Here is a 57,671-nt window from a genome sequence, read left to right as displayed (position 1 = left end):
TAAAAAAGAATATACATCGGAGCGTGTTCCTAAATTATTCAAATCGACTTTTATTTGATATATTTTTGGATCGACGATTAATTGGTAAATTTTTAACCTTTGTCCGTTTAATTCTTCGGTTTTTTCAATGTATTGAAGCCCTTCATTTTCAGATGTGGATTTATCTGTATCAGTAATGTTTGAAATAGCTTTTTTATCGATGATAATAGATAAATTTTTCCCATTTAAATTAACTTCATAGTTGAAATCACTTTTGAACTTTAAGTAAGCGGTATTGTTTGAGTATGAATAGTCGAGATTATTTGGAATACTTTCCATAGGTGCAACAGGTTTTATGCTTAATAAGTAATCTCCATCTTTTGTTATTCTAGTCAAAGTTATCGAATCTTCTGAGAGATATGAATTAAATTCAATTTTGATTTCACTTGTACTAACATTACAGGTAGTTATTTTAGGAATTTCTGAGTAGAAGAAAATATTGTCAATATCTTTAAAATTATTCAATTGTAAGAATGTAGATAAGACATCTTCCCTTATGTATACATTTTCATCGATAATAAGTACGGAATTATTGTATTTGTTTATAAAGTTAATTTTAGAGTAATAATCGTTCAAACTAATTTCTAAAACATTTTTATTGTATATTATATACATTATTCTGGAAGTGCGATTCATTACCATGCTATCATATTTGGAAAGATAATCAACATTAATATAAAAATAATCTTGATTTTTGATAGCTTCCATATTCACAGGAGGATTTTTTTGAGATATAAAAATAGCTTCTTCAGAAAATAAATTTATTGCTAGAATTATTAGCAAGAAGAGAAAGATAAGCTTTTTCATCAATGAATGATCCTCCATCCAATCAACTTTTCTCATTGGAAAATAAGACATCAAGAATTACATTTTTATTTATGTTTTTAGGCTTTTCTTTACTAATGTTGTAAGCAGCATTTAAAAGGTTTAGAGAGGCATCAACGTCGCTGTTGTCACTGACAAACAACTTAGCTATTGTCTCCCCTTCTTCAACTTTATCACCAAGTTTTTTGTTAATTGTTAAACCAACACTTTTATCGATAATATCTTCTTTTTTTTGTCTGCCGGCTCCTAATACCATTGATGCTAAACCTATTTTTTCGGTATCAATAAAGGTTATATACCCTTGTTCTTTTGCCTTGAATTCTAAAGTTTTTGAGGATATATTAAGATACTTACTGGGATCATCAACTACTTCTTCTTTTCCGCCCTGAGCTTTTATCCATTCTTTCATTTTTTCTTTTACTATACCGCGTTCTATGTTTTCTATTAATTTTTTCTTCGCTTCTTCATAGGTTATTATACCAGATAAGGAAGCCATATAAGAAGAGATTTCTAAACATAACTCAGAAAAATCTTTTGGGCCTTTTCCTTTGACTGTATCTATTGCTTCCATTACCTCCAAAGCGTTTCCAACGTTATCTCCCAAAGGTTGATCCATATTGGTAATTAAAGCAACAGTATTTTTATCGTATCTTTTTGCGATTTTTAGCATGATTCTACCTAACTCTTTGGCATCTTCAATGTTTTTCATGAACGCCCCTGAACCCACTTTGATGTCCAAAAGGATTCCGTCACTATTTATGGCGAGTTTTTTACTCATTATACTTGAAGCTATTAAGGATAATTCCTCAACAGTTGCGGTAGAATCCCTTAAGGAATACAATTTTTTATCTGCTGGGGCAATATTTCCAGTCTGTCCAGCCACAACAATCCCTACGTTGTTCGCTATTTCAAAGAATTCTTCAGTGGTTAGAGAGGTTTTAAAACCAGGAATAGATTCAAGCTTGTCTATAGTTCCTCCAGTGTGCCCTAAAGATCTGCCCGATAATTTGGCTATTTTAACCCCTAATGAAGCAACCATAGGTGCTATGGCTATTGTAGTTTTGTCACCAACGCCTCCAGTAGAGTGTTTGTCGATTTTTTTACCTGTGATCCTTGATAAGTCTATAATATCTCCACTTTTAAGCATTACATCCGTTAGATTATAACTTTCTTCCTCTGTTAAATGGTTGAAGAAAATAGCCATTAACCAGGAAGAAACTTGATAGTCTGGAATACGGTTTTCTAAATAGCCATTGATCATAAATTCTATTTCTTCTCTTGTATTTTCTTTAGCATCTCTTTTATTTTTTATAATATCGTATGCTCTCAACTTTAAACCTCCGTTTCATTATTTGTTTTGATAGGAAGGATGACTTGAAACAATGTACCGTTGTTTTCTTCACTGTCTAAATATATTCTTGCATTGTGGTTATCCAAAACAGTTTTGACTATGTACAAACCAATCCCCAAGCCTGGTACTTGCCTGCTTCTCGATTTGTCTACTCTGTAAAATAGATCGAAAATCCTTTTTAATTCTTTTGAAGGTATGCCTATTCCTGTATCTTCAATTTCCAAAATTATAGTATTGTCATTTTCGTACAATCTTAACCATACTTTCTTTTCGCCTTTTTCCTTTAAAGCTGTGAATTTAAAAGAATTGTCTAAAATATTATACACTACCTGAAGGAGTCTATCTTCATTACCGAAAACGTATAGATCATCTTCTATTTGTTCTTCAAACTCAATGGACATCTTATCAGCAACAATTTTAAAGAAATCAAAGGCTCTCTTTACCGTATTAGAAAAATTGAAATATACAAATCTTTTTTCTTCGCCTATATTTTTTTCCAATCTCTCTATATCTAAAAGATCGTTAAACATTCTGGTTAATCTCGATATTTCTTCTTCTATTTTTTTTAGTGGTTGATAAATTTCTAGGTCTAAATTAGGTTCGTGCAATATCGTTTCTAAGTATCCACTTATAACAGATAAAGGTGTCCGCATTTCATGCGACATGATGGTTAAGAATTCCCTTCTTAGATCTTCTAAATTTTTTTCTTTCGTGATATCTAACAAAATAATAACTCTATAATTTTCAACATTTATTGATTTAACTTGACATCTGAAGTATTTTTTTTCTGGATAATAGAATGAAGTTTCTTCTTCCAAATCTTTATTAGTTTTAAAACTTTTTAAAGTCAATTCAATGAGATTGTGATTGTCAACTACCTCTGTTAATGACCTACCGACAAAATTTTCTGTTGTGAAAATATTTTTGGCAAAAGAATTAGCGAAATCCACCCTGATAATTTCATTTTGATTATAAGAAACCAATATTATTCCTTCGGAAAGGGTATCTAGAATCGAAAATATGTTCCTTCTTTTGTATTTTTCGGATTTGTATTTTTCTTCTAAATTTTTAATATACAAAGTTAGTTGATGCAAAAGAAAATCATCAACAGGATTTTTTATATTTATATTTATGCTTTTTGCAATCTCATTTTTAAACCGTTGATGAGCCTTTTCTTCTTTTCTCTTTTTTGAATAAGCATATATAAATAAAATATTTGTGATAATAAGCAATAAAATAACGATAATATATATATTGACCAATATTTTCACCTAGTTTATTAATAAAATCCAATTGGAAAAAAGGCAGAGGTATTACCCTCTGCCATTGAATATTTAGTAGTTTCTTTCCTTTCCAGGATCTCTGAATTTGTATCCTTTCCCTCTTACTGTAATTATGTATTTTGGATTAGAAGGATCTTCTTCGATCTTTGTTCTCAACCTTCTGATATGAACGTCTACTGTTCTTGTATCTCCGTAGTAGTCATAACCCCACAATTTATCCAACAATACATCTCGACTAAAGACTTTTCCTTCATTTTTAGCAAGAAAAACTAACAAATCGAACTCCAACGGGGTAAGGCTGACTGGATTTCCCCCTACCCAAACTTCTAATCTTTCAGTGTCGATAATTAAATCTTTAGCTGTAATTTTTTTGGGTCCTTCTTCTTTCATTTGAGCTGATGCAGCTTGTCTCCTAAATATGCTTTTAATTCTTGCAATTAGTTCTCTTACATTAAAAGGTTTAGTGACATAATCATCGCTACCAAGTTCTAACCCAGCTACTTTATCAGCAGCATCATCTTTGGCACTCAATATGAGTACGGGCGTATTGCGATAATCTTCGCTGGATTTCAAGATTCTAATTAAATCAAATCCATCCATTGAACCTGGTAACATAATATCCACTATGAAAAAGTCGGTATCTTTTTCCTCTAATTTCTTTAAAGCCTCATCAGCAGACACAGCCGTTATTACTTCGTAACCTTCTTTGGTCAAGTTCAAAGATAACATTTCAGAGATCGCCGGATCGTCTTCTACTATCATAATACTTTTTTTTGCCACTTTTCTTTCCCCCCTTTGGGATATTTTTTTGGTTAACTTATTTAACTAAGACTCATCTTCATGTGTAACGCTCAGAAATTTGTCCTGACAAATTTATACTCTCCATTTTTTGATTTAAGTTTTTTCTCAGGATCTTTTTAGAAACAATATTTCGAGTTAATTCAAAAGTTGCGATTTTGTTAATTTCATCAAAGGCTTCTCCCTGAAAATGCACTTTGTTGTAGGAAACATCTGTTATTTTTAACTTTATGAATACCTTAAAAGAATAAGGTGTAGAGGACAGATGGTCTATGCAACTATGTGAAACTACAGAAACTTGATCTTTTTCCAAAAGATCTTTTAAAATATTATACGTACATTTATGTATTTCTTCTAAAAGAGAAGAGGTGCTTAAAGCATGAAAACTTATAACTTCGTTATCTTCTGACCATAAATAACTTTCATCTTTTACTTTAAAGGAGTAATTAAATTCCTTTCCTTTCAATGAGATTATTTTCTCTAGAAAGGTACTCATAGTTTACCACCTTTGCTTCTTCTTGAGTTGAGGATACTCCAAGATTTTCAACATATTCCTTTAGGTCATCTGTATCTTTCTGTAATAAGTCTCTTAGTTCCTGTCCTGAGATAGTTTCCTTTTTTAAAAGATATTGAGCAATGAATTGTAGCTTCTCCTTGTTCTCTAACAACACTGATTTAGCCTTTTCATAGCTTTTATTTATTATTTGCTTTACCTCAGAATCCAGTTCTTTTGCAGTTTCATCCGAATAGTTTTTTTCTCTAAATAGTTCACGTGCTAAAAACGTTTCTTCACTTTCGCTAGCCCAAGCTACAGGACCTATTTTTTCGCTCATACCAAAACTTTCTACCATCCTTCTTGCCATTTCTGTAGCTCGCTTTAAATCATTTTCGGCTCCGCTGGTAATTTCATCGAATATTATTTCTTCTGCGGCTCTACCAGCTAACATTACCGCAATATCATCGAGTATTTCAGATTTATTCATCAGATACCTGTCTTCAGAAGGTAACTGTAAGGTGTACCCTAAGGCCGCGTAACCTCTAGGAATAATTGTTACTTTGTGTACAGGGTCAGCATTTGGTAAGATAGTTCCTAAAATAGCATGACCTAGTTCATGATATGCAACGACTTCTTTTTCTTGTTCGGAAAGCACTCTCGTTTTCCTCTCGGGACCAACTATAACCCTTTCGATAGCTTCTTCGCAATCCTTCATTGTTATGAACTTTTCCCCGTTTCTTGCTGCCAAAAGCGCCGCTTCGTTGACTAAATTTTCTAAATCTGCTCCAACAAATCCAGGAGTAGCTCTGGCTAACACCTCTAAATCAACATCGGGGGCTATTTTCTTGCCTCTAAAGTGAATCTTTAATATATCCTTCCTTCCTTCGGCATCAGGTCTATCAATTACCACTTTTTTATCAAATCTTCCAGGTCTTAGCAAAGCTTTGTCTAGAACATCAGGCCTATTTGTAGCTGCCATAACTATTATTCCAATACTTGGATCGAATCCATCCATTTCTACTAATATGGAGTTAAGGGTTTGCTCCCTTTCATCATGACCTCCTCCAAGACCCGATCCTCTTTGCCTACCAACTGCATCTATTTCATCAATAAAAATGATAGCAGGTGCGTTTGCCTTAGCTTGATTGAAAAGATCTCGAACTCTTGCGGCTCCTACCCCAACAAAAAGTTCCACAAAATCAGAACCACTAATATAAAAAAATGGTACGCCTGCCTCTCCAGCCACTGCTCTAGCAAGTAAAGTTTTACCTGTGCCTGGTTCCCCTACTAAAAGCACACCCTTTGGCATTCTAGCGCCTAGCCTATTAAAAACCTTTGGATCTTTCAAAAATTTTACTACGTCTGTTAATTCTTCTTTCGCTTCCTTAACCCCTGCAACGTCATTAAAAGTGGTGCGGGTTTTTTTGGGGTCATATTTTTTAGCAGGACTTTTTATAAAATTCATACCTTGATTTGCTCCACCCCCGCTTGATCGAAACAAAAAGGTGAAAAGAAAAATAAGTAAGAAAACAGGCAAAAGAAACGTTAAAATAGAGATCCACCAACTGTTTTCTAAGCTTCTGACATATTTAATCTCTATTCCTTGATTTGCAAGTCCATAAACATATTGTTGGTCTGATAAAAGAGTTGGGGCATATGTTTCATAATAAAGTCCTCTATTATCTCTTGCTCTGGCATAGCCAGAATCTTCTATTTCTAGAGAGACAATCTTTTTATCTTCCAACATTTGAACTAACTCACTATATTCTATTTTCGAAACATCTGGAGTACCGATAAGGCTGTTAACTCCAACATATATAAAAATACCTATTGTTATATATATTAATAATAGCCAAAGAACTCTAGATTGGTTTCTTTTATTTTGCAAGACTAGACCTCCTCTTTTCTCAATTCTATAAGTTTATTAAATTTTAACTAGCAGAGAATCACTTTTTTTTGTTATACTTAACCCATTTATCTTTCTTACTCCACCCTTGCGCATTTTTATGATTTTCTCTGTTTCCTCCATATTTGGAGGATATTTACCAAACTTCAAAAAGGCAATTCTTATTATTTCGCCATCGAAAAAGTCATTTTCTAATCTTAATTTTAATGAGTCTTTACTGATCTCACTTCTTTCTTCAAATTTCCTTTTAACTTCTTCCCTGTAACTCCAAATGATTTTTGCAAGTCGGAAGAAACTTTCCTTGTACCTTGGGTTGATCTTCTTAAATAAAGGAGTGATTTCATATCTTATTTTATTTCTAGCATAATCTAAAGAATAATTGTACTTATCTTCCACATACTCTATATTATTAATTGTAACATAATTTTTGATTTCTTCCAAGTCAACACATAACATTGGTTTTGTTATTTCTTCTTCTATAGGAATTAGACCGCCTAATCCATATATTCCGGTCCCTCTCAAAATTCTGTAAATCATTGTTTCAAATAAATCATCCATATGATGGGCGGTTGCTATTTTATTATAACTTAATCTTCTTAATGTTTCATAAAAAAATTCATATCTTAATTTTCTTCCCGCTACTTCAACGCCTACCTTGTTTTTTTTTGAGTATGTAAAAACATCCACTTTTTTCGAAAAAAAGGGTATCTTTAGTTTCCAACAAGCTTGTCTCACAAAAGCTTCGTCATTATCAGCTTCTTCTCTCATACAATGATTTAAATGGGCTACAGATATTTCAAATCCCATAGTTTTCGATAATTTTGACATCACATGAAGCAAAGACATTGAATCTTTTCCACCGGAAACTCCTAATAGAATTTTATCATATTTGTTAAAAATTTTATAGTCTCTTATAAATTTAAATATTTTTTTCTCAAAATCTTGGAGTATCACTTCCTCTTCTCCTTTCAGTTAACACTCTGACAGTGCCTAGAAAAACAAAACAGCGTCTCAAGACGCTTTGACTACTAAAAATATGGTGGAGCCGGTGAAGGGATTTGAACCCCCAACCTACTCATTACGAATGAGCCGCTCTACCGTTGAGCTACACCGGCAATTGATTTCGTTATGAGAATACATACAAAAAACCCCAATTTTGGGGTCAAAAATGGAGGGCCTGGTTATCAAAAAAATATAATATCCGACTTAATGCGGAATTTCGCACTATTAAAGTGCCAAGCACCATTACGTGCACGAGATTCTTTAGGCCCTCCATTGCTTATTTTACTATATAATTTCAAAAATGTCAACTGTGCGCAGAGGTCCCATTTCCTTTTTTGGGTGGGCTGCGGGGCAAAGGAGCGCTAAAACTCATTATACAGGAGTTGTGTGATAAGATAACACATCTTCCAAAAGATATGGTATAATCAAATTATCAATGAAAGCACTTCCTCCATGAGGTTGGAAGGAAGCGCTTTTTTTGAATATTTGCCAAAGTATTGAATAAATAATGAATATGAGCTTCAAAAATAAATTTGAAAATAGGGGGTAGTAGATATATGCAAGAGATTCCAGCAAATATATCATTGGGTTTAACCATGGGAACGATTGCAGCGGCACTTTTTTTCATCGCTAATCTTTATGTATTTTTTCATCTTATTAATCAATTGGTTTCACCAAAAAAGCACTGGAAATGGCTAGACAAAATGAGAAATAGATGGCACTATGTGCATTATTTAGGAAATGCCGCCGCATTTATTGCAGCTTTAGTACATGGTGTTTTAATGCTGCAGTATGCTTCGGTATTTCACGGGGTACTTATAGCTGTGATGGCGTGGATGGTGTTTGCAGGTTTTACCATGAGGTTTACAAAGGCAAGTCTAAAGTTTAAAAAGACCCTTAGGATCTTTCATGCAAAATGGTATATGTTTGTTATTGTACTGGTACTGCTGATAATAGCACATATTGCTTCGCTTGGATCCTTCCCATATCCTTTAGGTTAGCATAAATGGAACTTGCCCCGCTCACAGCTTTTTATGTATGAGTTCTTTAGTATTTTAAAAAGATACAAAAAGGCAAATAATATATGCAGAGGTGTTGGTATGAGGAAACTTTTCACTCCATTTAAACTAAAGGACCTTGAAGTTAACAATCGTATCATGATGTCGCCCATGTGCATGTATTCTGCTGGTGATGACGGCAAGCCAACCGACTGGCACTTTGTCCATTATGGTACGAGGGCAGTGGGAGGTGTAGGCCTTATCATGCAAGAGGCTACAGCCGTGGAAAGGCGAGGTAGAATTACTGGCAATGATTTAGGGTTGTGGGATGATAGTCAAATCGAGCCTCTGAAAAAAATGGTAGATTTTGTGCATTCTGTAGGAGGCAAAATCGGTGTTCAGTTAGCCCATGCAGGGAGAAAGTGTAAGGTGAAAAACGAAAAGGTTGTTGCTCCTTCGAGTATTAAGTGGAGTGACGAATATCCCATTCCATCAGAGCTTACTAAAAATGAGATTAAAGATATAATTAGAGCTTTTGGTACTGCGGCGGCAAGAGCCGTTAAAGTTGGATATGACACTGTAGAAGTCCACGCAGCTCATGGTTATCTCATTCATGAATTTTTATCACCACTTTCTAACAAAAGAAGTGATGAATATGGAGGCAAAATAGAGAACAGAGTAAGATTTTTGCGGGACGTATTAATTGAGGTAAAGAAAAATATACCCGATGATATGCCGGTTTTTATGCGTATATCCGCCACTGACTTTGTGGACGGAGGCATCGACATAAAAGAAACGATAGAGATAGTAAAACTTGTGAAAGACCTTGTAGATATTGTGGATTGCAGTTCGGGTGGTCTCTTATCACCGAGAATAGATTTTTATCCAGGCTATCAGATAATTTATGCAGAAGCTGTAAAAAGAGAAACAGGGGTACCATCTGTGGCTGTGGGTTTAATAACCAGTCCAGAAATGGCGGAAGAGATAATAGGGAACGAAAGGGCGGATATGGTTGCACTGGGGAGAGTGCTTTTGAGGCAGCCTTACTGGCCAGTATATGCAGCCCATGAGCTTAAGGATAGAGATATTATAGCAAGGCAGTATTTCAGAGGAAGATATACATAAAAAAGTGTTTTTTGTGGGGGCTTTACAAAGTAAAAATTTTGTGATAAAATAATTGAGCAGAAGATGGGGACGTGGTGAAGCTGGTTATCATGCCGGTCTGTCACACCGGTGGCCGCGGGTTCGAGTCCCGTCGTCCCCGCCAATTTTAAAAAGGCGAACGTTAAACGTTCGCCTTTTTTTAAGTTATTTTTAAAGTTTAGGGCATATTGTTATTTTTGAACAATTAATACTCTATTTGTTTAATTTGTGATACAATAGAAGTGACAGAAGATTTACAAAATTAATGGGGGGGGATTATACTAAAATGCAAAAAGAAATAGATAAAGAATCTTTTATGGAAACTTTTCAAGAAATGGTAGATCTTTTGCAGGAAATAAATTGGGACGAAAGTGAGAATGATTTTCTAACAAAGCTTTTAAAAATTGCTATAAAGATCATACCCGAAGCAGAATACGGTTCTATTTGGTTAATTAGGGGAGCATTATATGAAGCCATAGTTGGAATTGGTTACGATGAAGATTTAATTAAAGAAATGGTTGTTCCCTTCAACGAATCATATGTGAGTAACCATATGGATAAAGATTTAATAGAGGTTCAAAATATTTTGGATTACAATTCCCCTGAAACCGATTTGTACAAAATCAGTAAAAAATTACACAAAGAAACTAATCAAATGGTGACTTTGATTTCAGCTTTAAAAAATAAAGACAATGTAATTGGGCATATATATATTGACAGCTACCATGTTGACTCTTTCGATGATAATTCAAAAAAAATGCTTAGAATGTTCAGTAATTTAGCATCTATATTTTTGACTTTGAAAATCCTACGGGATTCAGAAAAAGAAACAGTAGAAACAAATTCTAATTATTTGAGTTTTATTAGTCATGAATTGAGAACACCTTTGACTTCAATTATAGGATTTGCCGAAACAATATTGAACAATGAGGATTTAAAAAAAGATGAGATAAAAAGTATCATAAGAAAGATACTATTTTCTGCTAAACACATGAACTCACTCTTAGACGATATTTCAACTTTCAACAAATTAAATAGAGAGAAGAGATTGAATTTAGAAAAATTAAATTTAAAAAAGTTATTATATGAGGTTTTATCGATGTTAGAGCCGACAGCATCCCCTGATGTTGAAATAAATCTTGATTTTCCCGTTGATATACCAGTAGATATTGAAACAGATGAGACTAAATTAAATCAAGTCCTTGTAAACGTAATAGGGAACGCAATGAAATACACCACAGAAGGTTCAATAGATATCCGTGTAGGTTACGAAAGTCATACAAAACATTTTCTAATCGAGGTAAAAGATACGGGATCTGGGATTCCAGAAGATAAATTAAAAGACATATTTAGGCCATTTTTTAGAGTTTCTAAAGATAAACCTGGAAGTGGATTAGGTCTAGCAATAGTAAAAAAGAATCTTGAAATGCTCAAAGGAAGTGTAGAGGTAAAATCAAAAATAGGCAAAGGGACTACATTCCTGATAAAAATACCCCAATCAATAAGTGGTATTGTAGATAAGTGTTAATAATAGTTACGCTGAACATATTTCTTCAAATAATTTTGGGAAGAGTACTTTTGGTTCACCACCTGTTTTTAAGGATCTATCCAATTCTTCTATATCTATTATTATTTTTTCTATAGAAGTAGGGGAGTAGAGTTTCTCAACGTTGATTTTTTTTACTTTGTCGTTTTTAAAATTGAATCCTAAGAAGGAAGCTACTCGTTGTTGTGAAACCATGCTATCTTTGCTGATTTTCATGACTTCAGACCAATTGTAATTGGCCTTTCTTTCTCCATTTAATATTACCGAATATAGATCCAAAAAGTACTTATATAAATAATTTGCTAGAGCAATTGGGGAGAATGAAGAAGATTTTACAATAGAATGCAGTTTTATTAGTGAATTTGATAATTTCTTTGTTACTAAATCATAGCAAAGTTCTTCATAATTAGCAGTAGAAAAATAAGTAGAAACATCTTCAACGTCTTTTAGGGATATAATCTCCGCATCGGAGTATATAGAAAGCTTCTTAACTTCCTCATACAACAAATCCTCATTTTTCCCCACAAATTGTATTATTTTCTCAGCGGTTTCATCACCTAAATGTTTGTTTAACTTGCTTGCAAAATCCTTAAGCATTTCTATCCACAGTTCATCTTTCCATGGGGGAGGAATCATTGCCTCTATTTTTTTATCGAAATTTATTTCTTTTAGATATTTATTTTCTTTTTGAATATCCAAAATGAGTGTGCCTTCAAAGGCTTTTTCATAATGTTTCAGTAATGTAGATATCTTTTCTTGATAGGGAATTTTGAAAGAATCAAAATCTGAAATTATTATGATTCTGTTTGTGAAAAAGATATTTCCCATGGTGAAAATATTGTTGATCTCTTCATCTACATAATTTCCTGGCGATAACGTAACTATTTCAGCATTTGGGAATTTTTCGATAATTTCTTCGATTCTGATTCTTTTTTGAATAGTTGAATTTCCCAAAATTAATATTTTTTGCAAAGTCAACTCTCCTTCAATCGATTGTGTGAAGTTGAATGATTTCGTGATCTTTTAGGAATTTATCTGGTGGAATAGATTGTGAAACAACAGTGTCGCCATTACCAGTGATTATTACGTTTTTTTCTTTTATTCCTAAGTTCAACAGGACGTTGTAAGCTTCAGTTATAGGATAACCAGTCAAATCAGGCATAATATCTTGATAAAAAACTTTTTGATCTTGGAGTATGTTACTTTCTTTGGCATATCTATAAAAAATGTTGGTTAATACAGGTGCAGCTACTTCTCCACCGTAAAATTCTTCTTTAGGATTATCTATTATAACTACAGCAGTATATATGGGATCAACAACTGGATAAAAGCCAACAAACAATGAATAATAGCTACCTTCAACGTATCCTATGCCACTCTCCGCCTTTTGGGCAGTACCGGTTTTCCCTCCTATTCTTAAACCTTCCTTATAGGCTTTTTGGGCGGTTCCTTCTATGACTGTATAACTCAACCACTCTTTCACCATATTAGCGATAGGTTCAGATATAACTTGTCTTTCTGAGATTTCCTTTTCTTCTAAAAAAGTTGGTTGTAAATACGTACCACCATTGGGAATTATGTTAAAAGCTGATACTAACTGTATTGGTGTGATCCCTATCCCTTGCCCCAGAGCAATCTGAAAAGGAGTTATTTCATACCAATCATCTGGATAAGGCACTACCCCATTGATTTCTCCTTTGAATTCTACCCCCGTTTTTTTCCCAAAACCATAGGTTAAAAGTTTTTGATAGAGCCATTGATTAGAAAATTCTTCGAGGATTTTTTCCATCATCTGCGCTATCGCAATATTTGAGGAATATGTTAGAGTTTCTTTGAGCCCGATTTCTCCCATTCCATAACCTTGAGATTCGGTCACCTTGAAGTTTTTTTTGCCTGTAGGGTAGTATTCGTATCCTGAATAAAATTTATCATTAGGATTAATTATATGTTCATCTAGTGCTGTAGAAATTAATAATGGTTTAAGTGTGGAACCCGGTTCTATATACCCCATATAAGCAATATTCCAGGGATAAAGTGAAACACTCGATTTAATTTTACCTGTTTTACTCTCCATAACGACAATAATTCCGCCTTCTGCGGATTCTTTTTTTACAGTATTTAGAAGTTCTTCATATGCAATTTGTTGCATCTTCAAATCTATACTTAAACTTATCGTTTTTTGACTGTTTAAAATCGCATTATCTAATAAAAAAGGTTCGATTCCATAGGAGGTTTCATTTGCTTTTCCAACTAGTAAATCAAGAGAAAATAATTCATTGTAAACACGTTGGGTAACAGGATATATTCTTGAGTATTTGTTTAAAATTCCGAGATCTATATACGCTTCTTCATAAGTATCATAAGTGCCCCATTTTAAAAATTTTACGTTTTCTATTTGTTCATCACTAAACCTTTGATTCAGTATATATTTATTTTTTTTAAAGTCGTTTTGTAATCTCATAAAGCCTAAATCGATCCAAGCTTCATATTTTTGTTGGTTATATACAATCATATTGCCATTGGAATCAACAAGTTCTGAATATTTGTTATTTTCTAATGAAGTTGAAAATTCTTTAAAGTCCTTTGCCAAAGGGTTATTATACACAAAAGTGAGGATAATCAGAAAAACATATCCTGAAAGAAAAAGGAAGGTGAAAATTAACCATTTGTGTTTCATGGCTCCATTATTTCTCCATGATATTTAAGATCTCTATGTATCTGTCGATTTGGTTATCTAAGGCAGATATCTGTGATTCCATATTATTAAGTTCCATCTGAGATTGGTCTATTATGGATTTATAATTTTCAATATTTTTGCCAAAGTTAAGAAAGATGGTAAGCCAAATGCTAACGGTTAAAAATGCTAAAAAAACTAAAATGATTATAACAATATCGAGAGATTTGACTTTAGATTTAGTCTTTTCTATCGCTTTGCTTTTTGCGTACACATTTCTTTCCATAAAAACTCCCCCTAACTCTTATCATTCTTTAAGCCCCTAAATACTCAACCACTCTCAATTTTGCACTTCTACTTCTTGGATTGTGTTTTATTTCTTCTTGCGTAGGTAAAATAGGTTTGGGAGTAAGAAAATTATATCTTTCATTATTTTTGAAAAAATTTTTAACGATCCTGTCTTCCAGAGAATGAAAAGTTATTACAGCTACCCTTGCCTTTACCTTTAAAAAGCTTTCAAATTTAGAAAGGGTTTCTTCGATGTTTTTTAATTCTTCATTAACTTCTATTCTGAGGGCTTGGAAAGTTTTGGTGGCAAAATGTCTGTGCCTTTCGTGAACTTGCGAAGCAGGTAACCCTTTTCTAATGGCGTCTACTAACTCTTGTGTAGTATTTATAGGTCTGTTTTTTACAATGCTTTTTGAAATGCTGTGAGCAAACCTTTTTTCTTCTCCATATTCAAAAATGATACGCCTAAGGTCTTCTTGTGAATAATTGTTGACTATGTATGCTGCATCTTTTTCCGATTGAACATCCATTCTCATATCTAAAGGTTCGTCTTTAGTAAAAGAAAATCCCCTATTTTCACCTTTTAACTGAAAGGTAGAAACTCCTAAATCCATTAAAAAACCGTCAACTTTGTCAATACCTAAGCCTCTCAAAACCATATCTATATTTTTATAAGATGATTTAATCAATACCACGTTATCCGATAAATCCTTTAACCTTTCTTCTGCGATTTCCAATACTTCGTAGTCAACATCTACACCGATTACCTTAGCTTTATTGTTGGTGTATCCTAAAATAGCTTTTATATGTCCACCTTCGCCTGCGGTACAATCCACATAAATGCCGTCTTTGTTGGTTATCATATAGGATAAGACTTCCTCAACCATTACACTTTTATGAAAATCGTCGTATTTTCTTACTATTATTATACACCTCTTTTGCAGAAAAACAAATTAATTTTTTTACTTATATTTCGCAAAGAATAACAGTTCTTCTTCTATGAATTCGTCTATTTCTCCATCCAAGACTGCTTGAGCATTAGAGGTTTCATACTCTGTTCTTAGATCTTTAACTAAGGTATATGGATACAAAACATATGATCTAATCTGATTTCCCCATGAAATATCTTTTACCTCACCACGTAATCTTAACTTTTCTTCTAACTTTTTTTGATGTTCTAACTCATATAATTTAGCCTTTAATATTTTTAAAGCAGTGGCTTTGTTTTGATGTTGTGAACGCTCGTTTTGTACAGCTACAACTATACCTGTTGGTAAATGAGTAATCCTAACCGCAGAATCGGTTTTATTGACATGCTGTCCACCTGCTCCACCTGATCTGTACGTGTCTATTTTCAGATCGTCTGGATTTATTTCTATCTCAACATTTTCATCAAATTCAGGCATCACAGATATTGAGGCGAAAGAAGTGTGCCTTCTTCCATTGGCGTCAAATGGAGAAATTCTTACTAGTCGATGTACACCGCTTTCATATTTTAATTTACCGTAAGCATAGGGGCCTGAAATTTTTATGGTTGCACTTTTTATTCCCGCTTCGTCTCCTTCTTGAAAGTCTATCGTTTCAATGTCATAATTATTTTTATCTGCCCAACGAGTGTACATTCTCAATAGCATAGATGCCCAATCCTGTGATTCTGTTCCTCCCGCACCCGGATGTAGACTCAGAAATGCATTTGCATCATCGTATTCTTCTGATAAAAGCATTCTTAATCGAAAAGAACCGATCTTTTTTTCAATAACTTTTAAAATTGCTTCAACTTGGGCGGTCATTGATGGATCATCCTCTGATAATTCAACAGCTATTTCTAATTCCTCAAAGTCGTTCTCCAATTTTTTAAATTCATCTATTTCATCTTTTAAATTTTGTGCCATTTTGGAGATCTTTTTAGCTCTATTTTGATCGTTCCAAAAGTTTGGTTCCATCATTTCTTTGTCGAGTTTTTTGACTTCTTCTTCTACTTTATCTATATTAAAAACGTCTTTTAAATCTTCAAAATTTTCTTTTAATTCGTCTATTTTTACTTTCGTTTCGTATTCTATCATCTGATCACCTCTTAAAAATGGTTTCAATTATTATCTCTTAACTTTATACCTTTTTTTAATCTTGTTGGCTTGTTTAGCGGTATTTTTACTTTTAGCTTCTCCACCATCATTCGATTCATCGACCGCTGATACGTTGTTATGTACAAAGTTCAAACTGGCATATATTTTTTTTGCTTCCCTTTCTTCTTTTTCTGGAACTACTTTTGCTATTCTCATTAAATAACTGACTATATCATCGTATATACTGTCAACCATCTGATCGAAAAGAAGGTAAGATTCTTTTTTAAATTCCATAACTGGGTCTTTTTGACCATAGGATCTTAATCCGACAGCTTCTTTTAACGCTTCAATAGCATCTAAATGGTGTCTCCATTTCTCGTCTATTATTCTTAACATAACGAATTTTGCGACTTTATTAAAATCTTCTCCAAACTCTTCTTTTTTGTATTGATATCTCTTCCAAAGTAGCTCAAAAATTTCATTTTCTATTTCCTCACGAGTGTTTCCCTTTATTTCAGAAATTATCAAATATTGTTTCAACTTTTCTGAAATACTACTTTTATCGTATTTTTCTTCCACTTCATCCCACGAGGATTCCACAATTCTTTCCACAACATCCATAAAGATCTCTTTTATATGATCATCATAGTTACCTTGTTCAAGGATCCAATCCCTATGATTGTATATTACAGATCTTTGTTTGTCCATTACAGAGTCAAATTCGTACAATCTTTTTCTTATCGAGAAGTGTATCCCTTCGATTTTCTTTTGAGCATCCCGAATGACTCTGCTGAGCATTTTATGTTCTATGGGCTGACCTTCTTCTATTTTTAATGCAGTCATCATGTTTTTCATTCTTTCCCCACCAAACAATCGTAAAACGTCGTCCTCAAAAGAGATAATAAATCTTGATTCGCCGGGATCGCCTTGCCTACCAGATCTTCCGATCAATTGGTTGTCTATTCTTCTGCTTTCATGCCTTTCGGTACCTAAAACAAAAAGCCCTCCAAGCTCTTTGACCCCTTCTCCCAATTTAATATCGGTACCTCTACCAGCCATATTCGTGGCTATGGTAACGGCATTTTTTTCCCCTGCCTGAGCGATAATTTCTGCTTCCCTTTCGTGGTATTTGGCATTCAAAACTTCATGTTTTATTCCTCTTTTTTTCAGCATCTCACTTATGGTTTCGCTATTTTCAATGGATGTTGTTCCCACCAATACGGGTTGTCCTTTTTGATTACGTTTTGCAATCTCATCAATTATTGCTTGATATTTTTCTTTTTCGGTTTTAAAAATTAAATCATTTTTGTCTTCCCGAATAACAGGTTCGTTGGTAGGGATAACAATAACTTCTGTGTTGTAGATCGCTTTGAATTCATCTTCCTCAGTTTTCGCAGTTCCAGTCATACCTGATAATTTTTCATACATTCTAAAATAATTTTGGAAAGTTATTGTTGCAAAGGTTACACTCTCTTCTTTGATTTTTACTCCTTCTTTTGCTTCGATAGCCTGGTGCAATCCTTCGGAATACCTTCTTCCAGCTAACAATCTTCCTGTAAATTCATCAACGATGACAACTTCTCCATCGCGAACGATGTAATCTTTATCTCTTTTGAAAAAATTTATCGCTTTTAAGGCGTTCAAAAGATGGAACAAATACTTAATGTTGCTCGGATCGTATAAATTATCGACAGATAACAGTTTCTCTGCTTTGCTTATTCCTTCTTCTGTTAACGCTAGAGTCTTTTGTTTTTCATCTATAGTGTAATCTTTTTCAACTATAAATTTCTTCGCCAGAGAGGCAAATCTTCTGTAAAGTTCGGAAGGAGTATCCGAAGGACCCGAAATGATTAAAGGTGTCCTAGCTTCATCTATCAAAATGGAGTCAGCTTCATCAACTATTGCAAAGTAATGGCCTCTTTGTACTTTGTCGGTATTTTCGTAAACTAAATTGTCCCTTAAATAATCAAATCCAAACTCATTTGCAGTTCCGTAAGTTATATCCGCTTGATATGCTTTTTTTCTATCTTCTTTGTCCATGTTGGCTTGAATGTATCCTACACTCAAACCTAGATACTCGTATATCGGTCCCATCCAATTTGCGTCTCTTTTAGCCAAATAATCGTTATGGGTAGCCAGATGAACATTTTTCCCTGTTAAGGCGTTTAGATAAATTGGAAGGGTTGCAACTAAAGTCTTTCCTTCCCCAGTTTTCATCTCCGTTATCTTACCCTCATGTAAAGCGATACCTCCCATTAACTGGACATCGAAATGCCGCATGCCTATAGTTCTTCGTGAGGCTTCTCTTACAGCAGCAAAGGCTTCGGGTAAAATATCGTCCAAACCCTCACCTTGTTGTAACCTTTTTTTATATTCTAAGGTCTTTCCAGATAGTTCAGTGTCGCTGAGAGATTTCATACTTTCTTCTAATTCATTTATTTTATTTGCCATCTTTGAATATTTTTTTAATAAACTTTTATTCTTGTCTATCAGTCCAAAAAGCATAAATAATGCACTCCTTTCGAATCAAAATTTCTAAGCTTTAATTTTACTTTATTTTTATTTCTACTGTATACAATCCGTTATTATCGTATTCTTCCTTTATTACCCAACTATCTAACGAACTATAAAAATTTACTGATAAGTAATTTGAAATATCTAAAATTAACAGACTGTTGAGACTTTCTTTTCTTTCAATTTCTTCATAATATTTAGTGTTTTTGAATCGTTGTATTTCTGACAAATACACATTCATCTTATCGGGTAAAACGTTTGAAAATATGAATTCATCTTCTATAAAATAAAGGTAAACTTGGTTTTCCACACTTTGATTAGACCAAAGATAATAATTGTAAGTTCCAATATTTCCTTCTTCCATATTTCTTGCTTCTGCAAATTCTCTGAGTTTATAAGTATCAATCGATGCTTCAAAGAATAAGTTAAGCTCATTATTACTTATACTTTGTGAACTAACGGCTATAAACTCCTCTTCTTTGATACTATTGACTATAAATCCTATAACATTTTTGCTTTCATCGTCCAAAGGGGTTAAAAAATTTTCAAAATACGATGGGAAATTGGTTTTGTCTAACTTTTGTATGTTCAAAACTTCTCCAAACAATTTCTTGTTTTCCAAAAGTGTCAAATCAAAATTTTTCTGGGCACCTCTGTAATCTTTAGACTCAAATGTTGCCTTTAAGGTTCTAGAATCAACGGTAACGTAAAAATCCCAAAGGTTATTTTCATTTAAAACATTTTCTAGAGACCCCGATACTAAAGCATTTGAATTGTTATCATAGGTTGTCGGTTCCATGTTCAAAAAGATACCCACTTCATTTTTTTGAATAGCAAAATTTTTTTCTTCTAAGGTGTATAGATCATTGCTCACTTTATTAGCACCAAAAATCTTTGTAAAAATCTCATTGAAGACGTCATATTCGGTAGAGTATATGGCGATACTTTTCGAATTAACCATCAGGTCAAATAAAAGGTTAAAATAGTTCGGATTAAATAATTCGCCGAACGAATAGTCTTTATCCGAATAAAATACCATCGGAGCATTTAAAAAATTTTGAATGTTTGTATTTGTAGATTCTAATGTCGTTGAAAGTAATTCTTTGATATAATCTTGCCCTATCCCTTCAGTTGAGTTTACAAATCGATAAAAAGGTACCGTTTCATAGATTTCAGTATAAACAGCTAAAGGACTTTTTATCCCTATCGTTGTTTCTCCAAAGGTGAATAATGCAATTAAAATCAAAAAGATGAGGATAATTGATAACTTCTTTATTTTATTTCCTCCCTATTATTCAACACTTATTTTGAATTTTGAAATGGCTGAATTGAGATTTTGAGAAAGTTTTTCTAATTCTTGAGCTCTTTCACTAAGTGAGCCAGCGTTTTCAGACTGATTTTGCATCAACATCTTAATTTCTTTAATTTTTTCGCTGGTTTCATTCACTGTTCTAGCTATTCTTTCCATTGAAGAACTCATTTCTTGCGTACTTGCACTTTGTTCTTGCGAACTAGCAGTTACGTTTTCCACCCCTGAAATCATTCCATTTATCTCATTTAATATGCCTTCAAATTGTTCTCGAACCTTGAGGGCTTCATCGTTTATTTCTGCAATAGTATTTACGGTTTTATTGGTTACGTCGTTTACATTGTTGGTACTTTTTTTCAGATCCTCTAAAATGTTGCCGATTTCGTCCGTTGCTTTACCGCTTTCTTCTGCTAATTTTCTTATTTCATCGGCTACAACGGCAAATCCTCTTCCCGCTTCTCCCGCTCTTGCTGCTTCTATTGCTGCGTTCAGTGCTAACAGATTCGTCTGTTCAGTTATGGAATTTATAGTTTGAATAATATTTCCAATATTTTCTGCTTTTTCCAAAAGTTTTGAAACATTTTCTTCTGCTTCTTTGGATTGCTCTACACCAACTTCTATTTTCTTTACTATATTGTGAATACTTTCCATTCCTTTGTTAGCTTGGCTTTGTGTCATTTCAGCTGAATTGGATAACTCTTGTGCAGCAGAAGATAAACTTTGTGCTGAAGAGGCAATTTCTTCAATACCGGATGTGATCTCTTCGACAGATGAGGCACTATCTTCCGAAATTAACTCTATATTTTTTGCTTCGTCGAGAACTTCTTCTGCCGACTTTTTGAATTTTTGTGAGGCTTCTTTTAATTCCTTTGAAGATGTTTCAACTCTTTCAGAAACATCTTTTATACTTTCAATCGTTTCTTTTAAGTTATCTCGCATCTTACTAAACGATTTAGCCATTTCTCCCACTTCGTCTTTGGATTTACTTTCGAATTCTACATCCAAATTCCCTTCTCCGAATTTCAATAATACGTTTGAAAAATCTTTTATTGGTTTTGAGATACCTTTTCCAACAAAGTAGGCAACTACAATTGCTATAACAACTCCCACAACGGTTATTAGGATTATAAGAAGCGTTAAACTATTTATCTCACTGTATATTTCACTCTCGGGTAAATTTAGGAACAAAATCCAGCCATTGGATAGCTTAGAATAACTCGTTAAGAACCCTTCACCATTTAATCTTTCTACAAAAGTCCCTTCTGTAATTGAGCTTATGGTTTCTAAGTAATCCGTTATTTCATCTTCTATACTCTTTCCAGAGTCATAAAGAGGATGGAAAATTACATTAAAATTATCATCCACTAAGTACGCATATGCTTTTTGGTATCCTAAATCTTCTTGAATGAGGTTGGCAAAATATTCCAAGGGAAAACTCATCCCAGCAACACCAACAAAAGTTCCATCTTCTGGATCGTAATAAGGAACAGAATAAGTGATTACATTTGTCTGTAAATATTCATCAAAGTATATATCGGTCCAAACACCTTCACCTTTGTCTCTTGCTTCAAAAAACCACTGATATTTTTTATTTTCTGGGTTAAAAGTATCGTCTAATTTTATATATTCATTTTCTAAACTTTTATCTTCACCCTCAATGTAGTAAAGGGAATACAATTCTTTTGTCCTTAACATATCTGGATTGAAAACTATAAAAGAAGTTGCATTACCTTCTATTTTTTGCGAAAAATTTTGGGGTACATCCTTAGCTCTATCTAAAAACTTTATCACTTCAGCATTTGAAAAACTCGCTATAAAAGGATCAAATCCCAAAAAGGCAGAATCGCTATAATTATCCACTACTATTTCAATAATACTTATTTGTGAACCTAGATCAGATGCAACGCTCGCAGTTAAATTTTCCACTCCGTTTAGTGAATATTCTTCTAAAAGAGCAGTGGATCTGAAAATTGATACAAGACTTATAACGGTTACCACTGCAATCACTAACAAAGCAGAAGATAAAATAATCTTGGTACTGATTCTTTTCAATGCAAACTCCCCCTTTAAAATATGTATCGAATTAAATTGAAACGCCCAAGGTGATTCTAACTAGGAAACCTATAAAAAACGTTAATCCTGCAACACCCAAACTTATACCCGCCATTTCAAGAAATCTACTTTTGAAGCTTAAATCTTTGGCAACAGAAATATAAAAATTGAAAATCAATATTATTATAACAGCTGTTAGTAAAGTTATAATTAAACTTAAAAAATAATTATTGGGCATTAACAAATAAGGAAGGATTAAAAAAAATACCGTGATTATATATGCGATTCCTGTGTAAGCTGCTGATTTTAATGCTCTTTCATCGTTTTCGGCTCTTTTTGATAGATACTCGGATGCCGCCATTGACAATGATGCGGCTATCCCAGTTATTAATCCAGATGTAGCTATTATTATTCCGTTTTGAAGGGCAAAAGTCAAACCTGCTAATGCACCAGTCAATTCGACTAACGCATCGTTTAAACCAAGCACAATCGACCCCACGTAATTCAGTCTTTCTTCTTCTATCATTCCTAAAAGTTCTCGTTCATGCTTATCTTCTTCTTCTTCAATTTGTTTTGCTTCGGGGACTACACTGGAAATATCCTCATAGGAAATCTGAGCCCTTTCTTCACCATTTTCCATGAGCTTCAAACTGAAGGTTAACCCAAGTATTTTAGAAAGAATGAAATAGAACAAGACTTTTATGTAATTTGGTTTCACATCTTCGTTCGTATAACTTTTCCAAAAATCGTGGTGTTTTAACTCTTCGTTTGCTATGCTTTCTAGGACTTTTTTATTTTTAGTATCTTTAGTAGAATCAGCTAATCTCTTATAAATCATATGTTCCGTTAACTCAGCCTTTTGGAAATTTAATAAATGTTTTTTTGTTTTTGAGTCTATTTTTGAGTTTTCCATTTTAGGGCCTCCAATTAAAATTTGTTTTTTATTCTTCATATTTTTTATACATTTCCTCTATTTCTTTTTCGTATTTTTTCAAGATTTCTAAGAGTCTTGGGTTAAAATGATCTGGTTTTGTCCTGTGATCCCCATTTAACAATATGTCAATGGCTTCCCTATGTGAAAAAGCTGCTTTATAACTTCTTTTTGATCTTAATGCATCGTATACATCTACCAAGCCAACGATCTGAGCCTCAATGGGAATCAGCTCACCCCTTAATCTAAAGGGATACCCAGAGCCATCGTAATGTTCGTGATGGTAAAGGGCAATTTTTCTTGCTGTTTCAAAATATGGATCATCCAACAAATTATCGGCATATAGTGGATGTTTCCTCACTTCTTCCCATTCTTGTTCATTAAGTTTACCAGGTTTATTAAGAATCTCGGCAGGAATAAAAAGTTTCCCCACATCGTGAAGTGGAGAAAAATCTCTTATTTTTTCAACGTGTTCTTTGGGGAAACCTAATTTTTCTGCAAAAAATGCAGATAATTCACTTACACGGTAGATATGTTTCTTACTGTTTTCATCGTGTGATTCTGCCAATATAGAAAGTTTACTTGCAAAGGTTGCATAAGCATTTTTTACCTCTTGCGTTCTTAATCTGTTGACAAAAAACATTTTTGCCACATTTAACAATGAATCAAAAAATCTAACGGATTCTTCAGAAAAATTCTCATCGCTATCCTTTTTAATATCAAGTGAAATATCTAAATACCGATTTTCATCTATTTTTATTGTTTTCAGTAGAGAGGATTTTATCGGTTTGGTAAATTTGTACATTAAATTTGCTACATCTTTAGGCATTTTTTCTTCATCCAATGAAATTACGTTATCAAGTACCATCGATTTTTCAGCAATAAAAGCATAACTTTTTTTAAGATTTAAACTTTTTAGACCATTAATATCATGACCCAACGTTACTAAAAATCTCCAACTATCTCCCTCTATTATAGAAACACTGCCATAATCAGCTTCTGGGATTTCTATGATTAAAGTATTTAAAAATTTCTGGAAGAAATCTTCCTCTTTTACTTCTTCATTTTCAACTTCGGATATAATTTCCAACAGATGAATTATTTTATTATTCAGTTGTTCTATTTCCTGATAATTACTTTCTATTTCCTCATTTTGTGCTATTAACTCTTCGTTGTAGGAAGTTAATTGTTCATTTGCTGCGGTAAGTTCTTCATTATAACTTTGGGCCTCTTCCTTTGCATCATTTAATTCACTCAAAAGAGAGTGAAGTTTTAAATTTTCTTCCCTTAGAACATATATAAATACAATAGAAAAAGGTACTAGAATCATTATTATCCAAAAAATAACAGGGTAATTTTCATAAAAAGAAGGAGGTTTGTTCTGGATTATTGAATCTGCTGGTAGTCTATTGATTGAAATACCAAATCTTTCCAAGGCAGGAAAGTTAAAAACGTATTTATTATCAGGGAAGTAAGTTCTTGGCAGCTCTGTAATATCAACTCCACTTAATAAGTTTATTGCTATCTCCCCAGCTTTACGTCCTTGATCGTATGCACTGGTAATTTTACCTCCTACAACGTTATTGCCCATATACACGCTTGATGTAGTATAAATAGGAAGTTTATCAAATTGTCCCATATATTGTTCTACTTGTGTATAATCATAAAAATTTCCATAAATATCTTTACTAAAAGCCAAAAGGAGCACTATTGAGTTTTGTAATGGTGCATCGAGCTCTTGCTTTATTTGATCCAATGAATCGCTTAAAAAGATAAAATTAGTATTCTCAAAATTAGGTACTACATCATTTTCCACTTCTTGCTTGAAAAGTTCCCCGGTTTTAGTCTGATTATCAACAATTACATAAACATTCTCTGTGGCTGGATGGAGATTTAGTGCTAATTCTAACGTTTCTTTTATATCATGAATCTCTACAACGCCACTGACAAATTCTAATTCACTCAAATCGTATTCTTGATAGTAGTTGATCCCCGCATACACAATAGGAGTTTCCAAAAAAAGTGAATCATAATTTGATAAAACAAAATCAAGCGCGTTATTATCCAACGCAATAACGACATCAAATGTAAAATTACTAAATTTTTTTCAAAATATTCTTTGAATATGTTTAGGCTATTATCATCGCCAAACCTTTTGCTATCAAGATATTCTACATATATATTTATACTTTCTTCATTTTCTAAAACTGAATATATCCCTTCTAATTCCTTATCTGACCAAGACAAGCCTGGATTATACGAATTTAAAATTAGGACAGTAGAAGCTAAAGAATAAATCCCAGACAAGATAAATAGTAAAAACAAAAAAAGAACTTTATTATAATTTTTCACAAGTGGACCTCCTAAATATAATGAGATCAGATTTGCATTTTTATACTACTTTGATATTGTATCACAAATAAGAAGACTTTAAAAGTAGAATAATTTTCGTTGTTAAATTAAAATTATTTAAATGTTTTTATATTCGTAACATATATATCTTATCATTTTGTTAGTGTTTAGGCCGATAAATTTGTTCAACTTTTGTTTTCTAACGAGGTTATTTTTAAATTTATCGGCTAATTTTGTGTAAAGTTGAGTGTATAAGGAGGGGATAGTATGTCTAAACCTTGGTTGATGGTAGTGGGAATTTATATCGTACTTATGGCAATTGTTGCCCTTACAGTGGGGCAAATGCCAGCGTGGCGCGGAACAATAGACATTATACTTGGTTTAATTGCTTTGATAGTTGCTTTTATGGATAAAGGAAAGAAAGGATCAGCAGCGTAGAATTTTAATTTCATAGATTTTTACAAAACACAAAAGAGGCATAGATTGTTTTGCCTCTTTTGTGTTCTTATTGCAGCCTTGTGCAAAAAGGTCTTTTTTCGTAATGTTTTTGAATAACTTTCCTAATCTCATTTGCTTAGCTTTTGCCGTTTTATGTAAAACGCTTGTTGCTGATTTGTGCAAAATGGTTTGTTTGCAATGCTTTAGAAATGTTTTCCAAAATCTCGTTTGCTACGCTTTTGCCGTTTTATGCAAAACACCTTGTTCATAATGCCTTAGAAACAATTTCCATATTCTCATTTGTGAAACATTTTGCGGCTCTATGCAAAACGTCTTATTCATAATGCATTTGAAATAATTTCCAAATTCTCATTTGCGAAGCAAATGACGTATCATGTTTCAGATCTATGCAAAAAACTTTGATTTTGAATTTGGGGTTCTTAAGGGGCTTCGCCCCTTAAAGATTATGGGTGGGGAGCGGGGCGAAGGGGCGCTATATCTATATTTTATAAACGAGGTGTCTTACTTGCCTTTTGATGGTTTGGTATTACATAAAGTTTTAAAAGAAATAAAAGACAACATCATGGGGGATAGAATTAAAAATATTTATCAACCTATCAAATCCCAAGTGTTAATACAATTTTCTCAAAATTTTGTGCTTCTTTCTTTAATAAGCCCTTCTTATGTTATTTTACTTTCTCAAAAACCGAACGTACCGATACAACCAGCAAACTTTTCACAGTTTTTACGAAAAAAGATAAGAAACGGAAGGGTGGTAAATGTTGAGCAGTTAGGTTTAGATAGGATAGGTTACTTTGAAATTGAAAGCTACGATCAAGAAACTTCCACTATGCGAAAATATAAGCTATTTTTCGAATTAATGGGAAGAAATTCCAACTTAATACTCGTTAACGAAGATAATAAAGTAGAAGAATCTTTAAAAAGGGTTTATGATGAATTTAGACCCATAATTCCAGGGGTTAAATACCTACCTTACTACGATGATTCTCAAACAAATATATTGAAAGAAGACTTAGAAAATATTGAAAATATTGATTATGATAGATTGATGGGGTTTTCTAAAAAATCAATAGGGTTTTTGAAAGAAATAGGGATCCAAAGAGCCGTGCAAGACCTCAAAAAGCCTTATCTTTTCTACTTCAAAGAGGGTAACTCATATGATTTCTCCGCAATAACCCCGAATAATTTTAAATACGAGGAATTAAAACCATCTCAAGCACTGCTCAAAGTCTTCCAAGAGAAGGCTGATCAATCACGATTATTGGAAATAAAAAGGGATTTAGAAAAAAGGGTAAAAAGTGAAATCGACAGACTAGAAAAAACCAAAGAACAAATATTACAAGATTTAAATGAAGAAAAAGGTCTAAAAGATTTTGAAAAACGAGGAGAGCTTCTTCAAACTTATCTCTACAAAATAAAAAAAGGTGAAAGATATTCTACTGTAACCGATTGGAATACGGGTGAGGAAGTCACAATAGAGGTAGATCCACTTTTATCACCAACGCAAAATCTGGAAAAGTTGTATAAAAATATACAAAGAACAAAGTCAAGAGTCGAACATGCTAAAAAAAGAATTAAAAAAGTGAATAACGAGCTCGAATATTTTAATCAGTTATTTGAAACAATATCTTCCGCAGAAGAAATCGAAACCTTAATAGAGATAAAAGAAGAGATGAAGGATATAGGGCTGATAAGTGAAAACAAAAAATCTAAAAGGGAAAGAAAAGTAAAAACAACTTTTCGGAAATTTAATTACAAAGGCTTTGAAATACTAGTTGGGAAAAATAACAAGCAAAACGACGAATTAACAAGATCGGCCGCACAAGCCGACATCTGGCTTCATACACATGAAATCCCAGGTTCTCATACAATAATAAAATCTTCTGGTAAAGAAATACCAGAAGAAGTAATAGATTACGCTGCAAAAATTGCCGCAACATTTTCTAAAGCAAGAATGTCTTCCAATGTGGCGGTTGATTACACACAAAGAAAAAACGTATGGAAACCAAAAGGGGCAAAACCAGGAATGTGGCTCTATAGAAATTATGAAACCATTATCGTTGAACCTTTTAGAGAAGTTTAACTTTTTTCTTCAATTTTAAGTTCTTTCACATGTTTTTCTATATGATTCGCAACGTTTTCATGGTATTCATTTTGGTATTTTGTAAGAATCTCAAAAAACTTTTCTCTGAAGTCGTATTGAGGGTTTAAAACGAACATATATGAAACGTGCAGGGTTTGCCTTGCATCTGGGTTTTGTAGGTATTCTGTTGGAGATAAATCTTTTGGAACTGAGAATGGGTCACAGGAAAGATGGTAGTATTTATCCATTTCTTCTCTTTTATCAAGACATGTTTGCCAGATTTTTTTGAAGAATTCTGGATCTTTCTGAGCTACAACCTTAATAGCTTCGAGATAGCTGGTTCCAGATGTTTTTAGGTGGTAATTCCCTTGAGTAACTTCACCTATTATGGGATAAATAGAGAATTTATCGCTACCAGAATGAATGGAAAGCCTATATCCAAAATATTTGGCTATTTTGTCTTGTTTGATAAGAGACTTTTTAAACTCTTGTATATTTCCTATATAATCAATAGCTTTTTGAAACTCCCCAGGGAAACGTGGAGCTAGTGTATCTATTTTTACCCCTTCATCGTAGATATATTTAGAGATCAAAAAATGTGTTTTTTCATCTGTTGGAACATCTGTCTCGTCAACTGAAACTTCAAAAGTTACCTCTTTTTTATTAACCTTTGGAAATTTGTTCCATACATCTATAACTCTTTCGATAACACTGGCATAAATTGAAACAATTTTATTCAATTCGTTTTTATCTGAATATTCTATGGGCATATCGTTTACAAAAAAGCTTTTGTTATAAAATTGTTCAAATATTTGGTCTTTTATAGAAGAATCTTTATTCATATGTTCTGAACAATCCAAAGTGAGCATTGTAATTCCCGAATCTAAAGCATATTGAATCTCCTCATCACTTTTCAAATGATCTCCATCAAATCCACTGTTTCCAACATAATTTTCCTCAACAAGTGCGTTTAGTACGTCTTTTCTTACATCAGTAAACGTTCTTCCAGTGAAGTTTAACTCCCTAATACTTTGTTGTGCAAAAACAGGAAAGAAGTTGTATTTCTTTGCAACTTTTATATGGCCCGGGGTTGCAATTCCTATTCTATCCCCAAGACCCAAAGAAATCCCTTTCTTCGGTAAAATTGTAAACATTTATATTTTCCTCCTCATGGTATTAATTCTTCTCTTACATATTTTTCAAAGGCATAAGTCGCAGCTCCACAAGCTGTTATGTATTCTCCTATCGAAGAAACTTCAATAGTTACATCTTTGTTTGCGTAAAATATATGCTGGTTGTAACTTTGTTCTGTAGAGTCTTTTAGAAATTCCCACCCGTTTGACACCCCACCTGCTATATAGACCTTTTCTGGATTTAAGATATTGACTAAAGTAGCAATGCCAATTCCTAAATATTTTCCCGCCCTTTCAAATGCTTTTATCGCATTTTCATCACCTTTTTTGGCTAATTCATATACCAATTTCGATTCACAACTTCCTTCACACTCTAAATTTTTCCCGGATATTTCTTCGTAATTTCTAACAATCGCCTTACTTGAGCTTTCTGTTTCCAAACAACCATTTTTACCGCAGTTACACTTTCTTCCTTCGGGGTTAACCGTCACATGACCTAACTCCCCAGCAGCGTTCTTATATCCTCTCAATATCTTTCCGTTGCTTACTATCCCCACTCCTATACCTGGGCCAATGTTGATCACACAAAAATCTTTCTCTTTGTGGGAATTGTTAGAAATTAAGTTCCGTGCCATCATTATTGTGTTATGATCCACGTAGGCTGGTAGGTTGAACTCTTTTTTCATCACCTTTTTAACCTCAAAGTTCGATATATCAATATTGTGAGATCTTATAACCACTCCGTTTTCTGGATCTATATAACCAGGAAAAGCCATACCTATACCGATTATGTTGAATTTGTTTTTAACCATTTTTATATTTTCATAAATCTGCTTCAACAATTTGTCGTTTTTCTCTGAGACGAATCTTTTGGAATATAAGATGTCCCCCTTCCCGTTTGAAACAATAACCCTTGAATATGCAGAGCCCACGTCATATCCAATAAACAAGAAGTCATCGTAGTTTATATCAAGCAAAATACCCTTTTTCCCTACACGAGAAACGTCTTCACTTCCAACTTCTTTCAATACCTTTTTATGAATTAAAAGATTCGTTATATAACTCACAGTTGAAGGCATGAGGCGTGTTTCTCTTGCAATTTCAGCCCTTGTCATAGGGCCTTGAATCCTTAATGATTGAAAAATAAGTGCCGCATTGTTTTCTTTTAAAGAAGACAAGGATGCTTTTTTCATCGACTTGGTACCTCCGAGTTCAATAATTTTTATCTAAATTTTTTCAAAAAACAACCTTTTTGGTCTAAAATAACTAATATCTCTCACCAAATCAAATGCTTCCCTGATAGGTATTTGACCTTTTTCTACCATTTCACCAACAACGTTAGATAACTCTCTTCTGAACATCTCTGTCCTTGAACCATAGGAGATTAACTTTCTTGAATCTGTTACCCAACCTGCTAAGTCGCTAAGAAGGTCAACGGTGGCTATATATTTTAAATATATCTCCATTCCAAAAGGACTGTCGTTGAACCACCAAGGCGCTCCAAGGCTAACGTTTGGGAAGGCCCTTGCTATTGTGGCAACGGTTGGAAATAGTGACGGGTCCAAACAGTACAAAACAACTTTCAATTTTTCATCAAATTGGTTTAAAAAGTATCTTAATCCATTTGCCAAGTCGATTTTGCTGGTTGAAATATCCCCTCCGGTGTCTGGCCCTAAAGTATTATATAACTTGTCTCTATAATCTCGTATAGCGCCAATATGTAATTGCATAACCCAATTGCTTTCAGCGTTCATCGTCCCAAATTCATAAAACATAAAGGATTTGAAATCTGAAATTTCTTGTTTCGTTAACTCTTTCTTTGAAAGTGCTTTTTCATAGACTTCTTTTACTCTCTCTCTTTCAACTGGGTATGAAATCGGTTCAAGTATACCATGGTCACTTGAAACACCACCAAGTTTTTCAAATTTTTTGTGTGTCTTGTAAAGGGCATTTAAAAACCCTTCAAAGCGTTCAACATTTTCTTTTGTTATTTCTCCTAACTTTTCTACAAAATCTTTCCAATTTTCTTTTTCGATGTTCATAGCTTTGTCTGGTCTCCAAGTGGGAAGAATCTTTATTCCTTCAATATCTTTAGCTTTTTCATGAAATGAGAGATCCTCTGTTGGATCATTTGTTGTACACATTACTTCTACATTCATTTCTTTTAGTAATCGTTGAGGTTTCATACTTTCACTTTTTAGTAATAAAGAAGTATCTTGCCATATCTTTTCAGCTGTATACTTTGAAATGGTATCTTCTATTTTAAACCTTCTTTTTAGATCGAGGTGTATCCATTCGTATGTAGGATTGCCAACGAACCCAGGGAAAACTTTAGCCAATGCCATCCACTTTTCCTTATTTGAAGCATTTCCGGTTATTTTTTCTTCTGGTACCCCTCTTTTTCTCATTGATTCCCAAACATAATGATCTGTGGCTCCTTCCACTTGCCAGATGTCATCCCAACCTTTGTTCTCAACGATCTCTTTCACATCCCCGTGATTGTGAGCATCTAAGATAGGGAAATCTTTAATTGAATTATACAACATCTTCGAAGTGTTGTTTTGTAGTAAATAATTTTCGTCCAAAAAAGACATTTTTCTAACCTCCTATACTTCAATTCTTCCTGTCTTTGAAAATTCTAAAAGATGCTTTAGGACCTTTTCTTTTAAGCACGTTATTAACTTCTATAATGTTCCTTCATTTCCTTGTTAAATGGAAGATCGAATATCTCATCCCATAACTTAGGAATATCATCATAATTTTTGGTTCTTGGATCTCTTACTAAAACTTCTTCTAAGATATTTCTGTTTCCAGTTATAAAGGCTTCTAATGCCATTTCCATTCTTGTGATTCTGGGGATTATATAGTAATTTTTAATCTTTTCTGGTAGATCTGGCTGTATCTTTTCAGGGAATATTCCATTTTTGTTAACTTTTACAGGCACTTCTACAACTACATCGTTAGGAATGTTTTTTATCGTTCCATCATTCAAAACATTCAGGAATAATCTTGCTTCAACATCATTAGTTAAAGCGTTTATAAAAGGCACTTGTTGTTCACCACTCATTTTTTCTTTTGGGAATTCTTCAGGCCAGTTTTCTGTTATTTTGATATTCGGATCTTTCGAAACTTGAATTATCATTCTTTTTGTTTGACGTAATTCTTCATAGAACTTCGGCCTTTCAACTTCATTGTCTATAGCCCCGAACTTTCCATACCATTTCTTTTTTGCTTGTAAACTATGATGATGTTTCCATGTACTGTTTCTAGTTGTGTCTCCTATAGGCAATAATCCATAGAATTTGTACATATCGATAACCGCTGGAGCTAAATGGGTATCCCAAGGATCTTTTGGTTCCCAATTATTTGATTCTTCTTCTATCCATTTGTCTAAGATTTGGTAACCATCTTCGCCCTTGTATAGGAATCGGTTTAACCATATCCCATGGTTCACTCCAGCTACCTGCCAATCAGTTTCGTTTTCTTCTAATCGTAAAGTTTTTAGTACTTCATGGACACCTCCAACCCCATGACAAAAGCCTACTACTTTTACGTTGGTCAGCCTTTTAATCAATTGTGTAATTTCGAAAACAGGATTAGCGGTTTGTATAAGCCATGCATTCGGACATATTTTTTCAATCGATTTAGCTATATCTAATGATAATTTCAGATGATTGTAATTTGTGAATGTATAATAATCCGATACCATGTTGAACTCTTGACTATCTATTCCTCTGTAGTAACCATATTTTTCTGCAACATCTCTCATGATTTCATAACTTACATAACCGTCTTCGTGGCCTGGCGCTCTGTATAATGCTGTGTTTATAACAAAATCTGCATCTTTTAAAGATTTTTCACGGTTGGTAGTTTTCTCAAATTTAAGATTTCCACCTATTTCTTCCGTGTATCTTTTAGCGAGGTTATCTACGGCGTTTAATCGTTCTTCGTCTATGTCCATGAAAGAGATTAAACTTCCATTTAATTCCTTTGTTTTTGCTAAATCCCCTACTAATTTCACTGTGTATCTGACACTACCTGCTCCTATAAAAGAAATTTTAACTGGCATGTTTTTCTAACTCCTTTAATTAATTCATTCTAAAATCGAATTTATTCGTATCCATTTTAAATTAAAATAAACAAAAAGTCAACCTTGATTTTACCTGATTATAGTCAATGTAATCCAATTAAATGCAAATATTTTTGATTAGGTTGATTTTTCTCACTTTTTCTAAAGATTTGAAAAGTAGAGTATAAGAGTATAATAAAAAATAAGAGGTGATCGATGTGGACTTTTTAATCTCGTTGGTTGCGAGTTATCTTATCGGTTCGATACCATGGAGTTTTATTTTTGCAAAAATTTTTTCTAGAAAAGATATTAGAAAAGAAGGAACTAAAAATGTCGGCACAACTAACGCTTGGAAAATAGCGGGACCTGTAGCAGGTGTATTATCTTTTACAGGAGATTCAACCAAAGGGGTTTTGGCTATTTTAATCGGTTTTTTGCTTGGTATAGGTAAGAATTGGTGGCCATTACTTGCTTTAGTAGCAATAATAGGTCATTCTTGGTCTATTTGGTTGAAGGGTAAAGGTGGTGTTGGGGTAGCAGCTGCTGTGGGATCTTTTGTTGTTTTGTTTCCGTTAGAATCTGCGGCTTTTGGTATATTAGCTGGAACGTTATGGCTTACTTTTGGTAAAGGAATAATGTTCGTTTTGTCATTTTTGTGGCCTTTTGTTATTTTGATAGGATATCTGAGAGGTACTATGGATTTATTGGGCACTGTTTTGACTATTATTTTGGTGGCTTGGCTTTTTATTAAAGGTTGGGAGAATTTGAAAAGAGCTTTCCAAGAGGTAAAAGAGCCTTTAAAAGATAATTTTGTTAGAAGAAAGACCTGGCGTTATATGGGTCTTTTGTTCCCTGCGCTTGCTTACCCACTTTGGGGTCCTGTAGTTTTTAGATATATTGTTGTAATTGCTGGTTTAATAGCTCTTTCTCTTGAATTAATAAGAAAATACTCAAAAAGTATAAATGAGTTGTTGAAGAAAATTTTTAAACCCGTTGGAAAAAGCGAAGAGGCTTATAAGATTTCAGGAACAAGTTATTTTCTTATGGGTTCAGCTATTGCAGGATTGTTCCCTGTTCCATATTCTTTGATCTCTATTGTGATGTTAGCACTGGGAGATTCTTGGGCTGTATTGGTTGGAAAAAAGTGGGGTAAACATCAATGGTTGAAAGGGAAGTCGGTGGAGGGGAGTTTAGCGTGTTTTTTCATTTCTTTTGCATCGGGAGCTGTTTACATGAATTTGATTGGTTTACCGATTAGTTATATGGCCTTGATTGTGGGTGCTCTTTCGGCAACTGTTGTGGAGGGGTTTGGTAATTGGTTAAACGATAATTTGACGATGGCTCCAATGGCTGCCTTTTTCATGTGGGTCGTCAACATTTAAAAAGTTATTTTTTTCATAAAACTTTAATTTGAGAGTCAGAAAATTAGTTGTGGTAGAATATTAATTATGGTGGTGAATAATTATGAAAATCCTTGTTGTTGAGGATGAAGAAAAACTTGCTTATATAATAAAAAGGGGACTTACGGAAGAAGGATACTGTATCGATGTTGTTTACGACGGAGAAGAAGCGGAAAACTATGCAAAATATTCTTCATACGATTTGATAATTTTAGATATAATGCTACCAAAAAAAGATGGGATAACCGTTTGTCAAAATATAAGAAAAGAAAACATCAATACTCCAATATTGATGTTAACTGCAAAGGATAGTGTGGGGGACAGAGTTAAGGGTTTGGATTCCGGAGCGGATGATTATTTGGTAAAACCTTTTGATTTCGATGAATTATTTGCAAGGGTTAGATCTTTATTAAGAAGAGAAAGTTTCACTCGTAACCCAGTTCTTAAAGTGGGAGATTTAACCTTAAACACCTTAACAAGAGAGGTTTGGATGGGGGAGAAAAAATTGAAATTAACCCCGAAGGAATACAATATCTTGGAGTATTTTATGAGAAACCCAAAAATAGTAGTTACCAGAACTATTCTTGAGGAGAAAATGTGGGATATCGATTTTGAAGGTAACTCAAACGTTATAGACGTGTATATAAGAAGGTTGAGAAAGAAAATTGGAGATAAAGAAGGTAAAATTCTAGAGACTGTTAGAGGAGCTGGTTATAGGTTAACGGTATCTTAAGTTTTTTTAAGAGCATAAAATTCAAATTGACCGTTTGGTACTTACTAATAATGGCCATTTTGCTTTTAATATTTGGTCTAAGTTCTTATTATGCTTTAAGCTATAGCCTATACGATAATATTGATAATTTTTTGTTGGCAAGGATGGATGATTTTAAAGGAGCATTAGAACAAGCAGAAAGTGTTGAAGATATCGAAAATATAAAAGCGTTACCAAACGAAATGATTTACATTTATAGTGATGATGCTAGTTTATTAAGATTTTATGGCTATCTTGTCAAAATACCCGATATTCAGGGGAAAATCCAAAAAGCCAACTCCGGTGAATCATTTTTTTTCAATTTAACAACAGACTTCAATTGGAACACTAGATTTTATGTTTCAAACGCAAAACTGAAAGAAAATTCGAATGTTGTCATAATCATCGGAAGATTTACCAATGAGATAGAGAATGTTTTGGCTCGTTTGAAAATGATTTTGATATCCACTGGTGTTTTGGTAATGATCCTTGCGGGGATAGGGGGATTTTTTTACGCCGATAGTTCTCTTAAACCTGTTGAAAAAATTATAAATACTGCAAAGAATATCGAAGAAAATAATTTAACTGAAAGGATAAAAGTAAACTCCCAAGATGAGTTAGGAAGGTTAGCTTCCACGTTGAATCAAATGATTTCGAGACTTGAAAAAGCCTTTGAACAACAAAAGCAATTCACCGCAGATGTTTCTCACGATTTAAGAACCCCACTTTCCATAATACAAGCTGAAAGTAGTTTGACTTTAAAAAAAGACAGGTCGATAGACGAGTATAAAAAATCATTAGAGTTGATCTTAGAAGAAACTTCTTATATGTCAGAAATTATCGATAAATTACTTTTTTTAGCCAGGAGTGATAACAAAACTCAATTTTACAATTTCACGAAAACTAATTTGAAATCTTTGTTGGAGGAAGTAATAAAAAAAGTTAGTCCTTTATACCATAACAAGAGTTTAACCTTACAAGTTGAAAAATTGGAAGAGTTAAATATCAGGGCAGACAAAGATAAATTAAAAGAAGCTCTTATAAACATTTTAGATAATTCTTTAAAGTATACGGATGAAGGTAAAGTTACTATTTCTTCTGTTAAAATTGGTAATTTTGCTAAAATATCGATAGAAGACACGGGTAGAGGTATTCCTAAAGAAGATTTACATAGAATATTCGATCGTTTCTACAGGGGAGATAAAGCAAGGACAAGCAGTGAAAAAAGTACTGGCTTAGGGCTGGCAATTGTCAAAGAGATCGTTAATGCGCATGATGGAAGAATAGAAGTGGAGAGCGAAGTTGGAAAAGGAACAGTGTTTTCTTTATTTTTGCCAATTGAAAAATAAGGGCCAAAAGGCCCTTTTCGATTTTCAAGATTAAGGGAACTATATAACTTGGAAAGAAATACAAAACTATTTTTTTGTCCTTGAGGTTGAAATTAAATATGCACCAATTCCAATCAGTAATATACTTATCACGATTTTGATAAAATTTCTAAAGAAAAATGTCGAAGGAGTTATTATACTTACCAAAATAATTAACCCAATTACGATAAATAATAAAGCAAACAGACCTATAACGACTTTTCTGTCTTCGTCTTCTAAATTATGTGAAACATTGTGACGCTCGTTTTCGGGTGTTTCTTCTAAATGTTCGTCGGAATATCGATTTCCTTGAGGTTGGGGTGGGATTATAAAAATTGCTATTATATACAAAATAACCCCAAATCCCCAAACTAGGCTTAATACAATCCACAACAGTCGTATAATGACTGGATCTATTTCGAAATACTCACCTATGCCTCCACATACACCTGCTAAAATTTTATTCTCTCTAGAACGATAAAGTTTTCTCAATTTTTTCCCCTCCAGTTATGAAGTGATAACTGTCATTAGAAACTACATGTGTTAGCGCCCCTTTGCCCAATCGTTAAGGGGGGAATCCCCTTAAAAACCCCAAATTCAAGGCCAAAATCATTTAAAAACAAGGTTTGCATGCTGCAGCAAACGCTCCCCACCCTTTTTAAAGAAAGGACCTGCGGTCCCTTAGGTTCTGTTCATCACCCAAGTTTTGTTTTTCAAAAGCCAATTAATAGCGTTGGTACCAAATTTGAGATGAAGAGCGTCAATTACACCCAAATAATTAAAATTATTAATAAAATGCTTAAGAGTTATTAAATTTTTTTGCATATCGGATAAGGCGATCTTTTTGCGTTCAAAGGATTTCAATAATTCTCCCATATCAAGTATTTTATATTTTAAGTCGTTATAAATTAAAAGATCCAATTCTTGATCTTGAAATTCGATATTGTCACCGTCAACATTGTATTTGCCAAAATCTATGTAAACAAGATATTTAGACATTTCACCTTTCTCATCATGATAATAAGTTAGCATCACATTATCACTTGGGCATAGTATGCGTTTTATGAAATCAACAGAGTTATGAGAAGATAAAATCTTCCATTTTCTTTTTATTCCGTATAGATTATTTTCAAATATTCTTATTTCATCTACTTGAATTTTTTCATCAACGGCGTGAGTTTTAATTTCTTCAATTTTGTTTTTTAAATCAAAATTATAGTATTTTATAACTACCACCTCTAATGTGTGGGAAAAAGGCTCAGCTTAATTCATGAATTAATAAACCACTTCTCAATTTTGGTTCAAACCAAGTGGATTTAGGCGGCATTATCTTGTTCATCTCTGCAACTTTTAAGAGTTGGTCTATTTGAGTGGGATACATAGAAAATCCAACTTTCCAATCTTTTTTGTCTACCCACTTTTCGATTTCTTTTACGCCTCTAATACCACCAAGAAAATATATTCTTGGATCTGTTCTTGGATCTTTTATGGAAAGTATTGGATCTAATAAGTATTTTTGCAATATTTGCACATCAAGATTTTCAACAGGATCTTCACCTTCTTCACCTTTGAATGTGAGTTTGTACCAATTTTTTTGAAGATACATACCAAAAGAGTGTGAGGAATCAGGAGAATAGGGTGAAAAAGGAGCTTCTTCTACTTCAAAATAAGAACCTATCTTTTTCAAAAATTCATCTTCGCTTAAACCGTTTAGATCTTTAACTATTCTATTGTACGGGAGTATTCTAAGTTCGTTGTGTGGAAAAATAGCAGCCATAAAATAGTTATAGGGTTTGTCCAAAGAGTAATTTGTGTCTTTTTCTTTCAGTATTTTTTGAACTCTGGAAGCGGCAGCAGCTCTATGGTGCCCATCTACAATGTAAAGATATTCAATACTATTGAAAGCTTTTTCGATTTGTTCCCTTTCGTTTTCTTCTTGGACTTTGATAAGTTCATGTTTCACATTGTTTTCATCGCAAAAGGAATAAAGGATTTCCTTGTTTTTTATAAGCTTGTCAATGATTGTTTTTAAATCTTCTCGAGCTTTGTAGGTTAAGAAAACAGGTCCAGTTTGTGCATTTAGATTTAATATGTGATTTGTCCTATCCTCTTCTTTGTCTTTTCTTGTTAATTCATGTTTTTTTATAATCCCTTTATCGTACTCATCTACACTCACAACCGCGAAAAAGCCTGTTTGAGAAAGTCCTTGCCAGGTTTCACGATATATATAAAAGGATGGTTCGGGATCTTTAATTAATACCCCATTTTTGATAAAGGATTCGAGATTTTCTTTGGCTTTTTTGTAAACAGCATCTTTAGAATTTTCTTCTGCCTCTACTTCGGACCTTGTTACCCTCAAAAAAGAATTGGGGTTTCTAGAGATTATCTCTCTAACTTCATCCTCCTCAAGTACGTCGTAGGGGGGGCAAGAAAAACACTGTTCTATCCCTTTATATGGTCTTAAAGCTTGAAAGGGCTTCACTGTAGCCAACTCTATCTCCTCCTGTCTTTGATTAATTGATGAAAATATTGATCTTGAACTTCAAACATCTTTTTGGCATCTTCTTCAGAGTTTTCATGATCGTAACCAACGATATGTAGTAAGCCATGAATAAGTATATAATAGAATTCTTCTTCAAAAGAATTCCCAAAATCAGGCGCTTGTTTTTCTATACTTTCAACAGAAATAACAATATCTCCAATTACAGGTTCGCTTAAACCATAAGAAAAGGATAAAACATCCGTCGGCGTACTTTTACCTCTGTATTTATTGAATTCAGTTATACTTTTATCGTCGGTGATTAGTATGTTTAATTCGAAATTTCCTTTGCCAACCTCGTTTAGAAGTACTTTTTTGGCGATATCTTTGATTTTTTTACTGTTTATCTCTCTTAACTCTTGTTGGTTTATAACGTTTATTTTCAAAGGCGTTCTCCTCTACTCTCTAAGTTCTTTTGCCTCAACTTTGGGATAGGATATCCTTTTATGGTTCATTTCCATGATGGTTCTAATAATTCTGCCTTTTATCTTTTTGACTTCTCTAAGTGTTAATCCACAATCATCCAACTGTCCTTCAAAAAAAAGAGAATTTATCAAATTATCAAGTTTTTCATTAAGATCAACAGCGCTTAAGTCTTGCATGCTTCTTACCATGGCTTCTGTTACATCACATATCATAAGTATGGCAGCTTCCTTAAATTGAGGGATGGGTCCGGGATATCTGAACATGTTGGTATCTTTTATACCTGTCTGATTATAATATTCGCTGTAAAAGAATTGCTTGACCCTTGTGCCATGATGCTGTGCTATCATATCCTCTATTAGTATAGGTAAACGGTGTTTTTTTGCCAATTCGATACCATAGGTAACATGGTTGTTTAATATCAAAGAACTTAATTTAGCACTTATATCGGAATGAGGGTTTTTATTCTTTTGGTTTTCTGAGAAAAACTGAGGTCTCCACACCTTCCCTATATCGTGGAAATAAGAACCTACCCTGGCTAAAACCATATTTCCATTGATAATTTCAGCGGCGCTTTCCGCTAAGTTTGATATGATCATGCTGTGATAGTATGTTCCCGGTGCTTTCAAAGAAAGATTTTTTAGCAAGGGATTGCTTAAATTACCAAGTTCCAACAAACCAATCTCTGAATAAACCCTGGTTAAGTATTCAAAGAAAGGTAAAATACCCATGGTTACCAACACGCTCAAAAAATTACTTTCGATTATTACTAGATAGTCCAAAGGGGTATAGTATAAGTTAATTACATAAGCAACGATAATTTGTGTTAAACTAGCCCAAAAAAACGGTAGTATTATTTCTATCCTTCTTTTGGTCTTTCTTGATGATAGTGCGACAACTGCTGCCGGCAAAAACAGAAAAATCGTGAATTTCAAATCAAATCCGAATAAAATACCAAAGTAAGCCGAAAATATGAGGCCTGAAATTAAACCGGTAGAGTAATCTATTAATAGGGTTATTATCAAAGTACTTAATATGGTGGATATTGCAAATATGTTCACATACTTATAAACAAAAAGATTCAGTATTATATTGAAAAAGAGCGGCGTTAGAAAAGCCGCCCAGTAATTTAAAGGATGAAGTTTAAACATTTTATTCTTAGGTAACAAAAATTCTCCGATAAATATCCAAAATACAAGAAATACTAAGTTAAAACTTAACTGAAAATTCAACGAGATTCTGTTGAAAATGAGCCATTCTGTGAATAAAGCTAAAAATATAAAAAGAACAATCCTAATTATAAAACCTTTATTTTTAGAGAAAAATAAATTTACTTTTTGAAAAAGATTTTTACTAATTCGTTTATTATTATCTGCATTTTTGTTCTTCATACAGTGGAAAACACTTCCTTATTTTATACCCATTTATAAACCATTTTCATAGTCTTCGTAAGCTTTAATAATTTCTTTTACTAAAGGATTTCTTACCACATCGTTATTTGAAAGTTCAATGAATTTTATTCCTGAAATGTTGCCATTCAAAACATTTCTAACAGATAGTAACCCCGAATCTTTCTTTTTTTCTAAGTCTATTTGAGTGACATCACCAGTGATGACCGCCTTAGTGTTAAACCCTATCCTTGTTAAAAACATTTTCATTTGTTGATAAGTCGTATTCTGAGCTTCGTCTAAAATAATATAAGAATTGTTTAACGTTCTACCTCTCATGTAAGCTAATGGAAGTATTTCTATAATGCCTTTTTCTCTGTATGAAATCAGTTTGTCAGTATCCATAAAATCAAGTAAGGCATCGTACAAGGGTCTTAAATAAGGGTCAACCTTTTCATAAAAGCTACCAGGTAAAAAACCTAGTTTTTCTCCTGCTTCAACTGCTGGTCTAGTAAGTATTATCCTTTGAACTTTACCTGATCTTAAATAGTCTACTCCCATAGCAACCGCTAGATACGTTTTGCCGGTTCCCGCTGGTCCTATACTAAAGACAATGTCATTATTTTTTAAGTAGTCGATATAATTTGCTTGGCCTTCAGTTTTTGCAAAAATTTGGGTACCCACGATCCGGGTGTTGATAACTTCTTTCATTGATTTTTTCTTTTCTTCAGTTTTTGAACCATTCCCGTTGGTTTTATACCTAGAAACCACGTATTGAAATTCATCCCAATCAAGTAAATGGCCTTCATCTAAGATTTCTAAAAGTTCTGTGAATATCTTTGATGTTTTATTGACCGAGTCGTCATCCTTTCCTTCGATGAAAATTTTTCTGTTTTTGTAGTGTATATCTACGTTCATCTCTTTTTTAATGTACTTTGTTCGGCTATCATAAGCCCCAAAAATTTCAATCGGTTCAACATTCTCAGGTATAGAGATAGAATATCTCAGAATAGATTATCCCTCCTCTTTGATTTTTTTACAAAATAAGGTATACTTTTATCACTTGTATTATACCACAATTTAAGAAAAATAAGAATAATCGTGAGAACAGCTGTATAAAGGGGTTAAAAGTATGTGGTATCCAGGACATATAGAAAAAGCCAAATCTTTGATAAAAAAGCATTTAAAACTTGTTAATGCTGTAGTAGAAATTCTTGACGCAAGGGCTCCGTACGCTAGCAGGGCGTATGAAGAAGAACAGCTTTTTAGGAACAAAAAAAGAATAATTATTCTCAATAAAAAAGACCTTTGCGACATGAAAAAAATCAAGTTGTGGGAGAAGTATTATAAGGAAAAAGGTGAGGATGTTTTTTCACTTAGCCTCAATGAATTCAATGTTAAAGACTTTTTTTTAAAATATATTTATCCCATCGTCCCTCAAAAGTTCAATGAAAAGTCGCTTATGATAGTTGGTATACCAAATGTTGGTAAATCTACCTTTATAAACCGTTTAAAAGGTAAAAAATCTGCTGCAGTTGGAAATAAACCTGGTATAACAAGAGGTTTACAATGGATAACCGTATCGAAGGACTTAAAAGTTCTTGATACACCGGGTGTGTTATATCCAAAACTTTTTAACAAAGATCTTGTTAACAAATTAATTCTAATTGGTTCTCTAAAAGCAGAAGATACGGAATTAGATGAGGCTCTTTTCTACCTTTTTGATTTTTTAAAACAAGAGTATCCTAATATTTTGGATTCAGTTTTAAAAGATTGGGAAAGCTGTGAAAATATAGTTGAGTTCATTGAAAGGTTTTCTATGAAGAGAAATTTTATAAAAAAAGGCGGAGTTCCAGATTACGAAAGGGGAAGAAATGCCTTTCTAAGAGAAATAACCGAAGGGAAATATGGGGGTATAACCTATGAAATACCTTCTGATATTGATTGAAAAAAACCGGTGCAAGCACCGATTTTTAGAATTTTTCTATAATTTTCACATAATCTCCGTTATTGAGTAAAGCCGCATTTGCCTCGTCGATATCAACATGAAACTCTAATGCATATTTTTCACTGACTCTGACCAAAACATCTTGAAAAATAAGTCTTCTTCCTTCTTTATCACAATATACTGAAACTAAGTCTTTATCTTTAACGCCATAATGTTCGGCATCCTTTGGGTGCATATGTATGTGCCTTTTGGCAATGATTACACCTTTCTTTAATTGTATTTCACCAACAGGTCCTTTTATCGTAATCCCTGGTGTTCCTTCTATATCTCCTGAGTCTCTAACAGGGGGGGGTACTCCAAGTTTAAAGGAGTCTGTTCTAGATATTTCGACTTGTGACTCCTTTCTTACAGGACCTAATATTCTCACTTTTTGGAAAGAACCCTTTGGTCCTATCAAATCTACACATTCTTCAGATGCATATTGCCCCGGTTGTCCCAATGGTCTTAAGGGAGTTAATTCATAACCTTTACCAAACAACTTTTCCAAATCTTCTTGTGATAAATGTACATGCCTATTTGATACCCCAACAACTACTCCAGGTTCTTTCAATTGCAAGTTTTTACACCTCCATAAATTATGAAATCTTTCTATTTCATTGATTTTCTTATCACATACTTAAGCCCTTTAGGTTTTGATATTTCTGCTATTAAGGGACCTCTTTTTATAGAAAGCCATCCCGCTCCAGGAAGGGCTATATCATTTCCCTTATCAATTTTTACATTTTCTCTTTCAAACTCTATTTGATCAAAATCAAAATTATTATCGTAAGGAGGGAATAAAACCTCTCTATTGTGAAGTAAATCATTAACTCTTTCTTCTTTTGCTCTATGAGCAGATATCTCTTCTGGAAGAAAAACAGTGATTATAGGTGGTAAATTGTTAACACCGTTCTTTAAAACTTTCAACCAGAACAATCCGCTGATAAAAAGAACATTTTTTTCATTCACCGTGAAAGTTTTAATTTTAATTTTTTTAGAAGGAATCATCTTAACTTGAGTATAAATATCAAAAAAATCGCACAACCTGTCTTGTGTGAAAATGCCAGGGGTATCGAATAATTGCAAATCTGTGTTAGGTACGTTTGCTTTTAATACCTTCAAAGTAGTTCCAGAATATGCACTTACAGTTATTTCTGCTTCCACTAGTCTGTTTAAAAAAGATGATTTACCTACATTGGTTACCCCTAATACCAATGCCTTTTCTTTCTCTTTTTGCAAAAGCAATTGTTTTGTTTTTTCTATTCCCATACCTGTTTTAACGCTGACCATTCTCACATGATCATCCCGGATATTTATACCCATCTCTTTGATTCTCAAGAGCAACCAATTTTTTAATTTTTCGTAGGGTGTGCTTTTCGGTAAAAGATCTATTTTATTGACGATTAAAAAAATATTCTTCCCTTTTATTTTTTCGGCAATCTCTTTTCTGAATGTGCCTTCGAAATCTATTACATCTACCACCCACAAAACCGTTTCAAAATCTTTTAAAACCTTGTCAAGCTCACCGGAAAAATCGGAATTTATTGTTATAGGTAATAAATAATTATAATGCTTTAATTTAAAGCATCTTTGGCAAACTACAGATTCGTTATTTTTTATTTTTTCTTTGAGAACATTCTCAGGGATATATCCTGGTTTTTCTTGGTCTTCTGTTTGTATTCCTATACCGCAGCCTTCACATTTCATAATAATTATTGTCTCCATTAAAAAATTTTTGAAAGGAACAAAATCCGCAGTTATTTTCCCACAAAATAGTTTCTAACATTTGAACCTATGTTAAAAAAACCGAATACTTAGAAATTTCTAGATATTTGGGCTAAGGGTTTTGTCCCCAATCGACCTCTTTTTTTAGAGTTTCAAATTTACTTGTCAACCAAAAAAAATTGTGATATAATAATTTTGCTGATTGGGGGATCGTCTAACGGCAGGACAGCGGACTCTGACTCCGTCAGTGGAGGTTCGAATCCTCCTCCCCCAGCCAATACAATATAAGGATCCTATAAAAGGGTCCTTTTTTTCTTTTTTTTAGTAAAGAGTATTTGAATAATAATTTGATTTAAACGAAACATTAGCTTGTTAAAATTTTAACAAATTTGAGTTATAATAATTTTGATAATGGTGAAAAAAGACTGTTGAAATATGAGGATTTGAAATTCTTTTTTGAAAAAATTGTGAAATATATAACAAAAATTATAAAAGGGGTGATTTCGGTGAGTATGAAAGATAGTTTTCAAAAAGCAATGGACTGGATGAAGGAGTTTTCTAAGACAAACCCAGAGCAAATGAAGAGTTTCCAAAACATGATGGAGGCAATCGAAAAAGAAGAAGGAGCCGTGCTTGATAAAAAAACTAAAGAGCTAATAGCTGTTGCACTTTCTATAGCAAGAAATTGTGAATGGTGCATCGCGTGTCATGTGAAATTTGCGTTAGAAGCAGGTGCCACAGAAGAGGAAATTTTGGAAGCTGCGTGGGTTGCAGTGTTAATGGGTGGAGGTCCAGCTTTAATGCACGCAGGTTTGGTTTTGGAAGCGTTAAAAGACCTAAAATAATAGTGAATTATGTCAAAGGGGAGAAAATCTCCCCTTTTTTGTTATAATATTGAAAGATGAAATTAGATGGACTGTTGGACAAAGGAATAAATTTTCATTATCCTTTCAGCTGGGCTTAAGGTTCTAAGATACCGCAGATTTATTCCTTAAAAGGGCAGTTATGTAATAAAAGATAAAAATATTTTTATCCTTTTGGGTGGGGAGCGGGGGAAGGACGCTATATATAATGTTTTAGAGATTCTAAAGGCAATAAACAATGAAATTAAAAGGGGGGAACCTCAAATGTACGATGTTGTTGTTATTGGATCAGGTCCAGGCGGTTATGTTGCGGCAATAAGGTTATCGCAATTAGGGAAAAAGGTTGCTGTTATTGAGAAAGAAAATCTTGGTGGAACTTGTACCAACAAAGGTTGTATCCCCACAAAAGCAATGTTGACCTCTTCACATCTTTACGAAGAGATTTTAAAAAAATCGAACAAATTAGGCATAAAAGTGGGTGAAGTAACATATGAAATAAGCGAAATAATGAGCCATATGAAAAAAATTGTTCTACAATCCAAAAAAGGTGTAGAGTATCTATTAAAGAAAAATCATATCGATTTAATACAAGGTGTCGCTGAAATAATTGATAAAAATCATATTAAAGTTGGCGATAAAAGTATAGAAACGCAAAACATTATTTTAGCTCACGGTTCTGAACCAGTAATGTTTCCCCCCTTTGATAAAATTCAAGGAATTTGGACAAGTGACGATGTGTTTAAGATGGAACATATGCCTGAATCGATTTTGATAGTTGGTGGAGGGGTAATCGGGGTAGAATTTGCTACATTTTTTTCAAGTTTAGGTAAAAAAGTTTATGTGGTTGAACTACTTGAACATATACTCCCCAATGATGATAAAGATGTTGCAGAAGAGGCAAAAAAATCTTTGGTTAAAAAAGGCGTGGAAGTCTTTGAAAAACATAAGGTTGTAGATATTCAAAAGGATGAAGATGCATACGTATCAAAAATTGATTTCAACGGTGAAACAAAAGAGATAAAGAGCTCAAAGATATTACTTGCTGTGGGAAGAAGACCTGTTATAACGCAAGATGTTAAAAATTTAGGTGTAGAGATAGAAAAAGGTGTTAAAACAGATTCCAAAATGAGAACAAACGTTGAAAATGTATATGCAATAGGAGATATAAGGGCCCATATTATGTTGGCTCATGTGGCTATGAACGAAGGTATAGTAGCCGCACATAATATTGCAGGAGAATCTAAAGAAATGGATTACAGTGCTGTGCCAAACATCATTTTCTCTAACCCAGAAATAGCAACTGTTGGGTTAAAAGAAGAAGAAATTGATCCTGAAAAAGTTATCATTTCAAAATTTCCTGTATCTGCTAACGGAAGAGCGAGAACTATGGAAGAAAGAGATGGTTTTGTAAAGATAATCGCGGATAAAGAGACTAAAAAAGTATTAGGTGTAACTATTGTCTCTCCAAACGCTACGGATATGATTATGGAAGGAGTTTTGGCTGTTAAGTATGGGATGATTGTAGAGCAACTTACGGATAGTATACATCCTCATCCAACCTTAACGGAAAGTATCCTTGGTGCCGAAGAAAGCGTGGAAGGATTGGCTATACATATTTAGAATTTTCGAAAAAGATGTTGTTCAAAGAAAAAAAGAAGGGACTTTGAAGAAGTACACAAAAGAGTTGCATTGTCTTAAATATAACTATTTTTAATGTTTGCGGCTTTGCATAATCAAAGTTGTGAGGAGCTTTCAAGCTAAAGGAATTAAAAAAATCCCACCAATTCGGTGGGATTTTAATCATTTTTATTGGGGCTTGTTGTTTAGAATTTTTTCGATTTCTTCCATTACACTGTCTGTAAGTTTTTCTTTTATCTGGGAAGCTTTTACATTTTCTTTTACCTGCTCTGGCCTACTTGCACCTGTTATTACGGTACTAACGTTAGGGTTTTTCAATATCCAGGCAAGAGCAAGTTGAGCCATTGTTGCGCCTAAATCGTTAGCTATTTTTGTTAATTTTCTGACCTTTTCAATATTTTCTTGCGACAAAACTCCACCTTTTTCAAACTCTTCTCGTAAGTTTTTAAATTTTGCAAGTCTGCTGTCTTGGGGGATTCCATCGTTGTATTTTCCGGTTAATACCCCACTGGCCAACGGACTCCATGTGGTTAACCCTAATCCATATTTTTCATAAAGAGGTTTAAATTCTTTTTCAACTTTGGTTCTAACTAACATGTTGTATTGAGGTTGTTCCATTGTGGGCGGAATAAGATTTCTTTTATCAGCTACTAGATAAGCTTCTTCCAATTGCTCCGCACTCCATTCAGAAGTTCCCCAATAAAGAGCTAAACCGTTTCTTATTATATAATCCATTGCGAATACCGTTTCTTCAATGGGGGTTGTAGGATCTGGTCTATGGCAAAATATAAGGTCAACATAATCAACTTGTAACCTTTTTAGAGAGTTCCAAGTTCCTTCTAAAAGATGCTTCCTTGATACCCCTCTATCATTTGGGCCTTTTCCACCCCAAAATATTTTTGTAGAAATTACAAGGTCTTCTCTTCTATACTCTTTTAGCGCCATTCCCATTAGAGATTCAGAAAGCCCGTTAGCGTAGGCTTCTGCGTTGTCAAAAAAGTTAACGCCGTTTTCATAAGCGGTACGCAAACATGATTTAACTCCTTCTGTATCTAGTTGGTTTCCAAAAGTTAGCCAAGATCCGAATGAAATTTCACTTACTTTTATACCTGCCTTACCAAGATTGTTATATTGCATAATCTGCCCCCTTCTTCTTCTTTAATTATACTATATACCATTATACCATATATTATCTTTAATTTTTCGTTTTCACATTCGAACATATTAAAAAAAAATAAATATTTCTAGCAACTTTTTAGTTGCTTTTGTTTACTGTTTTGTATTATAATTATTCTCAAGATAATTAAAAATAAAGGGGGAAATTTCTATGTCGTTCAAAAGCATAAGAGGAAGGATAATTGTAATTATAGTTGTAATTTTTGTTTTATTTGGGGCAGCGATATTTTTCAATATTTATTCTTTGGTAAGTTCCAACAATGGTTTGAATAGTTATAGGGAGCTATCTGAGGAAACGAATCATATCTCTGAAATGGAAAATAACTTTTTTGGAGCTGTTTTAGCCTTCAAAGACTATGTGATTAGTTATGATGAACAAACAAAAGAAATTATTACTCAGAATATTAACAAAGTTCAAAGTTTCTTTACAGGTGAAATCATCGATACACATCTACAAAATGTACTCGTAATGATAGAGGAATATGAAAACAACTTTAATCAAATTGTTCAATTGAACGAAGAAAAAAATAGACTCGTAAGGCAGGATTTTAAAGATATATCCAATGAATTACGTCAAAGTATTACCGATTTTAAAACCTTAGCCCAAGAAAATAACGTTTCAACCCTTGTCTTTTATGCTGATAGTTCACTTAATATATTGGATAATATAGATCATTTATCTTCCATGTATTTTTCATCCAAATCTCTTGGTGATAAAAACAATGTTTTAAACGCTTTTAATGAATTGGATTCTCAACTTTTGATTATGCAATATGGTCTAACCTCAGATGAATTAACTGAAATGTTCAACGAGATGAAAGATATGGCTGAACAGTTCAGAAACTCCTTCAATCAAATAGTCGCAGCTATAGAATCCCAAGAGCCCATAATTGGGCAGATGGAACTAGCAAGGGTAGAGATATTGAATCTATTAGATGAACAAAGAAATGAATTAAAGGTTCAACAAGACACATTAGGTCCATCTCTCATAGAAGAAAACAACAGGGCAATAATGTTGACAGCCATCTTAACTGTAGTCGCCTTTGTAGTATCGATAATAATGGTTATCTATCTAATAAGAAGTATAACAAAACCACTGTTAGAGTTCAAAAACAAGATAAACCAATTCAAAGAAGGAGACCTAACGGTAAACTTTGAAAGTAAAAGTAAAGACGAGATAGGGCAGATGGCAAACGCTCTATCAGAAATGAGTAAAGAACTAAGAAGATCTATGGGCTCAATAATGCAAGCATCAAACAAAGTAGAAAATGCATCAGAAAGTCTAACGCAATCATCACAAGAAAGTAGAAAGAGCTCAGAAGAACTCAAAAACCAAATGGACAAGATACAAACAAATGCAGAAGAAACAGCAGGAAACGTAGAAGAAGTAACCTCAGGGGTAGACGAAGTAGCAAGGGCGGCACAAGGAGTATCCCAAGACGCACAAAGGCTAAGTGAAGAAGCAGATGAAACAAGTAAAGCTGCAGAAGAAGGAAGCAAAACGATAGAAAGTATAAGTCAAGCTGTGAAAGAAGCGGTAGAAAGGACAAAAGAAAGTCAAAAAGAAGTAGAAACACTCGCAAACAATGCCAAGAACGTACAAAGTATAGTAGAAACGATAAACTCGATAACGGAACAAACGAACCTTTTGGCACTGAACGCAGCGATAGAAGCAGCAAGGGCAGGGGAAGCGGGAAGAGGATTTGCAGTTGTAGCGGATGAGATAAGGAAGTTAGCCGAAGAATCAAGGAATGCAACGGATGAAATATCAGAAATACTAACCAACATAACGCAAGGAACGAACAAAGTAAACGAATCGACGAACAAGGTAGTAGGAACGATAGGAGAAATAAACGAAAAGATGGAGAATGTACAGAAAAGTTTCAACCGGATAAAAGAAAGGATAGAAAGGATGGACCAAGGGATAGAAAACATGACGGCAAGTGCAGAGGAACAAAGTGCAAGTGCGCAAGAAATGAGCACAGCGATGGACAGGGTAGCGAAAGCGGTAACAGAAATAAGTGAACAACTAGAAAGATCAAGAAGTGTAATAGACGAACAAGTAAACCAAGCTGCAGGAATAAACGAAGAAGCGAAAGAGTTGAGTGAATTAGCCACAGAGTTAAAAGGATTGGTTGAAAGTTTTAAGATATAAAGTGGTCTAAGTAACCCTAAAACAAATAAAGCAAAAAGGTAGACATAATAGAAAAGGTGAGAAAATTGAATATATTAGATTTTAAAGGAGAAGTAAAGAAAAAAATTAAAGAACTAGAGAAACAACTAAGTGATCCGTATATTACTAACGATATTGAAAATTTAAAAAAATTAGGACAGGAGCATTCCAAACTATCAGAATTAAATACACTGTTTGAGAGTTACGAACAGGATTTAGAAGACATAAAAGCGTTAAGAGAAATGTATGAAAACAAGGATGTCTCTGAAGAAGAATATCAGTCAATGCTCCAAGAGTTAGAGAAAAAGGAAGAAGAAACAAGAAAAAAAATTATAGAAGGTTTAGTTTCTCAAGATGAGTATGATGAGAGGAATATCATTATGGAGATAAGAGCAGGTACTGGAGGTGATGAAGCGAGCCTTTTCGCTTCAGAGTTAATGAGAATGTATCTACGGTATGCTGAAAGAAAAAATTGGAAATATGAACTCCTTGATCTAAACGAAAACGAACTTGGTGGAATTAAAACCGCCATATTAAAAATAAAAGGTCAAGGGGCTTACAGAAGATTGAAATACGAAAGTGGGGTGCATCGGGTACAAAGGGTACCTCAAACAGAATCTTCCGGAAGGATACACACTTCCACTGCTACCGTTGCGGTGTTACCTGAAGCAACGGATATAGACGTTCAAATAAATGAGAATGATCTTAGAATAGATACCTATAGAGCAAGTGGTGCAGGTGGTCAGTACGTTAACAAAACGGATTCTGCCGTTAGAATAACCCATCTACCAACTGGGATCGTTGTGACTTGTCAAAATGAAAGATCCCAACATCAAAATAAAGAAAAAGCTTTAAATATACTAAGGGCAAAACTTTTTGAGATAAAGTTAGAAGAGCAGCAATCTCAGCTTACACAAGAGAGAAAATCACAAATAGGTACTGCACAGCGAAGCGAAAAAATAAGAACATACAATTTCCCACAAAACAGGGTTACAGATCATAGAATTCAATATACCACTCATAGAATAAACGAAATACTTGATGGAGATTTAGATGAAATAATAGATAAGCTCCTAGAAAAAGATCTTAAAGAAAAACTTGAAAGTTTAACAATTTAAAATTAACTTATTGTTAGAGGTGATCTAATGGTTAAAATAACTTATCCAGATAATTCTGTTCAAGAATTTAAAGATGGAATTACCCCTGCAGAAATTGCTAAAGGTATATCCGAAGGGCTATACAGAAATGCTATAGCAGCTGAAATTAACGGCGAATTAAAAGATTTGAATACCCCCATAATGCAGGATTCAACTATTAAGTTAATAACTTTGGATGATGAAATAGCTCCAAAAATATACAGACATACGATGGCTCATATTATGGCCCAGGCGGTGGCACGGATTTTCGGAGAGGATAGAGTCAAATTAGCTATAGGGCCGGTTATTGAAAACGGTTTTTATTACGATTTTGATATTGAAGGGCACAACCTTTCAGAAGAAGATTTTTCAAAGATAGAAGAGGAAATGAAAAAAATTATAAAAGAAGATATAAAAATTATTAGAAAAGAAGTAAATAAAAAAGAGGCTATTGAATTATTCAAGGATCAACCTTACAAACTGGAATTAATTGAGGAACTAGAAGAAGACACTATTTCAGTTTATTTTCAAGGGGATTTTTATGATTTGTGTAGAGGTCCTCATCTTCCTTCTACTGGATATGTTAAATACTTTAAACTTCTTTCCGTATCCGGCGCTTATTGGCGAGGAGACGAAAAGAACAAGATGCTCCAAAGAATATATGGCACTGCCTTTCCCAAAAAGGAACAACTTGATGATTACTTAAACATGATTGAAGAGGCGAAAAGAAGAGACCACAGAAAATTAGGTCCAAAATTGAATTTATTCATGTTACAATCTGAAATGGCTCCCGGTATGCCTTTTTTCCTACCAAATGGTAAGATAGTTTTAAATGAATTGATGGCTTACTCCCGGCAAGTTCATAAAAAATATGGATACGTAGAGGTAGAAACGCCTCAAATCATGAATATCAAATTATGGCATCAATCTGGACATTGGGATCATTACAAAGAGAACATGTTTTTCACGGAGAAAGAAGATATGCCTATGGCCGTTAAACCGATGAATTGCCCAGGGCATATACTGATATATAAAAACAACTTCGTCAGTTACAGAGACTTACCAATAAGAATGTTTGAATTTGGTAAAGTGCATCGCTACGAAAGAAGCGGGGTTTTACACGGTCTTTTTAGAGTTAGAGCTTTCACTCAAGATGACGCTCATATATTCTGCATGCCGTCACAAATGGAGGAAGAAATAATAAAAGTTATACAACTAACAAACGAAATATTTTCAACTTTTGGTTTCAAATACGAAGCTATCTTAAGTACGATGCCCGAAGATCATATGGGAGATATTGAAAGTTGGGAAAGGGCTACCGATGCTTTGAAAAAGGCATTAGAAAAGAGCAATATGGAGTATAGAATAGACGAAGGAGAAGGGGCTTTCTATGGTCCCAAAATAGACTTTAACGTTACAGATTCGCTTGGAAGAAAATGGCAATGTACCACGATTCAGCTTGATTTTCAGATGCCCGAAAGGTTTGATATGGTATACGCAGATGAAAACGATGCACAAAAAAGGCCGGTTATGATTCATAGAGCAATATTTGGGTCTTTAGAAAGATTCTTTGGTATTTTAATAGAAAACTTTGCTGGGGAGTTTCCAACTTGGCTTTCTCCTGTTCAAGTATCGATCCTTCCCGTTTCTGAAAAATTCAACGAAGAAGCCAAAAAATTTTCTCGTATTTTAGAACAAGAAGGTATTAGAGTTTATGTAAATGATTCTGATGCTACCGTGGGATATAAGATAAGAAATGAACAGATGAAAAAAGTGCCATATATGATAGTTTTTGGAGAAAAAGAAATGAACTCAGATACTATAAATATAAGAACTCGAAAGGGCGATACCATAGAAAATGTTTCAAAAGAACGTTTCATTGAGGAGATTAAAAATGAAATAAAGAACAGAAATTTGGACTTAACTTTTTAATTTAATAATACTAATTTATTAAAGGCGCCCAAAAAAGGGCGCTTTTAATATTTTATTTTTTTATTTATTCTACAAGAATTGTACCAAAAAAATCATTTTGATTTTTTTGAAAGATGATTAAATCTGCTCATTGAATGCTCCTAGACCTTATTTTAGAACGTAGGGTATTTAACTGGAATTTCCTCGAAGTAATTAAACTAAATGGTTTTTAAGAACTATTGATAAAGGCTTATCTTCCAAAGAACTCACTTTGAGTATGGAAAAGCCAATGATGTTTCCTTCTTCATCTACTTTTTCCATTACCGCATCGTTTTCTGTTTCTCTGAAATAACCAGCTTTCTTTTCAAAAATTATTTCCAAATAATCTCCCTCTTTGTCATACCAAATTTTTATTTCTTTTCCCATAAAATTTCACCTCTTTTGATCGTATCTGTGAAGTAAGCAGTGATAACAAACAAATCGTTCGATAAGTTTTTAACCACTACACATAGATATTTTGCCTTAACTGGTGTATGCTGATAAAATTTATAAAATAATTCCACATTTTCGTCTGTTCTTGACCTGACAATTATATATGGATCTAAAAGAGTATAGCGTATTTTATGAATTTGACCACGCATTTCAGGATGATCGTTTTCTATATGTTCTTGTCTTTCCTCGGTCAATCGGATTTGTCGATTATGAATGTCTCTGAATATTCTCATTTGTACAACCTATTTGCTTTTAACTTTTTAATATTCTTTACCTCCATAAAATCCATGATCTAATTTGCGCTTTTAATTGTTCTACAAAAATTGTACCACAAAAAAATCATTTTGATTTTTTTGGTTTTTGGTGTAAAATTAAATTGTTACCGTTAACGTTAACATGAGAGAGGTGGTAAAAATAAGTCGAAGTAGTTTTGTAACTATTAAAGATATCGCTGAAAAAGCAGGGGTTTCTGTCAACACTGTATCAAGGGCTTTAAACGATAAACCAGATATAAACCCTCAAACAAAAGAAAAGATCGAAAAAATTGCCCAAGAATTAGGCTATGTTAAAAACATATACGCTACCATGCTCAAATCCAACGTAACTCATACAATTGGAGTAATCATGCCGGATAGTTCCAACCCTTTCTTCTCTGAAGTATTCAAAGGTATTGATAAAGCAGCACGGGATAATAATTATCAAATAATAATTATGAACTCCGAAGGTTTATACGAAAATGAAGAAAAGTTTTTAAAAACTCTCTTAGAAAGGAGAGTTGACGGTATTCTCCTTTTTCCAATGCAAAAGAGTTATGAAGATATACAGGAACTGATAAAAGAGCACTTCCCCATTGTACTTGTAGGTAGAGAAATAGACGGTTGGAATGTGGATGAGATATTCAGTGATGAAGTAAAAGGGGGATATCTTGCAACCAAATACCTCATTGAAAAAGGGTGTAAAAAGATAAAAATGATCACCGATCAACTTTATAACTCTGCATCAAATGGAAGGCTTCAGGGTTATAAAAAGGCTTTAAAGGAGAAAGGTTTAACTTTTTTCGAGGATGATATCAAGATATGTGAAGGGATACACGAAGGTTACCACGTTAAAGCAGGATACGATAAAACGATAGAAATGATCAGAAAAAAAGAAGAATTCGACGGAATATTTTGCTACAACGATCTAATAGCTTACGGGGCGATCAAAGCTTTGAAAGAAAATAATCTAAAGGTTCCACAAAATGTTTCGGTAGTTGGTTACGACGATATAGCCTTTTCTAGGTTAATCGATCCAGAGTTGACAACGGTAAAAGTTAAAAAGTTTGAAATGGGCTATGAGGCATTTCAGATGTTGTATAAAAGAATAAAGAGTAAGAAAAGAGACAACTCATCAACAAGGAAAGTATTAGATATAGAACTCGTAGTGAGGAAATCTTAAGCATAAATAAGATATGGGTCATGGGTGGGCCGCGGGGCGAAGGGGCGCTAAAGAAGGTTTAGAGATTTTAAAGGCAGTAAATCTTAAGCAAAGAAGGAGAGAAATTGTATGGCAGAGTTACGATGGAACCCTTTATTAAAAACATACACAATGGTTGCCGATAACAGACAAAATAGGCCCCATTTACCTGAGGATTGGTGCCCCTTTTGTCCCGGACCTGGTAAAAAAGTGCCTCCAAACTATGACGTTTATGTATACGACAACGATTTTCCAGCTTTAAAACTAGATCCAGATGAACCAAATATACAAGGAACGGATTTGTACAAAGTCGAAAAAAATTATGGAAAATGCGAAGTGATTTTGTATTCTCCCGATCACAATATTACCCTTCCACAATTACCAGTAGAACATATATTTAAGTTAGTAAATTTATGGGTTGAAAGATTTGAGGAGCTCTCAAAAGATGAAAAAATAAAATACATCTTTCCTTTTGAAAATAGAGGAAAAGAAGTAGGGGTTACGATGCTCCATCCGCACGGTCAATTATATGCTTATTCGTGGATTCCTTTGAAGTTAAAAGTAGAACTCGACAACTGTAAGGAATATTACGAAGAAAATGAAAAATGCCTTATTTGTGAAATGAACAAAGAGGAAAAGGAGTTTCAAAAAAGAATTCTTTTTGAGAATGATTCATTTCTCGTTTATCTTCCCTTTTTTACAGACTACCCTTATGGTGCTTTCATCGTGAGCAAATCCCACAAGGGAAACTTAACAGAATTCGACGAAAAAGAAAAATGGGACCTGGCTGAGGTGCTAAAACTGTTAACAGGTGGCTTTGATGCGTTGTTTGACAAACCCTTCCCCTACATGATGAATATCCATCAAACTCCTGTTAATTCAGAGGAATATGCAGATTCTTACAAATACTATCATTTCCATATTGAATTCTATCCCCCATTAAGAGACAAGGATAAAATAAAATGGTACGCATCAAGCGAGATGGGTGCTTGGGCTGCGGCAAATACCATGGCGGTGGAAGAAACAGCTATTACTTTAAGAAATGCAATAGAAAAATTCAAAAAAATACAATAGAGAGGTCGTCAAAATGGATTTAATAAATACTTTTCAAGAAATCTACGGAGTTAGTAAAAATCCCATACAAAGATTCTTCTCTCCAGGAAGAATAAATCTTATAGGCGAACATATAGACTACAATGGAGGATATGTATTACCAGTAGCTATAAACCTTGGAATAAATGGCTTAATGAATTTGAGGGACGATAATTTAATTTGCCTGAAATCTCTGGATTTTCCCAATGAGATAAAAGTAGATCTAAATAAGGAAGTAGATTATTGTAAAGAAGATGGTTGGGGAAACTATACAAAAGGAGTTATAAAATTTCTATTAGAAGATGGTTTCCCCTTGAAGGGATGTAATATACTGATTAAAGGAGAACTTCCAAATGGAGCGGGCCTTTCATCTTCTGCGGCTTTGGAAGTACTTATTGGATTCATGCTCTTATCTCAAAATCAAATCCCTGAAGAAATTGATAGAACATACCTAGCCCTCTTAGGGCAAAGGGTTGAAAATAAATTTATTGGTGTGAACTCTGGAATAATGGATCAATTTGTGATAGCAAATGCAAAGAAAAATCAAGCTTTATTGCTTGATACCCAAAACTTAAACTATGAATATATACCTTGTTATTTAGACGGGTATTCTCTGATTATTATGAATACAAACAAAAGAAGAGAGCTTGCTTCTTCTCAATACAACCAAAGAAGAAAGGAATGTGAAAGTGCTTTAGAAAAAATAAACCAAGTGAAAGAAACAAAGGTTAATAATTTATGCCAATGTAGTGAGAAAGATCTAAAATATGTTGATAATGAAATAGAGTTAAAAAGAGCAAGGCACGTAATAACAGAAAATCAAAGGGTTATCCAGGCTTCT

General features: G+C 33.6%; 50 protein-coding genes and 3 tRNA genes (2 of these 53 running past the window's edge). 19 read left to right on the top strand and 34 right to left on the bottom strand.

The window, feature by feature from the left end; translation table 11 throughout:
- The 8 genes from PMOB_RS04550 to PMOB_RS04515 all read right to left on the bottom strand — a co-directional run.
- Positions 1–846: the 5' portion of a phosphodiester glycosidase family protein gene (locus PMOB_RS04550; RefSeq protein WP_012208704.1), read on the bottom strand. Its footprint begins 840 nt before the window's first position; 846 of the gene's 1,686 nt are visible here — the first part of the coding sequence; it begins with the start codon at positions 844–846; its stop codon lies off the left edge, out of view.
- Between the two features lie 22 nt (positions 847–868).
- Entirely contained in the window at positions 869–2,194 is a 1,326-nt protein-coding gene (locus PMOB_RS04545; protein ID WP_012208703.1) for a thymidine phosphorylase, read from the bottom strand.
- A gap of 2 nt (positions 2,195–2,196) precedes the next feature.
- Positions 2,197–3,477, bottom strand: coding sequence for a sensor histidine kinase (locus PMOB_RS04540; protein WP_012208702.1), 1,281 nt, complete (start codon positions 3,475–3,477; stop codon positions 2,197–2,199).
- A 72-nt stretch (positions 3,478–3,549) separates the two neighbouring features.
- A complete protein-coding gene (locus PMOB_RS04535) occupies positions 3,550–4,278 on the bottom strand; it encodes a response regulator transcription factor (RefSeq protein WP_012208701.1) in 729 nt (242 codons plus the stop codon).
- A gap of 58 nt (positions 4,279–4,336) precedes the next feature.
- The gene (locus PMOB_RS04530) at positions 4,337–4,792 is read right to left on the bottom strand and encodes a thioesterase family protein (protein ID WP_049755269.1); all 456 of its coding nucleotides are present in this window, start codon (positions 4,790–4,792) and stop codon (positions 4,337–4,339) included.
- The gene (ftsH, locus tag PMOB_RS04525) at positions 4,743–6,680 is read right to left on the bottom strand and encodes an ATP-dependent zinc metalloprotease FtsH (RefSeq protein WP_012208699.1); all 1,938 of its coding nucleotides are present in this window, start codon (positions 6,678–6,680) and stop codon (positions 4,743–4,745) included. Before ftsH ends, PMOB_RS04530 begins: the two co-directional genes overlap by 50 nt.
- Before the next feature lie 36 nt (positions 6,681–6,716).
- A complete protein-coding gene (gene tilS, locus PMOB_RS04520; protein WP_012208698.1) occupies positions 6,717–7,652 on the bottom strand; it encodes a tRNA lysidine(34) synthetase TilS in 936 nt (311 codons plus the stop codon).
- A gap of 86 nt (positions 7,653–7,738) precedes the next feature.
- Positions 7,739–7,813 (bottom strand) — tRNA-Thr (locus PMOB_RS04515).
- Positions 7,814–8,257: 444 nt separating this feature from the next.
- On the opposite strand from PMOB_RS04515, the gene PMOB_RS04505 reads away from it, so the two are divergent.
- The 4 genes from PMOB_RS04505 (at position 8,258) to PMOB_RS04490 (ending at position 11,369) form a co-directional block, all read left to right on the top strand.
- On the top strand, positions 8,258–8,701 hold the full coding sequence (locus PMOB_RS04505) for a hypothetical protein (protein WP_155811052.1): 444 nt from the start codon (positions 8,258–8,260) through the stop codon (positions 8,699–8,701).
- A 99-nt stretch (positions 8,702–8,800) separates the two neighbouring features.
- Complete coding sequence (gene namA, locus PMOB_RS04500; protein ID WP_012208696.1) at positions 8,801–9,823, top strand: NADPH dehydrogenase NamA; 1,023 nt, start codon at positions 8,801–8,803, stop codon at positions 9,821–9,823.
- A gap of 65 nt (positions 9,824–9,888) precedes the next feature.
- Positions 9,889–9,965, top strand: a tRNA-Asp gene (locus PMOB_RS04495).
- A 162-nt stretch (positions 9,966–10,127) separates the two neighbouring features.
- A complete protein-coding gene (locus PMOB_RS04490) occupies positions 10,128–11,369 on the top strand; it encodes a GAF domain-containing sensor histidine kinase (protein WP_012208695.1) in 1,242 nt (413 codons plus the stop codon).
- 6 nt (positions 11,370–11,375) lie between these two features.
- Here PMOB_RS04490 and PMOB_RS04485 read toward each other — a convergent pair whose 3' ends face one another.
- The 11 genes from PMOB_RS04485 to PMOB_RS04435 are packed head-to-tail and all read right to left on the bottom strand — an operon-like array spanning position 11,376 to position 25,570.
- On the bottom strand, positions 11,376–12,359 hold the full coding sequence (locus PMOB_RS04485; RefSeq protein WP_012208694.1) for a DNA polymerase III subunit delta: 984 nt from the start codon (positions 12,357–12,359) through the stop codon (positions 11,376–11,378).
- Positions 12,360–12,372: 13 nt separating this feature from the next.
- Positions 12,373–14,064: a penicillin-binding transpeptidase domain-containing protein gene (locus tag PMOB_RS04480; protein WP_012208693.1), complete on the bottom strand. Its 1,692-nt coding sequence runs from the start codon at positions 14,062–14,064 to the stop codon at positions 12,373–12,375.
- Between the two features lie 7 nt (positions 14,065–14,071).
- Positions 14,072–14,347, bottom strand: coding sequence for a hypothetical protein (locus PMOB_RS04475; RefSeq protein ID WP_012208692.1), 276 nt, complete (start codon positions 14,345–14,347; stop codon positions 14,072–14,074).
- A 28-nt stretch (positions 14,348–14,375) separates the two neighbouring features.
- Positions 14,376–15,272 carry a 16S rRNA (cytosine(1402)-N(4))-methyltransferase RsmH gene (rsmH, locus tag PMOB_RS04470; protein ID WP_041534056.1) on the bottom strand — a complete coding sequence of 299 codons (897 nt, stop codon included), beginning with the start codon at positions 15,270–15,272 and terminating at the stop codon, positions 14,376–14,378.
- Positions 15,273–15,311: 39 nt separating this feature from the next.
- A complete protein-coding gene (gene prfB, locus PMOB_RS04465; RefSeq protein ID WP_012208690.1) occupies positions 15,312–16,412 on the bottom strand; it encodes a peptide chain release factor 2 in 1,101 nt (366 codons plus the stop codon).
- A 30-nt stretch (positions 16,413–16,442) separates the two neighbouring features.
- Positions 16,443–18,917: a preprotein translocase subunit SecA gene (secA, locus tag PMOB_RS04460; protein ID WP_012208689.1), complete on the bottom strand. Its 2,475-nt coding sequence runs from the start codon at positions 18,915–18,917 to the stop codon at positions 16,443–16,445.
- Between the two features lie 43 nt (positions 18,918–18,960).
- Entirely contained in the window at positions 18,961–20,172 is a 1,212-nt protein-coding gene (locus PMOB_RS04455) for a hypothetical protein (RefSeq protein WP_012208688.1), read from the bottom strand.
- Between the two features lie 45 nt (positions 20,173–20,217).
- Positions 20,218–22,287 (bottom strand): methyl-accepting chemotaxis protein, encoded by a 2,070-nt coding sequence (locus PMOB_RS04450; protein ID WP_012208687.1) that lies wholly within the window; start codon positions 22,285–22,287, stop codon positions 20,218–20,220.
- Between the two features lie 31 nt (positions 22,288–22,318).
- On the bottom strand, positions 22,319–23,200 hold the full coding sequence (locus PMOB_RS04445) for a VIT1/CCC1 transporter family protein (RefSeq protein WP_012208686.1): 882 nt from the start codon (positions 23,198–23,200) through the stop codon (positions 22,319–22,321).
- 28 nt (positions 23,201–23,228) lie between these two features.
- Positions 23,229–25,220: an HD domain-containing phosphohydrolase gene (locus PMOB_RS10235; RefSeq protein ID WP_155811050.1), complete on the bottom strand. Its 1,992-nt coding sequence runs from the start codon at positions 25,218–25,220 to the stop codon at positions 23,229–23,231.
- Positions 25,181–25,570, bottom strand: a complete 390-nt coding sequence (locus tag PMOB_RS04435) for a hypothetical protein (protein WP_041534055.1) — start codon at positions 25,568–25,570, stop codon at positions 25,181–25,183. The genes PMOB_RS10235 and PMOB_RS04435 overlap by 40 nt, the downstream gene beginning before the upstream one ends.
- Before the next feature lie 267 nt (positions 25,571–25,837).
- Here PMOB_RS04435 and PMOB_RS10560 point away from each other — a divergent pair, with 267 nt between their 5' ends.
- Positions 25,838–26,008 carry a hypothetical protein gene (locus tag PMOB_RS10560; RefSeq protein WP_155811049.1) on the top strand — a complete coding sequence of 57 codons (171 nt, stop codon included), beginning with the start codon at positions 25,838–25,840 and terminating at the stop codon, positions 26,006–26,008.
- A 526-nt stretch (positions 26,009–26,534) separates the two neighbouring features.
- Positions 26,535–28,112, top strand: coding sequence for an Rqc2 family fibronectin-binding protein (locus tag PMOB_RS04430; RefSeq protein WP_012208684.1), 1,578 nt, complete (start codon positions 26,535–26,537; stop codon positions 28,110–28,112).
- On the opposite strand, the gene PMOB_RS04425 is transcribed toward PMOB_RS04430, so the two are convergent.
- The 4 genes from PMOB_RS04425 to aglA all read right to left on the bottom strand — a co-directional run bounded on the left by PMOB_RS04425 (position 28,109) and on the right by aglA (position 33,314).
- The gene (locus PMOB_RS04425; RefSeq protein WP_012208683.1) at positions 28,109–29,266 is read right to left on the bottom strand and encodes a tagaturonate epimerase family protein; all 1,158 of its coding nucleotides are present in this window, start codon (positions 29,264–29,266) and stop codon (positions 28,109–28,111) included. The genes PMOB_RS04430 and PMOB_RS04425 overlap by 4 nt on opposite strands.
- 14 nt (positions 29,267–29,280) lie before the next feature.
- Entirely contained in the window at positions 29,281–30,438 is a 1,158-nt protein-coding gene (locus PMOB_RS04420; protein ID WP_012208682.1) for an ROK family transcriptional regulator, read from the bottom strand.
- 33 nt (positions 30,439–30,471) lie between these two features.
- Positions 30,472–31,839, bottom strand: a complete 1,368-nt coding sequence (uxaC, locus tag PMOB_RS04415) for a glucuronate isomerase (protein WP_012208681.1) — start codon at positions 31,837–31,839, stop codon at positions 30,472–30,474.
- Positions 31,840–31,922: 83 nt separating this feature from the next.
- A complete protein-coding gene (gene aglA / locus PMOB_RS04410) occupies positions 31,923–33,314 on the bottom strand; it encodes an alpha-glucosidase AglA (protein WP_012208680.1) in 1,392 nt (463 codons plus the stop codon).
- Positions 33,315–33,532: 218 nt separating this feature from the next.
- Between aglA and PMOB_RS04405 the strand changes: the two genes are divergently transcribed.
- The 3 genes from PMOB_RS04405 (at position 33,533) to PMOB_RS04395 (ending at position 36,814) form a co-directional block, all read left to right on the top strand.
- A complete protein-coding gene (locus PMOB_RS04405) occupies positions 33,533–34,696 on the top strand; it encodes a glycerol-3-phosphate acyltransferase (protein ID WP_012208679.1) in 1,164 nt (387 codons plus the stop codon).
- A gap of 82 nt (positions 34,697–34,778) precedes the next feature.
- Positions 34,779–35,447, top strand: a complete 669-nt coding sequence (locus tag PMOB_RS04400) for a response regulator transcription factor (protein ID WP_012208678.1) — start codon at positions 34,779–34,781, stop codon at positions 35,445–35,447.
- A gap of 26 nt (positions 35,448–35,473) precedes the next feature.
- Positions 35,474–36,814, top strand: coding sequence for a sensor histidine kinase (locus tag PMOB_RS04395; RefSeq protein ID WP_049755262.1), 1,341 nt, complete (start codon positions 35,474–35,476; stop codon positions 36,812–36,814).
- Between the two features lie 66 nt (positions 36,815–36,880).
- On the opposite strand, the gene PMOB_RS10420 is transcribed toward PMOB_RS04395, so the two are convergent.
- From PMOB_RS10420 to PMOB_RS04365, 6 genes are all read right to left on the bottom strand, one after another.
- On the bottom strand, positions 36,881–37,324 hold the full coding sequence (locus PMOB_RS10420; protein ID WP_012208676.1) for a PspC domain-containing protein: 444 nt from the start codon (positions 37,322–37,324) through the stop codon (positions 36,881–36,883).
- Between the two features lie 189 nt (positions 37,325–37,513).
- Positions 37,514–38,068, bottom strand: a complete 555-nt coding sequence (locus PMOB_RS04385; RefSeq protein WP_012208675.1) for a DUF402 domain-containing protein — start codon at positions 38,066–38,068, stop codon at positions 37,514–37,516.
- A 22-nt stretch (positions 38,069–38,090) separates the two neighbouring features.
- The gene (locus tag PMOB_RS04380; RefSeq protein ID WP_012208674.1) at positions 38,091–39,323 is read right to left on the bottom strand and encodes a DUF1015 domain-containing protein; all 1,233 of its coding nucleotides are present in this window, start codon (positions 39,321–39,323) and stop codon (positions 38,091–38,093) included.
- A gap of 2 nt (positions 39,324–39,325) precedes the next feature.
- Positions 39,326–39,757: an rRNA maturation RNase YbeY gene (gene ybeY / locus PMOB_RS04375; protein ID WP_012208673.1), complete on the bottom strand. Its 432-nt coding sequence runs from the start codon at positions 39,755–39,757 to the stop codon at positions 39,326–39,328.
- A 12-nt stretch (positions 39,758–39,769) separates the two neighbouring features.
- On the bottom strand, positions 39,770–41,185 hold the full coding sequence (locus PMOB_RS04370) for an HDIG domain-containing metalloprotein (protein ID WP_012208672.1): 1,416 nt from the start codon (positions 41,183–41,185) through the stop codon (positions 39,770–39,772).
- 33 nt (positions 41,186–41,218) lie between these two features.
- Positions 41,219–42,100, bottom strand: a complete 882-nt coding sequence (locus PMOB_RS04365) for a PhoH family protein (RefSeq protein WP_012208671.1) — start codon at positions 42,098–42,100, stop codon at positions 41,219–41,221.
- Between the two features lie 214 nt (positions 42,101–42,314).
- Here PMOB_RS04365 and ylqF point away from each other — a divergent pair, with 214 nt between their 5' ends.
- Positions 42,315–43,130 carry a ribosome biogenesis GTPase YlqF gene (gene ylqF, locus PMOB_RS04360; protein ID WP_012208670.1) on the top strand — a complete coding sequence of 272 codons (816 nt, stop codon included), beginning with the start codon at positions 42,315–42,317 and terminating at the stop codon, positions 43,128–43,130.
- Positions 43,131–43,155: 25 nt separating this feature from the next.
- On the opposite strand, the gene pduL is transcribed toward ylqF, so the two are convergent.
- Both pduL and yqeH read right to left on the bottom strand, forming a co-directional pair.
- Positions 43,156–43,746: a phosphate propanoyltransferase gene (pduL, locus tag PMOB_RS04355; RefSeq protein WP_012208669.1), complete on the bottom strand. Its 591-nt coding sequence runs from the start codon at positions 43,744–43,746 to the stop codon at positions 43,156–43,158.
- Positions 43,747–43,778: 32 nt separating this feature from the next.
- The gene (gene yqeH / locus PMOB_RS04350; RefSeq protein ID WP_012208668.1) at positions 43,779–44,876 is read right to left on the bottom strand and encodes a ribosome biogenesis GTPase YqeH; all 1,098 of its coding nucleotides are present in this window, start codon (positions 44,874–44,876) and stop codon (positions 43,779–43,781) included.
- Positions 44,877–45,097: 221 nt separating this feature from the next.
- Here yqeH and PMOB_RS04345 point away from each other — a divergent pair.
- The 3 genes from PMOB_RS04345 (at position 45,098) to lpdA (ending at position 47,377) form a co-directional block, all read left to right on the top strand.
- Positions 45,098–45,171 (top strand) — tRNA-Gln (locus PMOB_RS04345).
- Between the two features lie 235 nt (positions 45,172–45,406).
- Positions 45,407–45,739 (top strand): carboxymuconolactone decarboxylase family protein, encoded by a 333-nt coding sequence (locus PMOB_RS04340; protein WP_049755336.1) that lies wholly within the window; start codon positions 45,407–45,409, stop codon positions 45,737–45,739.
- Positions 45,740–46,021: 282 nt separating this feature from the next.
- Positions 46,022–47,377 carry a dihydrolipoyl dehydrogenase gene (lpdA, locus tag PMOB_RS04335; protein WP_012208666.1) on the top strand — a complete coding sequence of 452 codons (1,356 nt, stop codon included), beginning with the start codon at positions 46,022–46,024 and terminating at the stop codon, positions 47,375–47,377.
- 186 nt (positions 47,378–47,563) lie between these two features.
- Here lpdA and PMOB_RS04330 read toward each other — a convergent pair whose 3' ends face one another.
- A complete protein-coding gene (locus tag PMOB_RS04330) occupies positions 47,564–48,532 on the bottom strand; it encodes a potassium channel beta subunit family protein (protein WP_012208665.1) in 969 nt (322 codons plus the stop codon).
- A 190-nt stretch (positions 48,533–48,722) separates the two neighbouring features.
- Here PMOB_RS04330 and PMOB_RS10225 point away from each other — a divergent pair, with 190 nt between their 5' ends.
- The 3 genes from PMOB_RS10225 to thrS all read left to right on the top strand — a co-directional run bounded on the left by PMOB_RS10225 (position 48,723) and on the right by thrS (position 53,812).
- A complete protein-coding gene (locus PMOB_RS10225; protein ID WP_012208664.1) occupies positions 48,723–50,726 on the top strand; it encodes a methyl-accepting chemotaxis protein in 2,004 nt (667 codons plus the stop codon).
- A 71-nt stretch (positions 50,727–50,797) separates the two neighbouring features.
- Positions 50,798–51,862, top strand: coding sequence for a peptide chain release factor 1 (prfA, locus tag PMOB_RS04320; RefSeq protein ID WP_041534292.1), 1,065 nt, complete (start codon positions 50,798–50,800; stop codon positions 51,860–51,862).
- A 27-nt stretch (positions 51,863–51,889) separates the two neighbouring features.
- Positions 51,890–53,812 carry a threonine--tRNA ligase gene (thrS, locus tag PMOB_RS04315; protein ID WP_012208662.1) on the top strand — a complete coding sequence of 641 codons (1,923 nt, stop codon included), beginning with the start codon at positions 51,890–51,892 and terminating at the stop codon, positions 53,810–53,812.
- A 192-nt stretch (positions 53,813–54,004) separates the two neighbouring features.
- Here thrS and PMOB_RS04310 read toward each other — a convergent pair whose 3' ends face one another.
- Together PMOB_RS04310 and PMOB_RS04305 are read right to left on the bottom strand one after the other, a co-directional pair.
- Positions 54,005–54,217: a DUF2283 domain-containing protein gene (locus PMOB_RS04310; protein WP_012208661.1), complete on the bottom strand. Its 213-nt coding sequence runs from the start codon at positions 54,215–54,217 to the stop codon at positions 54,005–54,007.
- Positions 54,202–54,516 (bottom strand): hypothetical protein, encoded by a 315-nt coding sequence (locus tag PMOB_RS04305; protein WP_041534052.1) that lies wholly within the window; start codon positions 54,514–54,516, stop codon positions 54,202–54,204. The genes PMOB_RS04310 and PMOB_RS04305 overlap by 16 nt, the downstream gene beginning before the upstream one ends.
- A gap of 163 nt (positions 54,517–54,679) precedes the next feature.
- On the opposite strand from PMOB_RS04305, the gene PMOB_RS04300 reads away from it, so the two are divergent.
- From PMOB_RS04300 to PMOB_RS04290, 3 genes are all read left to right on the top strand, one after another.
- Positions 54,680–55,720, top strand: coding sequence for a LacI family DNA-binding transcriptional regulator (locus tag PMOB_RS04300; RefSeq protein WP_012208659.1), 1,041 nt, complete (start codon positions 54,680–54,682; stop codon positions 55,718–55,720).
- Between the two features lie 108 nt (positions 55,721–55,828).
- A complete protein-coding gene (gene galT / locus PMOB_RS04295) occupies positions 55,829–56,812 on the top strand; it encodes a galactose-1-phosphate uridylyltransferase (RefSeq protein WP_012208658.1) in 984 nt (327 codons plus the stop codon).
- Between the two features lie 13 nt (positions 56,813–56,825).
- Positions 56,826–57,671, top strand: partial view of a galactokinase gene (locus PMOB_RS04290; RefSeq protein ID WP_012208657.1) — the 5' portion only. 315 nt of this gene lie beyond the right edge of the window; the window shows 846 of its 1,161 coding nt (coding positions 1–846); the start codon lies at positions 56,826–56,828; the stop codon falls past the right edge of the window.

Origin of the sequence: Petrotoga mobilis SJ95 (genome assembly GCF_000018605.1) — a bacterium.
GTDB lineage: Bacteria > Thermotogota > Thermotogae > Petrotogales > Petrotogaceae > Petrotoga > Petrotoga mobilis.
The sequence above is the reverse complement of the archived record's forward strand: the minus strand, read 5'-3'. Positions and strand labels throughout refer to the sequence as shown.

Bases quoted from the DNA above. Each gene is read 5' to 3' on its own strand.
- PMOB_RS04475 (WP_012208692.1), bottom strand. From the start codon at position 14,347: ATGGAAAGAAATGTGTACGCAAAAAGCAAAGCGATAGAAAAGACTAAA.
- PMOB_RS04445 (WP_012208686.1), bottom strand. From the start codon at position 23,200: ATGGAAAACTCAAAAATAGACTCAAAAACAAAAAAACATTTATTAAAT.
- PMOB_RS04530 (WP_049755269.1), bottom strand. From the start codon at position 4,792: ATGAGTACCTTTCTAGAGAAAATAATCTCATTGAAAGGAAAGGAATTT.
- prfB (WP_012208690.1), bottom strand. From the start codon at position 16,412: ATGATAGAATACGAAACGAAAGTAAAAATAGACGAATTAAAAGAAAAT.
- PMOB_RS04505 (WP_155811052.1), top strand. From the start codon at position 8,258: ATGCAAGAGATTCCAGCAAATATATCATTGGGTTTAACCATGGGAACG.
- thrS (WP_012208662.1), top strand. From the start codon at position 51,890: ATGGTTAAAATAACTTATCCAGATAATTCTGTTCAAGAATTTAAAGAT.
- PMOB_RS04480 (WP_012208693.1), bottom strand. From the start codon at position 14,064: ATGAAACACAAATGGTTAATTTTCACCTTCCTTTTTCTTTCAGGATAT.
- aglA (WP_012208680.1), bottom strand. From the start codon at position 33,314: ATGCCAGTTAAAATTTCTTTTATAGGAGCAGGTAGTGTCAGATACACA.
- PMOB_RS04310 (WP_012208661.1), bottom strand. From the start codon at position 54,217: ATGGGAAAAGAAATAAAAATTTGGTATGACAAAGAGGGAGATTATTTG.
- PMOB_RS04370 (WP_012208672.1), bottom strand. From the start codon at position 41,185: ATGAAGAACAAAAATGCAGATAATAATAAACGAATTAGTAAAAATCTT.
- PMOB_RS04420 (WP_012208682.1), bottom strand. From the start codon at position 30,438: ATGAAAAAAGCATCCTTGTCTTCTTTAAAAGAAAACAATGCGGCACTT.
- PMOB_RS04305 (WP_041534052.1), bottom strand. From the start codon at position 54,516: ATGAGAATATTCAGAGACATTCATAATCGACAAATCCGATTGACCGAG.
- PMOB_RS04400 (WP_012208678.1), top strand. From the start codon at position 34,779: ATGAAAATCCTTGTTGTTGAGGATGAAGAAAAACTTGCTTATATAATA.
- uxaC (WP_012208681.1), bottom strand. From the start codon at position 31,839: ATGTCTTTTTTGGACGAAAATTATTTACTACAAAACAACACTTCGAAG.
- PMOB_RS10560 (WP_155811049.1), top strand. From the start codon at position 25,838: ATGTCTAAACCTTGGTTGATGGTAGTGGGAATTTATATCGTACTTATG.
- PMOB_RS04425 (WP_012208683.1), bottom strand. From the start codon at position 29,266: ATGTTTACAATTTTACCGAAGAAAGGGATTTCTTTGGGTCTTGGGGAT.
- namA (WP_012208696.1), top strand. From the start codon at position 8,801: ATGAGGAAACTTTTCACTCCATTTAAACTAAAGGACCTTGAAGTTAAC.
- PMOB_RS04340 (WP_049755336.1), top strand. From the start codon at position 45,407: ATGAAAGATAGTTTTCAAAAAGCAATGGACTGGATGAAGGAGTTTTCT.
- PMOB_RS04490 (WP_012208695.1), top strand. From the start codon at position 10,128: ATGCAAAAAGAAATAGATAAAGAATCTTTTATGGAAACTTTTCAAGAA.
- PMOB_RS04365 (WP_012208671.1), bottom strand. From the start codon at position 42,100: ATGAACGTAGATATACACTACAAAAACAGAAAAATTTTCATCGAAGGA.
- PMOB_RS04300 (WP_012208659.1), top strand. From the start codon at position 54,680: ATGAGAGAGGTGGTAAAAATAAGTCGAAGTAGTTTTGTAACTATTAAA.
- lpdA (WP_012208666.1), top strand. From the start codon at position 46,022: ATGTACGATGTTGTTGTTATTGGATCAGGTCCAGGCGGTTATGTTGCG.
- PMOB_RS10225 (WP_012208664.1), top strand. From the start codon at position 48,723: ATGTCGTTCAAAAGCATAAGAGGAAGGATAATTGTAATTATAGTTGTA.
- ylqF (WP_012208670.1), top strand. From the start codon at position 42,315: ATGTGGTATCCAGGACATATAGAAAAAGCCAAATCTTTGATAAAAAAG.
- yqeH (WP_012208668.1), bottom strand. From the start codon at position 44,876: ATGAAATGTGAAGGCTGCGGTATAGGAATACAAACAGAAGACCAAGAA.
- PMOB_RS04330 (WP_012208665.1), bottom strand. From the start codon at position 48,532: ATGCAATATAACAATCTTGGTAAGGCAGGTATAAAAGTAAGTGAAATT.
- secA (WP_012208689.1), bottom strand. From the start codon at position 18,917: ATGCTTTTTGGACTGATAGACAAGAATAAAAGTTTATTAAAAAAATAT.
- galT (WP_012208658.1), top strand. From the start codon at position 55,829: ATGGCAGAGTTACGATGGAACCCTTTATTAAAAACATACACAATGGTT.